Below are 57671 nucleotides of genomic sequence, written 5' to 3' on the forward strand. Positions count from 1 at the left end.
AGCGCGATCAGGTTGGGATGGCCGAAATTGCGGTTGCGCGACAGCCGCATCACCTGCCAGCCCTCGCCATTGATCGGCATTCGCTCGGCGCCGGCGATGCAGCCGCGATTGTAGGTTCCAATCACCTTGGTCGGTTGCGCCGACGGCAGGATCCTGCGAGCGAACAGCTCCTTGGCCGGCGTATTCGGATCGTCCGGATGCGCCAATGGCGGCAGGGCCTTTGGCTCGACGCTGCCCTTGTCCTGGGCATGGGCCGGGGTCGCCGCGGCAATGACGGCCGAACTGATGATGGCGACCAGAATCAGGCGGACATGCATGAAGCCAGTGTAGCGTTTGCCGACCGGCCGAGTTGCCCAATTCTACGTCAACAGCAGGTCATTCAAGCTATTTTAACCTGGCTCTAACCCTGCTGCCGGATTGGCGGAACTGGCTGAACTCGGTTCAATTGCGTGAGTTCGTTCGGTAAATGAACAATAAGCGCAAGGCCACTGCACGGTATGCGGGTCTTTTCTGGCCGGTGGCAACCGACGTCACATATCGCTGGTTGTACCGCAGCCCTTGGTTGATCCTCGGCGCAAGGCTCAACTCTCCAAATACGCGAGTGCATCTCCCTATTCCCGTAACCAATGGCTGTCGTGTTCTGCATCAAGATACCATTTTTTCAGAAACGTGGCTGAAAACTGCCTTTTGAGAAGGAGAGTGAGGCACGCGATGCGGCCCGTTCGGCCACCCACGGCAAAAAAGCGCAATCGCGTGCCAAGCGCCCGCGATGCAGTTCACCCGGTCAAGCCAAGCCCGAAATTGCGGCGGCACAACCTGCGCAAGCTTGGCCCTGGCGATGGGAGCAAGTGCGCCGAAATGGCGATGGCGGAGGCGAAGAAGGCGCATGATCGGCTGATCGAAGCGATCGACCTTCTTCCCGAGGGGATCGTGTTCCTCGACGCCGACGGCCGTTACATCCTCTGGAACAAGAAATACGCCGAAATCTACAACCGCAGCTCGGACCTGTTCGAATCCGGCGCCCGGCTGCAGGACACGATCCGGATCGGCGTTGCCCGCGGCGACTATCCGGAAGCCGCCGGCCGCGAGGAGGAGTGGATCGCCGAACGGCTCGAAAAGCTGTTTCATCCGAGCGGCCGCCACGAGCAGAAGCTGTCGGACGGCCGCACCATCCTGATCGAGGAGCGTCTGACCGGCGATGGCGGCATCGTTGGCCTCCGCGTCGACATTACCGAATTGAAGCAGCGCGAGGAGTCGTTCCGCCTGCTGTTCGACGGCAATCCGGTGCCGATGATCGTCTGCGCGACGGATGATGGGCGCGTGCTCGGCGTCAACGAAGCGGCGGCCCAGCATTACGGCTATAGCCGGGACGCCTTCGAGCGGCTCAGCATCCGCAGCCTGCAGGCCTATGACAGCGAGCCGCCCTGGGCAGGCGAGCAGTCCAGCGAGGAGCAGGCGGCGCGCACCTGGAAGCATGTCCGCGCCGATGGCGCCCTGATCGATCTCGCGATCTATTCGCGCCATCTTGTCCACAACGCCCAGCCCGCGGTGCTGCTGGCGCTGATGGACATCACCGAGCGCAAGCGCGCCGAGGCGCGGCTCGCCTTCCTCGCCCAGCACGACGCACTGACCGGCCTGCCGAGCCGCAACCTGCTGCGCCAGAAGATCGATGACAAGCTTTCCCAGATGCGGCGCGGCTCCGAGAAGATCGCTGTGCTGGTGCTTGGCCTCGATAATTTTAAGTCGATCAACGATACCCTCGGCCACGCGGTCGGCGACCGGCTGTTGCGCGGGGTCGGCAAGCGGCTGCGCTCGGTCCTGCGTCAGGAGGACATCGTCGCGCGACTGAACTCCGACGAGTTCGCGGTGGTGCAGGGAGGGCAGGCGCGGCCGGAGGATGCGGCCCAGCTCTGCCGCCGGCTGCTGGAGGCGATCGCCGATCCCTATCTCATCGACGGCAGCTCGGTGACGATCGGTGCCACGATCGGCATCGCCATGGCGCCGAACGACGGCGACGACGCCGAGAAGCTGCTCAAGAATGCCGACATGGCGCTGTCGCGCGCCAAGAACGAGACGCGCGGCACCTTCAGCTATTTCGAGTCCGGCATGGATGCGCGGGCGCAGAGCCGGCGCAAGATCGAATCCGAGCTGCGCGAGGCCATCCAGCGCGACGTGCTACAGCCGCATTATCAGCCGCTGATCGACCTCTCGACCGGACGCATCACCGGCTTCGAGGCGCTGGCGCGCTGGCCGCATCCCGAGCGCGGCATGATCCCGCCGTCGGAGTTCATCCCGGTCGCCGAGGAGACCGGCCTGATCTCGGCGCTTGGCCGCGCGATGTTGCGCCAGGCCTGCAACGACGCGGCGAAATGGCCGGACGACGTCCGTGTCGCCGTGAACATGTCGCCGCTGCAGTTCCGCGTCGGCAATGTGCTGTCGCTGGTGATGGACGTGCTCAAGCAGTCGGGCCTGCCGGCGAGCCGGCTCGAGCTCGAGATCACCGAGACGCTGGTGCTGGAGAAGAGCGGCCAGGTGCTGGCCACCCTGCATGCGTTGCGCGCGCTGGGCGTCCGCATTTCGATGGACGATTTCGGCACCGGCTATTCCAGCCTGAGCTATCTGCGCAGCTTTCCGTTCGACAAGATCAAGGTCGATCAGTCCTTCATCCGCGGTCTCGCCGCCAATCGCGAGGCGCAGGCGATCGTCCGCTCGATCGTCAGCCTCGGCAAGGGGCTCGGCGTGACGATCACGGCCGAGGGTGTCGAGACGGAGGCGGAGCTCCGCTGTCTGCGCGCCGAGGGCTGCCATGAAGGGCAGGGCTATCTGTTCAGCCGGCCCCGGCCCAATGTCGACATCGTCCGGCTGTTGCAGGCGCAGCGGGACGCCATGGACGGCGCCTCACCCGGCAACGCGCTGGTGGCTTGAGCGAGCGACGCTGGCCGCTGTTGGACGCGCCTCGAAGCGCCGCCGATAAGCCGCGGGTGATGTTCCGACGATGCGCCGGAAAGCGACGCGAAAGGTTTCGAGCGACCGGTAGCCGCACTGCGCCGCGACGTCCGCCAGGGAAAGCGTCGCGTTCTCCAGCAGCTCCCGCGCCCGCGCCATGCGCTCCTGCTGCAGCCAGGCCGCGGGGCCGGCGCCCGTGCTGTCCTTGAAAGATCGTAGCAAGGATCGCTCGCTCATCCCGGCGCGCTTGGCCATCGCACTGATCGCGATCGGCTGCGCCAGTCGCGCGCGTGCCCAATCCATGACGTCGCCGATCGTCCGTCCCGGGCGGATCTGGACCGGTGCGACGACGTACTGCGCCTGCCCGCCGTCCCGGTGCGGCGGCATCACCAGCCGCCGGGCAACGCTGTTCGCAACCTTGCTGCCGAAGTCGCGCCGGACCAGATGCAGGCAGGCGTCGATGCCCGCCGCACTGCCGGCCGAGGTGACGACATTGCCCTCGTCGACGTAGAGCGTGTCCTCCTCGATGCGAATATTCGGATAGAGTCGCTTCAGGTCGGGGATGTGCCGCCAATGCGTGGTGGCGCGCCTGCCGTCGAGCAGCCCTGCCGCCGCCAGAACGAACACGCCCGAGCAGATCGACAGGCACCGCGCCCCCCGCGCCGCCGCCTGCGCGATGGCGCGCAGCAGGCGCTCCGGCGGCCGCTCATTGCGATCGCGCCACCCCGGCACGATGATCGTGCTGGCATCCTTCAGCCGCGCAAGCGGCGCGCCGGCCTCCACCACGATGCCGCCGATGGCGCGTGACCTTCGTCCCTCGGCCGAAACCACCTTGAACCGGTACCACGGGAAATCGAACTCTGGCCGTGGCAGCCCGAAGACTTCGACCGCGATGCCGAACTCGAACGTGCACAGCCCGTCATAGGCGATGACCGCGACGAGGCCGGGATCGTGCGGAGGGCTGCTGGCTGCGGCTGACGGCATTGGCGGAAACCTACCGGACTTTGTCCGATCCGTCACTTGGGTCGCCCGGCGTAGCGCGCGAGATTGGAGCTCACGCAACGTCGCAGGAGAGAGACGATGACGACCCATGTCACCGAGGTGCCCGCAGCCCCGTCAGCCCAGGCGCTCGCCCATTTCGAGGCGATGCTCTCCTTCGAGACCGATTGCTGGGACGTGCACGAAAGTCTCCATGCCGCGGCTCCGGACTTCATCCTGGTGGATGTCAGGGGTCCGGCCTCGTTTGCCAGGGGGCATATCGCCGGCGCCATCAACATCCCGCACCGGACCATGACCGCGGAGCGGATGGCCGAGTACGCGAACCACAGGCTGTTCGTGGTCTACTGCGCCGGCCCGCACTGCAACGGCGCCAACCGCGCCGCGATCCGGCTTGCGCGGCTCGGGCTTCCCGTCAAGATGATGATCGGCGGCATCACCGGCTGGCTCGACGAGGGCTTTGCGCTCACGACCGGCGATTGAACTTGAGCACCCGGTTCTTACGCCATCCTCAGTGTCGTCCCGGCGAACGCCGGGATCCATACCGCGGAAGCTATCGAGGGACGGGGCTGGCAGTTGTCTGCCTCACGCCAGCCGGTGGCTATGGGTCCGGCTCAAGGCCGGGACGACACCGGCTTTCGGGGGCGCAGCGTCGGCAACTATCACTACGCCGCCTTGCGCAGGCCGGCGAGGAAGGTGTCGACGCTCTTGAACAGGTCGTTCGCATGCTTGCCGAGGTCGCGCGTGGCGACCATGACGTGATCGGCGAGCTGGCGCGACTGCTCGGCCGCGTCGCTGGCGCCGACGACGTTCTGCGACACCTCGTTGGTGCCGGACGCCGCCTGCTGGACGCTGCGCGCGATCTCGCGCGTCGCCGAGCCCTGCTGCTCGACGGCGGCGGCGATGGTCGCGGCAATGCCGCTGATCTCCTGGATCGTGCCGCTGATGCCGCCGATGGCGCTGACGCAGTCGGACGTCGCGGCCTGGATCGAGCTGACCTGGCCGGCGATCTCTTCCGTCGCCTTGGCGGTCTGACCCGCCAGCTCCTTGACCTCGGCGGCGACGACCGCAAAGCCGCGGCCCGCCTCGCCGGCGCGCGCCGCCTCGATGGTGGCGTTGAGCGCGAGCAGGTTGGTCTGGCTCGCGATCGCGTCGATCAGGCGCAGCACGTCGCCGATCCGCTCGGCGGCGACCGCGAGGCTCTCGACCATCTCGGTGGTCTGCCGCGCCTTGATCACGGCGCCGTCGGCGACCTTGCTGGAATGCGCGACCTGGCGGCCGATCTCGGTCACCGAGGAGGCGAGCTCCTCCGAGGCCGCGGCGACGGTCGATACGCCGCTGGAAGCTTCCTCGGACGCCGCCGCCGCGGCCGCCGTGCGCTGCGAGGTGCCGTTGACGCTGACCGTGATCTCGTGGACGACGCGCTCCATGTCCGCCGTCGCCTTGGCGACCGAGGACACGACGCCCTTGACGTCGGCCTCGAACCGGTCGGCCATCTGTCGCTGTAGCGCCTGCTTCTCCTGCTCGGCGCGGTGTTGCGTCGCCTCCTGCGACTCGCGCAGGCTGGCCGTCTCGATCATGTTGCGGCGGAACACGTCGACCGCCTGCGCCATCGTGCCGAGCTCATCCTTGCGCTGGCCGCCGGGGATTGCGACCTCGGTGTCGCCGCTCGAGAGCCGGTGCATGACGGCAGTGATCGCGACCAGCGGACGCGAGATGCCGCGGGCGACGAACAGCGCGACGATGACGGCGAGCAGCAGGATCACGACCGTGCCGATGATCAGCTGCTGCTGCGCGCTGGCGGCGGCGGCCTCGTAAGCCGTGGTGTCCTTGATCAGCTCGAGCACGGCGATCGGGTCGCCGGCGTAGTTCCTGATCTGGCCGGCATAGACCGCGGCGGGCTTGCCGGCCAGGGTGGCATCGCGCAGCAGTGCCGTGCCCTTGAACACTGCGAGCACCTCGTCCGGGGTGGCGACGGTCTCGTCGCCGAACGTCGAGGACAGCCGCTTCGGCTGGCCGTCGTTGATCCAGTAGACGGCGAGATCGATGCCGAAGCGCTGCTTGGCGCGCTCGACGAATTCCTTGCCGAAGGCGGCGCCGACGTCGACGGTCGCGATCACCTTGCCGTCGCGCACGATCGGGGTCATGCCGAAGATGCCGAGCGACAGCCGGCTCTGCTCGACGCCGGCGATCAGGCGGCCGGTCTGGTTGGCCTGCACCACCGTGATGCGGCGCTTCGAGGTGTCGTCGCCGAACACCTTCGGCTCATGCACGCGATAGAAATTGGTGGCCGGCGGCGCCCATACGTTCACCAGCGGAATGCCTTGCGCCTTCAGCGACGTCATGGCGCCGCCGAGCAGGGCGCCGAGCGCGTCGCGGTCACCCTTGAGATAGGCATCGGCGATCGGCGGCAGCGCCGCCAGGGTGGAGCTCACCGCCAGCGCGGCGCGGCCTTCATAGTCGATGCCGGCCGACACGCTGTCGAACTGCAGCTTCAACTGCTGCTCCAGCGCCAGTCGGGTCAGGGCGCGCTGCTGGATGACGGAGAAGGTGCCGAGCACGGCACAGGCGATGGCGACGGTGAGTGAGAGCGCGATGATCAGGCGGGCGGAGATCGATCGGAGGCGGGACATTGGGGCATTCCTTGCTTTGCAGCAAGGGTCCCAGAATACCATTAAGGAACAGATACCGTAGTTGTACGGGAGCACCGATTCAGCCGAGGGCGTCCCACGTTCCGCTTCCCCGTCCATCGCATTGGACGATCGGGGTGTCGTGCTCTTCCGTCACGACGTCGTCATGGCCGGGCTTGTCCCGGCCATCCCCGTCGTTCGGCACGCTGAGAACCACGTGGATGCCCAGGGCAAGCCCGGCCATGACGGAGTAACTAATTGGCAGGATGGCTCGTCGCGACTGCCCAGCCGTTCTATGGGCGATAGCCCTGCGGTCGATCGAGCGGGCGGCGATCCGCCCTCAGCTGTCGACCTTGAGCGCGGCGATGAAGGCTTCCTGCGGGATGTCGACCTTGCCGAACTGCCGCATCTTCTTCTTGCCTTCCTTCTGCTTCTCCAGAAGCTTCCTTTTGCGCGTGATGTCGCCGCCGTAGCACTTGGCGGTGACGTCCTTGCGCAGCGCGCGCACGGTCTCGCGCGCGATCACCTTGCCGCCGATCGCCGCCTGGATCGGGATCTGGAACATGTGCGGCGGGATCAGGTCCTTCATCTTCTCGACCATGGCGCGGCCGCGCCCTTCGGCGCGGGTCCTGTGCACCAGCATCGACAGCGCATCGACCGGCTCGTTGTTGACGAGGATCTGCATCTTGACGAGGTCGGCCGGCTTGTAGTCGGTCAAATGATAGTCGAACGAGGCGTAGCCCTTGGAGACCGATTTCAGCCGGTCGTAGAAATCGAACACGACCTCGTTCAGCGGCAGGTCGTATTTGACCATCGCACGGGCGCCCACGTAGGTGAGCTCCTTCTGATTGCCGCGGCGGTCCTGGCACAGCTTCAGCACGCTGCCGAGATATTCGTCCGGTGTCAGGATCGTGGCCTCGATCCAGGGCTCCTGGATCTCGGCGATCTTGACCACGTCGGGCATGTCCACGGGGTTGTGGATCTCGATCTCCTCGCCGTCCGTCAGCTTCATCTTGTAGATGACGCTCGGCGCCGTGGCGATCAGGTTGAGATCGAACTCGCGCGACAGCCGCTCCTGGATGATCTCGAGGTGCAACAGGCCAAGGAAGCCGCAGCGGAAGCCGAAGCCGAGCGCGGCGGATGTCTCCATCTCGAACGAGAAGCTGGCGTCGTTGAGTCGGAGCTTGCCCATCGCTGCGCGAAGCGTCTCGAAATCGTCGGCGTCGACCGGGAACAGGCCGCAGAATACGACCGGGATGGCCGGCTTGAAGCCCGGCAGCATCTCCGAGACCGGCTTGCGGTCGTCGGTGATGGTGTCGCCGACACGGGTGTCGGCCACCTCCTTGATCGCGGCGGTGATGAAGCCAATCTCGCCGGGCCCAAGCTCATCGACCTGCTGCATCTTTGGCGTGAAGAAGCCGACGCGCTCGACGTCATAGGCGGCCCCGGTGCCCATCATCCGGACGCGCTGGCCCTTCTTCATGACGCCGTCGACGATGCGCACGAGAACGACGACGCCGAGATAGACGTCGTACCAGCTGTCGACCAAGAGCGCCTTCAGGGTCGCATCGCGGTCGCCCTTCGGCGGCGGCAGCCGGGTGACGATCGCCTCCAGCACGTCGGGAATCCCGAGGCCGGTCTTGGCCGAGATCATCACCGCGTCGGAGGCGTCGATGCCGATGACGTCCTCGATCTGCTGCTTGATCTTCTCGGGCTCGGCGGCCGGCAGGTCGATCTTGTTGAGGACCGGAACGATCTCGTGGTTGTTGTCGAGCGCCTGGTAGACATTGGCGAGCGTCTGCGCCTCGACGCCCTGGCTGGCGTCGACCACCAGCAGCGAGCCCTCGCACGCCGCCAGCGACCGCGAGACCTCGTAGGCGAAGTCGACGTGGCCGGGCGTGTCCATCAGGTTGAAGATGTAGTCCTTGCCGTCCTTGGCGCGGTACTGCAGGCGCACGGTCTGCGCCTTGATGGTGATGCCGCGCTCGCGCTCGATATCCATCGAATCGAGCACCTGTTCCTTGCCCGCCATCTCGCGGTCCGACAGGCCGCCCGTCATCTGGATCAGGCGGTCGGCGAGCGTGGACTTTCCATGGTCGATATGAGCGACGATGGAGAAGTTGCGGATGTTGGGAATGGGGACGGTCGTCATGGGTCGCGCAGATAGCATCCCGAGCCCCCAACCAGCAACCATATTGCTGAATTTCCAGGGCCTTTCTTCACGCCAAGCTGATTCCCCGTGGCCCGAAAACAGGCTACCGAGGGCGGATGTCGAGTACCTCTCTTCCGCCTCTCGCGGCGCGCATGCGCGGCCGTCTCGGACCGCGGCGAATCTCCGCCTGGCTGGTGGCGCGCGCCACGGCGCCTGCAACGTCGGCCTGGGTGGTCATCGCCTTCGTGGTCGTCCATGCCGTGCTGTGGACCGCGATCCTGACCAATCTGAAGGCGGCGCAGGACGTCCACATGGACGTTGCCGAGGCCTATGCCTGGGGCAGCCGCTTCCTGTTCGGTTACGGCAAGCATCCGCCACTGTCGGGCTGGATCGCCGGGCTGTGGTTCTCGGTGTTTCCGGTCAAGGACTGGGCGACCTATGCGCTGGCGATGGCCGTGAACGGCAGCGGCCTCGTCATCGTCTGGCTCGCCAGCCTCAAGGTGGTCGACCGCCGCCGCGCCTTCTTCGTCATGGTGATGGTCGCGCTGTACCCGATCTTCAATTTCAAGGGCTTCAAGTACAACGCCGACCTGGTGCAGCTGCTGAGCCTGCCGCTGCTGGTGCTGGCCTATCTCAACGCGTTCGAAAAGCGCAGCGCCGCCTCCGGCCTGTGGCTCGGCCTCGCCGGCGCGGCCGCGCTGATGACCAAATATTGGGTGCTGACCATGATCGGCGCCATCGGCCTTGCCGCGCTGCTGCACCCGGAACGGCTGCGCTTCCTGGCGTCGCCCGCGCCGTGGGTCGCGATCGTCGCCATGCTGGTGGCAATGATCCCGCATCTGGTGTGGCTGTGGCGGGTCGATTTCGTCGCCATCACCTATGCCGGGGATGTCTATACGCTGTCGGACCGCGGCCGGGCCGCCGAGCTCGTGCTCGGCTATGTCGGCCACAATCTGGCGCTGCTGGCTTTGCCGTTGGCGCTGGCGGCGCTGGTGATGGCCTGGCCGCCGCGCTTCGCCTTCCGCAACTGGCGCGGCGGTCCCAATCCCGGCGTGAATGTGAGCCAGGCGATCAATGTCTGGCTGGTGCAGGCGATCGTTGCCGTCGGGCCGCCGCTCGGCGGCCTCGCCTTCACGATCTACATGAAGACCGATTGGGGCATCTCGCTGTTCTTCCTGGTGCCGCTGGCGCTGGTCGCGATCCCTGCGCTGCGGCTGCGGTCGGTCATGCTGCCGCGGCTGGCCGCCGTCTGGCTCGTCCTGTCGCTGCTCACGCTGATCGCCTCGCCCTGGATTGCCCGGCGCGAGATGGCCGCCAATCCGAACGGCGCCACCGGCTACGGCGCCCGTTCGGAGCTGGCGCGGGAACTGACCAAAGCCTGGCACGCCCGATTCGGCTCGCCGTGGCCGCTGGTGGCCGGCTTTTCCGAGATGAACACGCCGATGACCTTCTACAGCCCGGACCACCCGCGGCCGTTCACCGTGCCCTACACGGCAGAGGAAACCTGGAGTTCCGGCCTGAGCACGCTGGAAGACCTCGAGCGCGAGGGGTTCATCGGCATCTGCGACACCACCGACAACCGGATCGCGGCCTGCGAGGCCTGGATGGCCAAGGAGGCCCCGAAGGCCGAGCCGCTGGTGATGACCACCCAGCGCTTCTTCCACGGCCAGGCGGGCCCTGCAATCGTTTGGAAGGTGTATATTCAGGGACCGGGCAGGTAACCCAGAGCACGTCATTCCGGGTTCGTGCTTCGCGCGCCCCGGAATGACGATCCTAGGTGGTCACACGCCTTCTTCGTGGAACTTGTCGTTCACCAGGTCGGTGATCGCCTGCAGCGCGGCGTCGGCCTCGGGGCCGGTGGCGGAGACCAGGATCTTGGTTCCCGGCGCCGCCGCCAGCATCATCAGGCCCATGATCGAGCGCCCGCCGACGGTCTCGCCGCCGCGCGTCACCCAGACCTCGGCCTGGAACTTCTCGACCATCTGCACGAATTTCGCCGAGGCCCGCGCATGCAGGCCGCGCTTGTTGGTGATCAGCAGCTCTCGCGAGAGGGCTCCGGCAGGGACGGCCGGGCCGGCGACGTTGTCCTGCGGAGCATCCTCGTCGCTCATTTGCCGGCGAGCACGCGGCTGGCGATGGTGACGTATTTGCGGCCCGCCTCCTGCGCCATGGCGATGGCGTCGGGCAGCGAGCGTTCCTCGCGCACCTTGGCGAGCTTCACCAGCATGGGCAGGTTGATGCCGGCGAGCACCTCGACCTTGGGCCGGCTCATGCAGGAGATGGCGAGGTTCGACGGCGTGCCGCCGAACATGTCGGTGAGAATGGCGACACCGTCGCCGGTGTCGACGCGGTTCACGGCTTCGATGATGTCGCTGCGACAGAGATCGGAATCATCGTCGGCGCCAATCGTGACCGCTTCGATTTGTTTTTGAGGACCCATGACGTGTTCCAGCGCCGCCCTGAACTCGTCGGCGAGGCGCCCATGGGTCACCAGTACCAGGCCAATCATCGGATACTCCTCGCGGGCGCCTTGGGTGCACCGCACGAACGCGCCACTTTGACCATCCGGAGCCCTCGCGCAAGGGGGCATATTCGCGAGTCTCCCGGATTCTGGCATACAGAATGGGAGCTGGCGGCGGTCTAATCGGTCGCGATAGTGGGGCTGATATGGTTACCAATTTGCTCCACACAATCGGCCGAAAGATTACCGGAACATGAAAGTCTGGGTGGTAATAAGTGCCGCCACAACCATCGGGAAGGGTGAAAAACCCGGCCCCACGGGTATCCGTGGCAATTCGATACCGTTGAGGTGAATCCGAAGCGATTCGGCGTTCGGCAGGCGGGCAGCGTCCTCGGCCATCAGGTCAACCACAAGCCCAAGTTTCGCCTCCGACACATGGTCGCAGGCGCGGATTCCAAGGCCGCGGATCTCGATCAGCCCGGCCAGGGCGGGCGCGGGGCTCACCCACATTTCCCCGCTGCGTGTGGCGAGATGAACACGGTCGTCGCCCACCAGAACCGTTGGCGGCAGCTGCCCCGCGCGTCCGGCGAGGATCAGATCGAAGGCGAGTCGGGATTTGCCGGAACCGGAGGGACCCCGGATCAGGACGGCCTGCTCCCCCACCTGGACGGCAGATGCATGGATGCTCGCCGTTTCGTTCGTCACGACGCCGGCAGCCGGACGATGAAGCGAGCCCCGGCCGAGGTCGGATGTCCGTCGGCGTCGACAGGGCCGGGCCGGTTCTCGGCCCAGATCCGCCCGCCATGAGCGTCGATGATCTGCTTGGAGATCGACAGGCCCAGGCCGGAATTCTGGCCGAAGCCCTGGTGCGGCCGGTCCGTATAGAACCGCTCGAAGATGCGCTGCAGGGCGTCCTCGCGAATGCCGGGACCGTCATCATCGACGGTGATCTCGATCTCCGAGCGCACGCGCCGGCAGGTGATGCGCACCTTGCCGCCGGCGGCGGAGAACGATTGCGCATTCGACAGAAGGTTGGAGATCACCTGGCCGAGCCGCGAATCATGACCGGGCACCGAGAAGGTGTCGTTGGCGCCGCGGCCCTCGAAGCGGACCTCGACGGTGACGTCGGTGCCGAGCTTGGTCTCGTTGGCGACCGAGGTCAGCGTGTTCAGCAGGCGGCGCAGATCGACCAGGGTCATGTCCTGGCGCTGCAGCTCGGCATCGAGCCGGCTGGCGTCGGAAATGTCGGAGATCAGCCGGTCGAGCCGCTTCACGTCGTGCTCGATCACGGCCAGCAGGCGGGCGCGGCTGTTGTCGTTGCGCGCCAGCGGCAGGGTCTCGACCGCCGAGCGCAGCGAGGTCAGCGGGTTCTTGAGCTCGTGGGCGACGTCGGCGGCGAACATCTCGATCGCCTCGATGCGGTTGTAGAGCGCGTCCGTCATGTCGCGCAGCGCGCCGGAGAGATGGCCGATCTCGTCGCGGCGGCGGGTGAAGTCGGGGATCTCGACGCGGGTCTTGATGCGGCGGCGGACCCGCTCGGCGCTGTCGGCGAGCCGGCGCACCGGACCTGCGATGGTGCTGGCGAGCAAGAGCGACAGCACGATCATCACCGCGGAGGCAACGCCGCCGACCTTCAGAATGGCAAGCCGCTCGGCGGTGACCATCTGGTCGATGTCGTCGCCCTGCGTCGACAGCATCAGGGCGCCGTGGATGGTGCGCGAGCGCTGCACCGACACCGCGACCGAGACGATCACTTCGCCGCGCGAGTTGACCCTGACCATGCTGCGCTTCTGGCCCTTCAGCGCGTCGGCGACTTCCTCGTAGCCGTTGCCGTTCTCGGGGCCGTATTCGCGGTACAGCGGCAGGTCGCCGCGGTTGAGCCAGGTGCGCACCGAGATCAGCGCGCGCTCGACGAAGCCGGGCTTCTCGCTCGACGGCGGCGGCAGGTCGAACCGCAGCACGTTCTCCAGATTGCGGCTGTCGAGCAGCAGCCCGCCATTCGGATCGTAGATGCGCGCGCGCGTCTTGGTCGGCGAGATCAGCGTGCGCAGCACCGGCGCGACCCGTTCCGGATTGATCGGGAAATCGAGCGGTGAATATTCGTCCGGCGCGCCGTAGCTCTCGCCCGGCTTGAGATCGAGCAGGCGCTCGGGGTCGATGGTGATGGTGTTGGTCTGCACGGTTGCCGAGGCGGCGATGGCGCCGGCGATGATCTCGGCCTGCACCAGCAGACTCTGCGCGCGCGCGTCGATCAGGCCGGCGCGGAACTGCGACAGATACAGAATGCTTGCAACCAGTGCGAGCAAGCCGGCGATGTTCAGCGAGACGATGCGGCGGGTGAGGCTCGAGAACGACAGCGCGAACAGGAACTGTCCGGCGCGGCGCAGCCAGCTCAGCGGACGCTGCCAGCCGGAGACCCTCGGGGTCTCCTCCGCCGCGTCGGACGCGATCGTCGCCGCGGCGTCGTGGCCATTCACTGCTGGGTCAAGCTGCGTGCGATCGAGCAATGTGAGTGCTCCGATTCCGAATTTCGTAGGGGTTGTGCGGCGAATTCCCGTGAGAACTCGACTTGCCGCACCCGAATTCGCCGCAACAATGGCCCCGTTCCGGCATCTGCGCCCGGATAAACGCGCAGGAGGCGTAGCCTATCCAATCGAGACCGCGACGTCAGCGCGCAATTTCGCATGACGTCGCGCAAGGCAATGCTTCAGGTCCCTGCTTCAGGCCTTGGCTTCAGGTTTCCTTGAAGCGATAGCCGACGCCGTAGAGGGTCTCGATCATCTCGAACTCCTCGTCGACCATCTTGAACTTCTTGCGCAGCCGCTTGATGTGGCTGTCGATGGTGCGGTCGTCGACATAGACCTGGTCGTCATAGGCCGCGTCCATCAGCGCATTGCGGCTCTTGACCACGCCCGGACGCTGCGCCAGCGCCTGCAGGATCAGGAACTCGGTGACGGTCAGCGTGACCGGCTCGTTCTTCCAGGTGCAGGTGTGACGCTCCGGGTCCATGCGCAGCAGGCCGCGATCGAGCGCCTTGGCGTCGTTCTCCTTCGGCAGCGCCGTCGGATCCTTCGGCTGCGAGCGGCGCAGCACGGCCTTGACGCGCTCCACCAGCAGGCGCTGCGAGAACGGTTTGCGGATGAAGTCGTCCGCGCCCATCTTCAGGCCGAACAGCTCGTCGATCTCCTCGTCCTTGGAGGTGAGGAAGATCACCGGCAGGTCGGACTTCTGGCGCAGCCGCCGCAGGGTCTCCATGCCGTCCATGCGCGGCATCTTGATGTCGAGGATGGCGAGATCAGGCTGGCTGGTCCGAAAACCGTCGAGCGCCGACGCACCATCGGTATAGGTCATGATCCGATAACCCTCGGCCTCGAGCGCGATGGAGACGGATGTCAGAATGTTGCGGTCGTCATCGACCAAGGCGATTGTGGGCATGAGCCTGCTTTCAGAGTCTGGTTACGCCGAGACTTCGAGAATCAAGATAAGGGCCGCGTATTTGGGCTTCGAACATGGTCAACGAGCAATGCAAGCTGGGCTGAAGTGTGACCGAGTTCCACAAATACCATGGCAAAGTCTTGTGCCGTGCCCAGGTTTGTGGCCCGTTTAGCCGAAAAAAGGCCTTCATTGCAACTGGATGGACGAGGGAAAGACGATGTCTGCGAGCTTTAACCCTAACCGCGTCACGCATTCCCTGCTGCGCCGAAGCCGGCAGGGCGCCCTTGCGACCTTGATGGTTGGTTCTGGCGATCCCTACTGCTCCCTCGTCAACGTCGCCACCGCGTCCGATGGTGCTCCGATCATCCTGATTTCGCGATTAGCTGTGCACACCAGAAATCTACTTGCCGATTCGCGCGTGTCGCTGATGCTCGATGAACGCGCGCCGGGCGATCCGCTCGAGGGATCTCGCATCATGCTGTCGGGCAAGGCCGAGCAGGCCGCCGACGACAATCGCGAGGTGCTGCGCCGTCGGTATCTCAATGCGCATCCGTCCGCTGCGGACTATGCTGAATTCGCCGACTTCTCGTTCTTCGTGATCCGTCCGTCAGGCGCGCATCTCGTCGCCGGATTCGGCCGCATCGTCGATCTCAAGCCGGAGCAGTTTCTCACGGATATATCCGTTGCTGACGAACTGATTCTGGCAGAGCAGGGCGCCGTCGATCACATGAACGAAGATCACCGCGAGGCGCTCGCCCTCTACGCGACGAAGCTGCTCGGCGCCGAAGCAGCGGAGTGGCGGTGTAGCGGCTGTGACCCGGAGGGATTGGATCTGATGGCCGACGGCAGGACGCTGCGGCTCGAGTTTCCCGAGCGCGTGACCACGCCCGGGGCGTTGCGCAAGATGCTGGTGCGGCTTGCTGACGAGGCCCGCGCGAAGTGAGGTGTAGTTCGAGCCCACTTTGATGACTGTGCTCATCTCCCGTGACGGAAGACGGCGAAGTTCACGCATGAAGGCAGCTTGTGGTGAATCTCGATGTGCGCGCTCCATGTCCTGCAGAGGGTGAGCGTCGCGCAAACTTCGTGGCGTGGGCGCGAGTGAGCTCGTTGACGTCGCGGCCGGGAGAATCGGACGATGTGATCCCGCAGGCGCGAGGCCATCGTGAAGGGAAGCTGGCTGATCGGGTGTGGCGACGACACGGCGATCACCGGCACATTCCGTCGGCTCGGGCGGCCTCCCTTGATCGGTTTCCGCGAGGCGCTGCGACAGCCGCTGCCGGATGCTCGGTCGTCGCTTGGTCTTCGTTTGCCTGCGCGAATCCGTCGATTCGAGCGTCGTTCGTCGTTCCTCGTGAAACCCAACCGCGCTAATATATCTGTTGCGTTGCAGCATCTGAGCGCGGCGCAGGTGGCTGCTGCTGGAATGTGCATGGCGCGGCAAAAGATGAGCTACGTGCATCACGAATTGCCAATAACCAATTGGGCCGGATCGTCTTGGCAAGACCAGCGTTGATCAGTATTAGGTCGGCGACCGCGCTTCGATAAGGCGATGTAACGGCAACGGTCACCGCGCAACGCGCGCGACTGCGCGCAACAGACGCGGGCTCTCAGGAGGGATCTTCGTGCAAGAGACGGGTATTCGCAACGGCGCCTTCGGTGCCGACAAGTTCGGCTTAAAGAACCTCAAGCAGGTGCACTGGAATCTCGGCGCTCCCCAGCTCTATCAGTATTCGCTGGCGGCGGGCGAGGCGGTGCTGTCGGCCGACGGGGCGCTTTGCGCGGATACTGGCGAGTTCACCGGTCGCAGCCCGAAGGACAAGTTCACGGTGCGAGACGCCTCCACCGAAAAAATGTGGTGGGCGGGCAACCAGGCGATCACGCCCGAGCAGTTCGAGGCGCTGCATCAGGATTTCATCAAGCACGCCGAAGGCAAGACCCTGTTCGCGCAGGATCTCTATGGCGGCGCCGACCCCACCTTCCGCATCAAGACGCGCGTTTTCACCGAGCTCGCCTGGCACTCGCTTTTCATCCGCACGCTTCTGATCCGCCCCGAAAAGATCGAGCTCGACACCTTCGTGCCGGAGCTCACGATCATCGACATGCCGAGCTTCCGCGCCGACCCGAAACGTCACGGCGTGCGCTCGCAGAACGTCGTCGCGATCGATTTCGCCCGCAAGATCGTCCTGATCGGCGGGTCTTATTATGCCGGCGAGATGAAGAAGAGCGTGTTCACGACGCTCAACTACTATCTGCCCGCGCGCGGCGTGATGCCGATGCACTGCTCGGCCAATGTCGGGCCGAAGGGCGACACCGCGATCTTCTTCGGCCTGTCCGGCACCGGCAAGACCACGCTGTCGGCCGATCCGAACCGCACCCTGATCGGCGACGACGAGCACGGCTGGGGCCCGTCCGGCGTGTTCAACTTCGAGGGCGGCTGCTACGCCAAGTGCATCAAGCTGTCGAAGGAAGCCGAGCCGCAGATCTTCGCGGCGTCGACCCGTTTCGGCGCCGTGCTCGAGAACGTGGTGCTCGACGAGGACAACCGCGTCCCCGATTTCGACGACGGCTCCAAGACCGAGAACACCCGCTCCGCCTATCCGCTCGACTTCATTCCGAACGCTTCGCGCACGGGCCGTGCGCCGCATCCGAAGAACGTCGTGATGCTCGCCGCCGACGCCTTCGGCGTGCTGCCGCCGATCGCAAAGCTGTCGCCGGCGCAGGCGATGTACCACTTCCTGTCCGGCTACACCGCCAAGGTCGCCGGCACCGAGCGCGGCCTCGGCAACGAGCCGCAGCCGGAGTTCTCGACCTGCTTCGGCTCGCCGTTCCTGCCGCTCGATCCGTCGGTCTACGGCAACATGCTGCGGCAGCTGATCGCCGAGCACAATGTCGACTGCTGGCTGGTCAACACCGGCTGGACCGGCGGCAAGTACGGCACGGGCTCGCGCATGCCCATCAAGGTGACGCGTGCGCTGCTGACGGCGGCACTCGACGGCTCCTTGCGCAACGTCGAGTTCCGCACCGACAAATATTTCGGCTTCGCGGTGCCGACCGCGCTGCCGGGCGTGCCGAGCGAGATTCTCGACCCGGTCAACACCTGGAAGGACAAGGCCGAGTTCGACAAGACCGCGCGCGCGCTGGTCGGCATGTTCCAGAAGAATTTTGCCAAGTTCGAAGCCCAGGTTGACGCCGACGTCCGCGCTGCGGCGCCGGATCTGAAGCTGGCTGCGGAGTAGGGCTGCAAACGCAAATGGGCCAGCCGCATTGCGGCTGGCTCTTACTATTTTCCCGCTCCCTCTGCTGATGCACGAGAGGGGCGAACTCAAGCCCCATCCACCGCTGTCGTCCCGGCGAACGCCGGGACCCATAACCACAGGGCGGTGTGATGCGGCATGCTGGCCGCTCCAGCCTTCGCCAAATTGCCGACGGTGGTTATGGGTCCCGGCTCAAGGCCGGGACGACACCGTTCATTTTGCCGGCGTCCAGGCTCACGCCTTGAAATACGCGATCTGCGTCGTCGTCGCGAGCAGCCGGCCGGACGGCGACCACAGCTCGCCATGCTGGTCCTGGTAGCTGCGGTTGAACACCTTGGCGTCTGCGGTCGCGAGCACATGCGTGATGTCCTCGGCGGCCAGTTCCTCGCGGCTGACGTGGAAGTAGGTGGTCAGCGACACCGTGCCGAACGGAATCAACTCGCCACGGACATGGAACGCGCGGCCGAAGAAGGCGTCCGACATCGACAGCAGCGACAGGCAATCCAGCTTGCGCGGCTTGCGGTCGGAGATCCACAGCCGCGAATAGGCGCTGCGCGGTTCGTCTGAACGGTTGCCGAACTCCGGCCGTCCCTCCACGAAGCGGAAGTCGTACTGCTTGGTCCAGGACATTCCCGCATCAGGATAGCGCCTGACCTGATCGAACGGCGGCGCGTCGGGCTTGACGGCCGGCTGGTGCGACCACGATGGCCGGCGCTCGGCGAAGACAGCGGTCGCCAGCGTGGCCGCGTCGGCATCGCCCTGGCTCAGCTCGACGCACCAATGCTGCGAGGAGCGGTTGGCCTTCACCAGCCGGACGTCGAGATCGAACGGCCCTTCCGCGATCGGCGCGCAGTAGTTGACCGTCAGCGCCAGCGGATCGCCGGCGATTTGCGGATGCTGGATCAAGGCGCGCAGCACGGTCGCCGCCGTGACGCCGCCAAACGGGCCGACGAAAGCCCAGTAATCCGGGCTGGTCCTTCCCTGCCAGCGGCTGTCGCCGGCGGTGACGCGGGTGGCCTCGTCGAACAGGTGAACTGGCGGTTCGGTCATGCATTTCTCCCGACGGTCATCGTATGATGGCCGTCAGGTGAAACGCAATGGAACGCCTCTGCAATGACGTCATGGGTCATTGCTGAAGGCGAGGGGAAGGGCCCGTCACGCCCGCTGCGCGTGCACCGGTGCCATCACCGGGCCGACCGGCACGTTCCAGATGTCGTCGGCATATTCGCGAATGGTGCGGTCGGAGGAGAACCACGCCATGCGCGCGACGTTGAGGATCGAGGCGCGGGTCCAGGCCGGCACGGTCTGCCAGCGTGCATCGATGCCGCGCTGGGCCTCGTAGTAGGAATCGAAATCGGCCGAGACCATGTAGTGGTCGAGATGGCGCAGCGCATGTGCGATGGGCTCGAACCGGCCGGGCTCGTCCGGCGAGAACGCGCCGGTCGCGATCGCATCGATCGCGCGCGCCAGCCGCGGTGACCGGTGGATCACGTCGGTCGCGTCCAGCCCCTGCTTGCGGCGGAGCATGACCTCGTCGGCCTCCATGCCGAAGATCGCGATGTTGTCGGCGCCGACATTGTCACGGATCTCGATATTGGCGCCGTCCAGCGTGCCGATGGTAAGCGCGCCGTTCAGCGCCAGCTTCATGTTGCCGGTGCCGGAGGCCTCCATGCCGGCGGTCGAGATCTGCTCGGAGAGATCCGCCGCGGGAATGATCGCTTCGGCCAGGCTGACATTGTAGTCCGCCATGAACACGACCTTCAGCTTGCCGCCGATCGCGGGATCGTTGTTGACGACCTCGGCGACGTCGTTGATCAGCTTGATGATCAGCTTGGCGTAGCGGTAGCTCGCCGCGGCCTTGCCGGCGAAGATCTTCACCCGCGGAACCCAGTCGCGCTGCGGATCATCTTTCATGTCCTGGTACAGGGCGACCGCTTCCAGGATGTTCAGGAGCTGGCGCTTGTATTCGTGAATGCGCTTGATCTGCACGTCGAACAGCGCGCCCGGATCGAGGCGCACGTTCATGCGCTCGCCGATCAGGCGCGCCAGCAGCACCTTGTTGTGGTGCTTCACGCTGCGGAACTTCTGGTGGAAGCCGGCGTCGGCGACGTAGCTCTCGAGGCTCGAGAGCAAGGTCGGATCGTCGACGACGGCGTCGCCGCAGGCCTCGCACAACAGGTTCGTCAGCTTGGGATTGGCCAGGGTCAGCCAGCGGCGGAAGGTGATGCCGTTGGTCTTGTTGGTGATGCGGCCGGGATAGAGATGATTGAGATCGTGGAACACGGTCTCCTTCATCAGGTCGGAATGCATCGCCGAGACGCCGTTGATGCGGTGCGAGCCGACGAAGGCGAGCTGGCCCATGCGCACGCGGCGGCCGCTCTTCTCGTCGATCAGGGACACCGAGGCGCGGTAGTCGATGTCACCCGGTGCGCGCTGCTCGGCGAGCGCGAGATGCTGCGCATTGATGCGGTAGATGATCTCGAGATGCCGCGGCAAGAGGCGCTCGAACAGCTCGACCGGCCAGGTCTCGAGCGCCTCCGGCAGCAGCGTGTGGTTGGTGTAGGACAAGGTCGCGATGGTGATCTTCCACGCCTCGTCCCAGCGGAAATTGTGCAGGTCGACCAGGATCCGCATCAGCTCGGCGACCGCGAGCGAAGGATGCGTGTCGTTGAGCTGCACCGCGGCCTTCTGCGCCAGGCTGCGCAGCTGGCCGTCGGAGCCGAGATGGCGCTTGACGAGGTCCTGCAGCGAGGCCGAGACGAAAAAGTATTCCTGGCGCAGCCGCAGCTCGCGGCCCGCCGGGCTCTCGTCGTTCGGATACAGGAACTTGCAGATCGCCTCGGCGCGCGCCTCTTCGGCGGAGGCGCCGAGATAGTCGCCGGAGTTGAACACGTCGAGCTTCAGCGGGTCGGGCGAGCGCGCCGACCACAGCCTGAGCGCATTCACATGCTGGCCGCGCCAGCCGACGATCGGCGTGTCATAGGCGACCGCCTGCACGGTTTCGCCGGGATGCCAGATCGCGCGGTCGCGGCCCTTGTCGTCGACATGCTCGACGCCGCCGCCGAAATGGACGTGATAGACCACCTCGGGGCGCTGGAACTCCCAGGGATTGCCGAACGACAGCCAGACGTCGGGATATTCGTGCTGCCAGCCGTCGACGATGACCTGGCGGAACAGGCCGAAATCATAGCGGATGCCGTAGCCGATCGCCGGGATCTGCAACGTCGACATGCTCTCCATGAAGCAGGCCGCCAGTCGTCCCAGGCCGCCATTGCCGAGCGCGGCATCCGGCTCGCATTTGCGCAGATCCATCAGGCCGACGCCGAGATCGCCGAGCGCGGTCTCGAACACCTTCATCAGGCCCATGTTGTTGAGCGCGTCGGTGAACAGACGGCCGATCAGGAATTCGAGGCTGAGATAATAGACCCGCTTGCGCCCGGCATCGTAGCTCTCCTTGTCCGCGGTCAGCCAGCGATGCACGATGCGGTCGCGCAAGGTCAGCGCCGCGGCGTGATACCAGTCCTGTTGCGTCGCCTGGCTCGCCTCCTTGCCGATGGCGAGGCGAAGCTTGGCCAGGATGTCGCTCTTGATCTCAGCGACCGCCAATTCGTCGACGGGCTGGCCGGTGCTTACGAAGCTGCGCTGGGACGGCTGATCTGTCACCTTGGAAACCTGTGATGCTACGAGGAACCGGTAAAAGCATACGATGGTTGCGCGCGGTCCGAAACCCGGGGAAAGGCTGGTCCGCACAGCAAGGTGATGGAAAATGATGCAAAGTTCAGGCCGGGTTCCGACATCGGAACGCGGATGTTGCCTGCTGCACCTGCGCAGCCGCGGTCCAGAATGTTTGTCCGGGCGCCTCGCACTCGCCGGTTGATGGACTGCAACAGCCCGGGCGTCCGTCGAAGGGGATGGACAAACAGGGCAGAACAAATTAAGAACAATTTAGCAAGCGATCGTTATCCCTACAGCGATTCGATCCGCCATCCCCCGGCATCAGTGCATCCCGCGAGGACACCCATGTCCAATATCGCCTTCGATCCTCTGGCCCTGACCCGCATTGCCGACTTCGCGCGCAGTCTGACGCGGCTGCACAAGACCGCGCGGCGGCGGGCCGTCGACGACGACCAGATCGACCGCGCGTTCAATGCTGTGTGCATGTCGGTCTGGGGCTACACCACCGACGACATTTCCGACGACCTGTTCTCGGCCACCGACCACACCTTCCTCGATGGCCTGGACGAGGCGCGGGCGCGCATCTTTGCCGCCGAGCAAGGCTACGACCTGGTCGACGACGAAGGCATGCTGTCGGACTGGTGGGGCTTCTGCTGGATGATCCTCGCGGAGAAGCGCGGCCTGCTGACGCCGGACAACCGCGCCGCCGCGCGGGCGGCGATCGAGGAAAAGTACCTGGAAGCGCCGAACGTCATCGGCGTGATCGTGGGACGCTAGGTCAGCGTTCCGTCATTGCGAGCGCAGCGACGTGTCCGCCGAAGCCCGCAGGGCGAAGGCGGAAGCATCCAGGGTGGAGTGCGAGACTCTGGATTGCTGCGCTGCGCTCGCAATGACGAGGACTAAAATTCAATCCACGTCCGCGCGTTTGGCGCGGCCCGTGGCCGGCTTCGGCGCGATCGCCATCGGCGGCGCGACGCTGACATTGCCGGCATTGGCCTCGGGCGGCGGCATGGCGGCGAGCGCATCGGCCGCCAGCATCTCGGCGCGCACCGGCGCCACCTTCATCTCGCTCAGCTTGGCCCGCGTGTCCGAGGTCAGCCCGGGATAGGAGGCGACCGGCTTGAAGTCGGCCGGCTGGCCGCCGCTGCCGCGCGTGCCCGAATAGGCGACGAGGCCGTCGCTGGTGGCGACCACGTCGCCGGGACGCAGCGAGGTGTCGAGCGACAGGTCGACCGGCGCCAGCCCGGCCGGATCGCGGCCGTTGCAGGTGCAGTCGGCGCGCAGCGCCTGCCGATAGGCGAACGCGGTCTCGCTGTCGGCATAGCGCTCGCCATTGCTTGCGGTCGCGTAGTCGATGTTGGAGCCGTAATAGATCCTGGTCGGGCTCGCCGGGCAGAACGCCTGGCACATCTGCGCCGGCGAGGCGAGGCCGCGCGTCAGCGGAAAATAGCGGCCGTCGCAGGTGCGCACGCAGAACGCCGCGCCTGATCCAGACGCCACGCGCGGCTGTGGGGCGGCCTGCGGGTTGGTGCCGAACGGATCGAAGGAGCTGCCCTGCGCTGGCCGCTGCGATTGCGGCTTGTTGAAGCCGCCGAACAGGAAGTCGAACAGGCCCTGGGCCGACGCCATCCGCGGCGCCAGCGCGCCGGCGGCGACGAGGCCGACCGTCGCCGCGACAGCGACGTGGCGGGACCTCCGCCGAAACGACAACACGCTACGCAACGCCCGCTCCATCGCCAGGATCTTCACCGCAAAGCCACGCCGTGACGCGGCAACCCACGTCGCCCGATCATGTGCGATCGAACGCGCCATGCCCAAGGCACGGCGTCATCAGCTTTGCGGTAACCTTAACGGGCGTTGGTAAATGAGCGGTATGCGCGGACGGCGAATTGCGCCGCGCGCCAGGCGCCTCAGAGGAATTCGCGCGCCTTGTAGAGCGCCTGGAACGGCAGGCCGGCCTGGGCGAAGGTCTCGGCGGCGCCTTCCTCGCGATCGACCATGGTGAACACCAGCGCCACCTCGGCGCCGGCCTCGCGCAGGGTTTCCACCGCCTTCATCGCCGAGCCGCCGGTGGTGGTGACGTCCTCGACCACGACGATGCGTTTGCCCGCCAGGGTCTCGTCGCGGGCCAGGCCCTCGATCGCCAGCCTGGCGCCGTGCTCCTTCGGCTTCTTGCGCACGAAGAAGGCCGCGATCGGATGGCCCTTGATCCAGGAGATCTGGGCGATGGCGCCGGCCAGCGGCACCGCGCCCATCTCCAGGCCGCCGATATAATCGAAGCCTTCGTCCTTCAGCGCCTCATAGGTGAGCTCGGCGAGCAACGTGGCGCCCTCCGGGTCCATCATGGTCGGCTTCAGGTTGAAATAGAAGTCGCTCTTGCGGCCGGAGGCCAGCGTGATCTCGCCACGGCCGAACGAGCGCCTGCGGATGATCTCGAGGAGGCGGGCGCGGGAGGCGGATTTGGACACGGCGTTTCCCCTGAGGGTGGATTCTTGGGTGGCGCAATCTATCGGGGGCGGGCGGCGGAGACCAGCCGCCACGATGTCCCATCAACAACGCTACGTTTGAAGCCGGATGCAGTTTCGAGCTAATGGGAGCCCGCGACCAAGCAAGGACGATTGGGAAGGATGCCCGTATGACGATCGAGCTGTACACCTGGAACACCCCGAACGGGCGCAAAATCTCGGTCGCGCTGGAGGAGATGGCGCTGCCCTACCGCGTCATTCCGGTCGACATCACCAAGGGCGCCCAGATGGCGCCGGAGTTCCTGGCGATCAGCCCCAACAACAAGATCCCGGCGATCGTCGATCCCGACGGCCCGGATGGCAAGCCGGTCAGCGTGTTCGAGTCCGGCGCCATCCTGCTCTATCTGGCCGAGAAGACCGGCCAGTTCCTGCCGAGATCCGTCGCCGAGCGGATCCCGGTCTATGAATGGCTGATGTGGCAGATGGGCGGTTTCGGCCCGATGCCCGGCCAGGTGCACCATTTCATCGCGCTGACCGACGAACAGGACCGCGCCTACGGCCTCAAGCGCTACATGGCCGAGACGGTCCGGCTCTATGGCGTGCTCGACCGCCGGCTGGCGCAGCACGAGTTCGTCGCAGGCGCGCTCTCGATCGCCGACTTCGCCATTCTCGGCTGGGCCTGGCGCCACCCGCGCCACAAGGTCGATCTGGCCGACTTCCCCCACGTCAAGCGCTGGTACGATACCCTGATGGCCCGCCCCGCCGTGAAGCGCGGCATGGAGGCGAAGCTGGATTGATGGCCGCTGCTCTGTCGCTGGGGGGCGATGCTGTCTTCCGCGCCGGCGGTGCGCTCCCTCTCCCGCTTGCGGGGGAGGGCCGGGGAGGGGGAGCCACACGGGCGGTATCGCTCTAGCGCGAACATGCCCGCCCCGTCGCATGCCGGCGCGTGAGCCGGCCTCCTCCACATCCCCCGTCGCTAAAGGGAGCTTCGGCGGACAGGACGGAGGAGCCGATGGAAATCACCCGCGCCGCGCCTCCAGCGCCATCCGCACCGCAAGTCCCGCGAGCACCGTGCCCATCAGATAGCGCTGTACCAGCGCCCAGCTCGGCCGTGTCGCCAGGAACAGCGCGATCGATCCCGCCGCCACGGCGATCATGGCGTTGACGCTGACGCTGATCACGATCTGGATCGCGCCCAGCACCACCGACTGCGTCAGCACGCTGCCGACAGCGGGATCGATGAACTGCGGCAGCAGCGCCAGATACAGCATCGCTATCTTCGGGTTCAGCAGGTTGGTGGCGAGCCCCATCAGGAACAGCCGACGCGGGCTGTCGATGGCGAGCTTCCTCACCTCGAATGGCGAGCGTCCGCCCGGCTTCACCGCCTGCCAGGCCAGATAAAGCAGGTAGGCCGCGCCGGCGAGGCGCAGCGCGTCATAGGCGAACGGCACGGCAAACAGCAGCGCCGTAATGCCGAACGCCGCGGCCAGCATGTAGGCCAGAAAGCCTGTGGCGACGCCGCCGAGCGAGATCAGGCCGGCGGCGTGGCCCTGCGTGATCGAGCGCGAGATCAGATAGATCATGTTCGGCCCGGGCGTCAGCACCATGCCGAGCGAGACGAGCGCGAAGGCGAGCAGGGACGATGTGTGCGGCATGACTGGCTCGATGATCGGGATCTCTGCCGCCTGCTTTAGCGCGGACGATCACGCATCGTCATCCGATCGATTGCACCGAGAGCAATCAGCCCGCCGGCGGCGGCGCGGCGTTCAGCGCCGGCAGCCGTCTGCCGGAGCGGTCGAACACACCGGCGATGCTCAATGCCAGCAGCACCAGCAGAATGGCCGCCGCGAGCGGCACGGAGTGCCCGATCATGGCGAGCAGGCAGGCCCCCAGCGCGATCACCACGCCGATCTCCAGCGGCGCGATCGGCTCTCCGGCGTCGCTCCGCGCCTTCCAGTGGATCGCGATCCCCGCCGCCACCATCGGCATGTCATAGATCATCGCATAGGGCGTGGCGATGATGCTGCCGACCGCGACCAGCGCGATCGCCTGCTGCGTTGAGCCGCGTCGCCACGCATCCCAGACCATCACGACGATGGAGCAGGACAACAGCAGCTGAACCAGGTAGCCGATCGGCGGCGGCGCGCCGAGCGTGTGCAGGCCCGCGATGACCGTCGGCATCATGTGATCGAGGCTGGGCTGGTTGGCCTGCAATTGCGCCTGATAGCTCGGAAACTTCACGATCCATTCGAGCCAGATCCACGGATCGAGCGCAGCGCTGGTAACGACCGCGACGATCACGGTCGTGGCGATGGCCGACAGGATGGCGCGCCAGTTGCGCGACGCCAGCAGCACGACCGGCATCAACAGCACGAATTGCGGCTTGTAGGCGAGCAGGCCGAGCAGGACGCCGGCAATGACGGGATGGCGCGCGAGCAGGCGCAGTCCGCCGATCAGCAAGGCCGCCGAGAGAAAACCGTTCTGGCCGGTGATCGCGTTGATCAGCGTCGTCGGCGCGGCGAGCAGCGCAAGGCCCGACAGCGAGCGCCAGTCGCGGCCGAGCGTCGCCAGGCCATGCAGCGCGAACGTCACCGAGATCCACGAGACATAGGCGACAGGCAGCGCCAGCATCCCCAGTGGGATCAACGCCAGCAGGAAGGTCGGCGGGTAAGGATAGGGAAATCCGCCGCCGAGGGCGGGATCCAGCGTCTGCTGGTAGCGCGCGAGCGCGACAGGATCGTAGATGCCGGCGCCAGACAGCGCGGCATACTTGCCGAACGACCATAGGCCGAAGAAGTCACCGAACGCCGGCTGCGGCGAGGACAGCGCCCAGCTGACGAGATAGGCGCCGTTGTAGAGCACGAGCGCGGCCAGCACGATCAGCAGCGCGCGCCGGTCGCGCATCTCGGGGTGGGCTGCGGATGAGATCGCGGTCATGGGAGCCTGTCGAGGCCAGGGTGTTCGGCGCCATCGGCGCAGTCGTGGCGTAGGGTTGGTCGATGCCGTCACGCGATCACGCGCACGCGGTGCCCCTCCAACTCTGCCAGGACACGCTGCACGCCGTGTTACCGGTCGTCCGGATGACCAGGCGCGATCTCATCGTGCCTAACGACAGGTAAAATCGCCGCGGGGGCCGAGTGACCTCGGTTGGGGGCCGGCGTCGCCGCCGCATCAAGCAACGTTCTCGCCCCAAAACTTTCTTGTTGCTATTTTTCCGAAATCATGGTTTGATCCGTGCATCCCGTCCTCATGCAGAGGGGCGTACGCGTCGTCACGATACGTAGAGGCGGGGAGCGGTGGCCGCGGGCCTGTCAGGTGCTGATGCGCTGGACGATTGGCAGCTCGCGGACGTTCAAGCCGTGTGGTCCTGGCGCCCCGAAGCTGGCGCCAAGCCTGCGTGACATCACGTGTCGCGCTGGTGACGGGGGCAAACAAGCCGGTCCCCGGGGAGAGCGCGGAGCAGACGTTCAACCCATCGCGCAGGGAGGGCCGGGTCTGTCCGGCTGAACCTGTGGTACCTGCCGCCTGCATTTTTTTCGCAGGCGGGCCACGGGCCTCAGTCGGGGCCCGGCCTTCCCTGCGCCCTTTGCGCCGTTGCAAAAGGGCCGACTGATCGCAAGCCTCGGGCACGATGTGCCGCGAGAATGCAAAGCCTTGTCCTTATTCTGTCGTCAGTTGTTTGAAACGTGAATGCGTCTTCTCGCCCCGCTGTCGTCCCGGACAAGCCGTGACGCGCGCCAGCGCGGCACGGCGCCGATCCGGGACCCATACGCCGCGGCGGTCGTGTCGGGCAAAGGGCCAATGACCAGTGCGCCTCAAACCATTCCCTGGGGGTATGGATCCCGGCTCAAGGCCGGGACGACAGAAGGGGCGGCGATACAGCGAGGCCTCCACCAACCGTCGATGATGCAGGAGGGCGCCGTGTTATCAGCTCAATGCGCCTCGTCCCAATTATCAGCCGCGCGTGCGTCGACGTGCAGCGGCACCGACAGCAGCACGGCCGGGAACGGCGCGTCCTGCATGACGTGCTGCACGACCGGCAGAGTTGCCGCGACCTCGTCGTCCGGGACCTCGAAGATCAATTCGTCATGCACCTGCAGCAGCATCTGAGCCGACAGCTTCTTTTGCGCCAGCGCCTCTTCCACCCGCGTCATGGCGCGGCGGATGATGTCCGCAGCCGTGCCCTGCAGCCGCGCGTTGATCGCGGCGCGCTCGTTGAAGGCGCGGACCGAGGCGTTCGACGCCTTGATCTCCGGGTAATGGCACTTGCGGCCGAACAGCGTGACCACATAGCCGTTCTTGCGGCAGAACTCGCGGGTCTCGTCCATATAGTCGCGGATGCCGGGGAAGCGCTCGAAATAGCGCTTGATGTAGGCCGAAGCCTCCTCGCGGGCGATGCCGAGCTGGTTGGCGAGGCCGAAGGCGGAGATGCCGTAGATGATGCCGAAATTGATCGCCTTGGCCCGGCGGCGGACTTCGCTCGGCATGTCCTTGATCGGCACGCCGAACATTTCCGAGGCCGTCATCGCGTGGATGTCGAGCCCGTCCTTGAACGCCTGCTTCAGCACGGGAATGTCGGCGATCTCCGCCAGCAGCCGCAGCTCGATCTGCGAGTAGTCGGCCGACACCAGCTTGTGGCCGGGTGCGGCGATGAAGGCGCGGCGGATCTTGCGACCGTCCTCGGTCCGGACCGGGATGTTCTGCAGGTTCGGCTCGTTCGACGACAGCCGTCCCGTCGTGGTCGCCGCCAGGGCATAGGTGGTGTGCACGCGATGCGTCTGCGGATTGACATAGGTCGGCAGCGCATCGGTGTAGGTCGATTTCAGCTTCGAGACCTGGCGCCATTCCAGGATCTTGCGCGCGAAATCGTTGCCTTGCTCGGCGAGGTCATCGAGGATCGATGCGGATGTCGACCAGGCGCCGGTCTTGGTCTTGGTGCCGCCCGAAAGCCCCATCTTGCCGAACAGGATGTCGCCGATCTGCTTGGGGCTGCCGACATTGATCGGCTCGCCGGCCAGCTCCTGCAGCTCGGCCTCGACGCGCGCCGCCGTCTGGGCAAAGTCGCCGGAGAGGCGCGACAGCACCTGCCGGTCGATCGAGATGCCGCGCCGCTCCATGCGTGCGAGCACGGAGACCAGCGGCCGCTCCAAGGTCTCGTAGACGGCGGTCATGCGCTCGGCCGTGAGGCGCGGCTTCAGCACGCGCCAGACCCGATGGATGACATCGACGGCTTCCGCGGAATGCGCGGTGGCGCGATCGATTGCGACCTGCTCGAAGGTCAGCTTGTTCCGGCCGCTGCCGATCAGCTCGCTCTCGCTGAGCAGCGCGTGGGCGAGCACATGCTCGGCCAGCGAGTCGAGCTTGTGCGAGCCGCGTCCGGCGTCGAGCGCGTAGCTCATCAGCAGGATGTCGTCGACATTCTGCAGCGTGACACCATGCTGCGCCAGCAGTACGGCGGTGAACTTGATGTTGTAGCCGATCTTCAAGAGCCCCGCGGATTCCAGCACCGGCTTCAGCGCGGCCAGTGCGTCGCTCTCCTTGATCTGGTCCGGCGCCAGCCCGGCGTCGAACAGGCCGCCGCCGTCGCCGGACTGGCGATGCGCCAGCGGGATGTAGCAGGCCTCGCCCGGCGCCAGCGCCAGCGACAGGCCACGCAGGTTCGCCTGCATGGGATCGATCGAGCTCGCTTTGACCTCGATGGTGATCCGGCCGAAATCATGCGCGCGTGCCAACCAGGCATTCAGCTCGGGCAGCGTCCGCAGCGTCTGATACTTGTCCCGATCGATCCGCGCGCTCTTCGCCGCCTCGGCCCTTGTCTCGGCGAGCCCCGCCGGCGTGCCCTTGCTCATCGCGGACTTGTCCGTCCGCGGATCACCACTCTTGGGGCTCCCTCCCCCCTTGTGGGGGAGGGGTGGGGAGGGGGGTGCTCCGGAGGGACCGCCCGTGGGGGACCCCCCTCCCTGACCCTCCCCCACAAGGGGGGAGGGAACGGAGAGAGCAGTGCCCGCCTTACTCTTGAAATTCTCATCCGCCGTCACATCCGCCGGATCGATCTGCGAATACTCCGCGACGCGACGCGTCAGCGTCGAAAACTCCATCGCCTTGAGGAAGGCGATCAGCTTGCGCGGATCGGGCTCGTGGACGGCCAGATCGTCCAGCGGCACCTCGAGCGCGACCTTGTCGTCGAGCAGCACGAGCTGGCGCGAGATCCGCGCCTTCTCGGCGTTCTCGATCAAAGCCTCGCGTCGCTTCGGCTGCTTGATCTCGACCGCGCGCGTCAGCAGGCCTTCGAGGTCGCCATAGTCGGTGATCAACTGCGCCGCGGTCTTGATGCCGATGCCGGGCACGCCCGGCACGTTGTCGGTGGAATCGCCGGCCAGCGCCTGCACCTCGACCACCTTCTCCGGCGGCACGCCGAACTTCTCGATCACCTCGGCGACGCCGATGCGTCGGTCCTTCATCGTGTCGTACATCGTGACGCAGTCGTTGACGAGCTGCATCAGGTCCTTGTCGGAGGACACGATGGTGGTGGTGGCGCCGCGCTCGCAGGCGAGCCGCGCATAGGTCGCGATCAGGTCGTCGGCCTCGAAGCCCGACTGCTCCAGGCACGGCAGGTCGAAGGCGCGGACCGCCTCGCGGATCAGCGCGAATTGCGGGATCAGGTCGTCGGGCGCCGGCGGCCGGTGCGCCTTGTAGTCGGCATAGATCTTGTTGCGGAACGTGACCTCGGACTTGTCGAACACGATCGCCAGATGAGTCGGCCGGTCGGTCTCGGGCATGTCGCGCAGCAGCTTCCACAGCATGTTGCAGAAGCCGAGCACGGCATTGAGATTCAGACCGTCGGACTTGCGGTTGAGCGGCGGCAGCGCGTGATAGGCGCGGAAGATGTAGGACGAGCCGTCGACCAGGAACACATGATCGCCTTTGGCCGCGCCCTTCGCCAAATTCTTGGCGGCGGCAGGCACAGGGGCGGCGGGCGTGGCGGCGGCTTTCTGGGGAGCTTTGGGCATGGCCGCAATGTAGGGAATTTGGCCGGGATTGACACCCTCGGAACGGCAGAATCCGGCGCGTTCCCCACGCAAATCGGCGCCGGCTGCGAGCCGTGCTCGCGCCAAAAACTCCGCTGTCGTCCCAGGCAAGCCCCGACGGCGCGAAGCGCTGGCGGGGCGCCGACCCGGGACCTACACTCCCAGGCGGTGATGAGGCGGCATGCTGGAGCCACAGCGAGCCTCACATGGAGGACGGCGGTTATGGGTCCCGGGTCTTCGCCCGGGACGACACCATGGATGTGGCTACTCCGCCGGCTGCAACACAGCCTTCGGCTTTGGCGGCGCGATCCAGAACGCGATCGGGCGTTCGAACAGGAAGCGGGCGCCGGTACGCAGCGCGAGGCGCCAGATCGCGAGCGCGCCGAGCACGCCGGCGATGGTGACGAGCAGCGAGATCGTTCCGATGTCCGTGATGATCCCGGTCTTCAGCAGCACCGTACGCGTCGCCGCCATCGGCAGGAAGAAGGCGAGATAGATCACGATCGAATGCTCGCCGCAGAACCGCAATGCGTTGAGGAGCTGCGCGCGCGCCAGCAGCGTGCCGGCGATGATGATGGCGACGGCGCCGGCATAGCCGAGCATGAGGGAGACAGCCGGCCACTCGCTGACGCCGAGGTTCACCAGCGACTGGTTGATGACAGCCCAGGCGAGCAGGCCGATGATCGCGAGCATGGGCTGCGCGCGGGCCCGGTCCGACACTGCGAAGATGTAGGTCGCGAACAGATAGCCCGAATAGATGTAGACGAAGCGGGCGCAGAATTCGTCGATCACGGTCCAGCCGGTAACGATGTGCGCCATTTCGAGGCCGGCCGCGATGCCCCAGATCACCGGCGCCGGCAGCCTCCGTGTCAGTTTGATGACGACGAAGAAGATCGGCAGCAGATAGATGAACCACAGCGTGCCGAACGGCTCGATGAAGGATTCCAGATACATATAGCCGGCGTGCGGCCAGCCGGACGCGGCGGCGAAGCCGGGCGCCTTGAAGCCGAACTGGATGGTCACCCACAGCACGTAGAAATAGGCGAAATGCACGACCTTGCGGTCGAGATAGGTGCGCCAGTCGCGGTTGATGACCAGTGGCAGAAACAGGCCGGAAATCAGGAAGAAGTCGGGCATCCGGAACGGCTTGGCGAAGGCGACGAAGGCGTGCATGAAGCCGGTCTCGCCGGCGGCGAGCTCGACGCCCAGCACCGAATGCATCATCACCACCATGATGATGCAGATACCCTTGGCGTAGTCCACCCAGTCGATGCGCGTCTCGGTTCCGGCCGTTTTCGGCGTACCATTCGCGGTCATGCTGTCCCTCTTTGGCGCGGAGCTGCCGCATTGTCGGGCAGAGCCGTTAATACTCCTCTCTGTCATCCAAACGTCATGCCGTTTTCTAAATTCCCCTTGAACCGCAAATGGTTTAAGACGCGAAAGTATTAACCTTGAAGGATGGGTTTCGATGCGAATTGCGATGATCGGCACGGGCTATGTGGGTCTGGTGTCCGGTGCCTGCTTCGCCGATTTCGGTCACCAGGTGACCTGCGTGGACAAGGACGAGAGCAAGATCGCCGCGCTGCATCGCGGAGAAATCCCGATCTTCGAGCCCGGGCTGGATGCGCTGGTCGCGGCCAACGTGAAGGCCAAGCGGCTCGATTTCACCACCGATCTCAAGCAGCCGGTCGCGGAAGCCGACGCCGTGTTCATCGCGGTCGGTACGCCGTCGCGGCGCGGCGACGGTCACGCCGACCTCACCTACGTCTATGCCGCAGCGCGCGAGATCGCCGCGTCGCTCACTGGCTTCACGGTCGTCGTGACCAAATCGACCGTGCCGGTCGGCACCGGCGACGAGGTCGAGCGCATCATCCGCGAGACCAACCCATCGGCCGATGTCGTCGTCGCTTCCAATCCGGAATTCCTGCGCGAAGGTGCCGCGATCCGCGATTTCAAATGGCCGGATCGCATCGTCGTCGGCACCGCTGACGAGCGCGGCCGCAAGGTGCTCGGCGACATCTATCGCCCGCTGTCGCTGAACCAGGCGCCGATGATGTACACCGAGCGCCGCACCGCCGAGCTGATCAAATACGCCGCCAACGCGTTCCTCGCCACCAAGATCACCTTCATCAACGAGGTCGCCGATCTCGCCGAGAAGGTCGGCGCCGATGTGCAGGAGGTGGCGCGCGGCATCGGCCTCGACAATCGCATCGGCTCCAAGTTCCTGCATGCCGGTCCGGGCTTCGGCGGCTCGTGCTTCCCGAAGGATACACGTGCGCTGATCAAGATCGCGCAGGACTACGACACGCAGCTGCGCATCGTCGAATCGGTGCTGGCGGTGAACGACAACCGCAAGCGTGCGATGGCGCGCAAGGTGGCGCATGCCGTCGGCGGCAATCTGCGCGGCAAGACAGTCGCTGTGCTCGGCCTCACCTTCAAGCCGGAGACCGACGACATGCGCGAGGCGCCGTCGATCCCGCTGGTGACGGGACTGCTCGACATGGGCGCCAAGGTGCGCGCGCATGATCCCGTCGGCATCGAGCAGGCCAAGAAGGAGCTGCCGGAGATCGCCTATTACGACGATCCCTATGCGTGCGCGACGGGCGCCGATGCGATCGTGCTGGTGACCGAATGGGTGCAGTACCGCGCCATGGACCTCGATCGCCTCAAGGAGGTGATGGCCAGTCCTGTCGTCGTCGACCTGCGCAACGTCTACCGCCCGGACGAGATGGCGGCGCACGGCTTCGTCTACGAGAGCGTGGGCCGGCCGTCGGTGAAGGGCGCGTGATGCGGCGTGCGTGACATGGCGTTGTCATCCCCCGCGAGGGCGGGGTATCCAGTACGCCCGATCTTCGTCGTCCGCGAGATCTGCGTTTACTGGATGGCCCGCCTTCGCGGGCAATGACGGGTTCGACGATTGCCGCTTCGCTTCGATACACCGCTGCCCATCGATGCCGTGCTGGACGAACTGTCCGGCACGCTCGCACGCAGCAGCACCGCCGTGCTGGTGGCGCCGCCTGGTGCCGGCAAGACGACCCGGGTGCCGCTGGCGCTGCGCGATGCGCCGTGGGTCGGGACCAACAAGATCATCGTGCTGGAGCCGCGCCGGATCGCCGCCCGCGCCAGCGCCGAGCGGATGGCGAAGTCGCTCGGCGAGCGTGCCGGCGAGACCGTCGGCTATCGCGTACGATTCGGCTCGAAGGTCTCGCGCGCGACCCGCATCGAGGTCGTCACCGAAGGCATCTTCACCCGGCAGATCCTCGACGATCCCGAGCTCACCGGCGTCGCCGCCGTGCTGTTCGACGAATTCCACGAGCGCTCGCTCGATGCCGATCTCGGCCTCGCTTTGGCACGCGATGCGCAGCAGGGGCTGCGCGAGGATCTCCGTATCCTCGTGATGTCGGCGACGCTCGACGGCGCCCGCGTCGCCAGCCTGCTCGGCAATGCGCCGGTGGTCGAGAGCGAAGGCCGCGCCTATCCGGTCGAGACGCGCTATGTCGGCCGCAAGCCGGATGCGCCGGTCGAACGCCAGATGGCTGAGACCATCGCGGCCGCGCTGCGCGCCGACGCGGGCTCGGTGCTGGCGTTCCTGCCGGGGGCCGCCGAAATCCGGCGCACCCAGACCATGCTGGCCGAGCGCGTCCACGATGCCAGCGTCGAGATCGTGCCGCTGTTCGGCGCGCTCGATTCCGCCGTGCAGGACCGCGCCATCTCGCCCGCCCCGAAGGGGCAGCGCAAGGTGGTGCTGGCGACCTCGATTGCCGAGACCTCGCTGACCATCGAGGGCGTGCGCATCGTGGTCGATTCCGGCCTCGCCCGGGTGCCGCGCTACGAGCCGGACATCGGCCTGACCAGGCTGGAGACGGTGCGGGCTTCGCGCGCCGCCGTGGATCAGCGCCGCGGCCGCGCCGGCCGCACCGAGCCTGGCGTCTGCTACCGGTTATGGGACGAGCCGCAGACGGCCTCGCTGGCGGCCTATACGCAGCCGGAAATTCTCAGCGCCGACCTGTCCTCGCTGGTCCTCGATCTGGCGCAATGGGGTGTCAGTGACCCCTCCACGCTGAGCTTCCTCGATCCGCCGCCGCAACCGGCTTGGAAGGAGGCGAGGGACCTGCTGCGCGAGCTCGATGCGCTCGATGCCGATGGCAGGCTGACCGACGAGGGCCGGCGGCTGCGGGCGCTGGCGCTGCCGCCGCGGCTGGCGCGGATGATCGTCGATGCCGCCGACCACGGCGCGGCGGCGCAGGCCGCCGACATCGCCGCCATCCTGACCGAGCGCGGGCTGGGCGGCGACAGCGTTGATCTCGAGGTGCGGCTCGATCAGTTCCGCCGCGACCGCTCGCCGCGCGCGCAAAGTGCCCGCGACCTGGCGCGGCGGTGGGCGCAGCAGGTGTCGTCCGCGTCCGCCCTCGCCGGAGAAGCGGATATCTCCACCGGCCTGATGCTCGCCTTCGCCTTTCCCGACCGGGTGGCGCGCAATCGCGGCAATGGCAGCTTCGTGCTCGCCAATGGCCGCGGCGCTGCCGTCGACCCAACCTCGTCGCTGGCGCGCGTGCCCTATATCGCGGTCGGTGAGCTGACGGGAACGGCGGCCAGCGGCCGTATCCTGCTGGCGGCCCCGCTGGCGATCGAGGACATCGAGCGCCACTTCGCTGCGCATATCGAAGCCAAGGACGAGGTCAGCTTCGATCATGGCGCGATGGCATTGCGGGCGCGCCGCAAGCGCAAGCTGCACGCGATCACCATGGCCGATGCGCCGGTCGCGCTGACGCCGTCGGAGGAGACCGCGCGCATCTTCGCGGAAGGAATCTGCGCGGCCGGGCTCGACCGGCTGCCCTGGTCGAAGGCCGCCAGGCAATGGCGCGATCGCGTCACCTTCCTGCGCAAGGCGGAGGGCGACAGCTGGCCGGACCTGTCGGACGCGGGCCTCGCCGAGCGGCGGGAGGACTGGCTGGTGCCGCTGCTGGCCGACAAGACCTCGCTCAAGGACATATCGCCCGGCGACGTCTCCGATGCCGTGATGGCGCTGCTGCCGTGGGATCTGCGCGCCCGGCTCGACCGGGAGGCGCCGACCCATTTCGAGGCGCCGACCGGCACCATGCTGGCAATCGACTACGAGGCCGAGCAGGGGCCCACCATCGCGGTGCGGCTGCAGGAGCTGTTCGGCCTGAACGTCCATCCCTCGATCGCGCGGGGCGCGGTGCCGCTGGTGCTGGAGCTGCTGTCGCCGGCGCAGCGGCCGGTGCAGGTGACGCGCGATCTGCCCGGCTTCTGGCGCGGCTCCTATGCCGCGGTCCGCACCGACCTGCGCGGCCGCTATCCGCGCCATCCCTGGCCCGACGATCCCGCCCATGCCGAGCCGACCCGGCGGGCCAAGCCGCGGGGGACATAGCTCATGCAAATTGTACCGCCGCCGTCGTTGTCGTTAACGCTTCACTCATCGTTTTCGCCAAAATGGCGGCGGCGGCCGGTCGCTCGCAGTCGCCCGTCAGCGGCTTTGATGGTCAAATCGGTTGCGGGGTAAAGTCGGGCGTTTGCGTCATGCGTAACATAATGATCTTCGCGGCCGTTCTCGTCGGTCTCGGCACCTTCATGGCGCAACTGGCCGATCGCCTGACCCCCGCGTCGGCATCCGCGACACCGTCCGCGCGGGTTGCCACGGTGGAATCCTCTGCCGCGGGCCAGCGCAGCCTCAGCATTCCGACCGACCGTCGCGGTCACTTCCGCGCCGACGGCCGCATCGACGGCCAGCGCATCAGCTTCATGGTGGATACCGGCGCCTCGATGGTCGCGCTGAACGAGAGCTCCGCGGCCCGCTTCGGCCTCCGCCCTGCGCGCGGCGACTACACCGCCACCGTGACCACGGCCAACGGCACCGTGAAGGCGGCCCGCGCCAGGCTCGCGATGGTCGAGCTCGGCGAGCTCACCGTGCGCGACGTCGATGCCCTGGTGCTGCCCGATACCGCGCTGTCGGAGAACCTGCTTGGCCTGTCCTTCCTGTCCAAGCTGAAGCGCTTCGCCTACGCCAACGGCCAGATGGTGCTGGAGCAGTAGGCTGCGCCTTCACCGCATCTTGGTGCATGCAGTGACGGCCCCCATATACCGGCAGGCGGATTGGTTCAGCGGACGGGGCGGTCCCGCCTGATTGTTGCCTGCATTCATCTGCCTTCTGCCATTGTCGTCCGACGTCGTATCAGGCACGACTGCATTCTTCCGTTGATGTGATTTCCCGAGGCCGTCTCCTGATGTTTCCGAAACCCAAGCCCGTCCTGGTTCCCAATACCTACGCCTTCGAGTCCGAGCCGATGGTGAAGCCGACGGGCTTCCGCGAATATGACGCGCGCTGGCTCTTCAACAAGGAAATCAACTTGATGGGGGTGCAGGCGCTCGGCATGGGGCTGGGCGCGCTGATCGCCGAACGCGGCGTCAAGCAGGAGATCGTGACCGGGCACGATTTCCGCGGCTACTCCGCCTCGATCAAATACGCCCTGATCTCGGGCCTGATGGCCGCCGGCTGCAAGGTGCACGACATCGGCCTTGCGGTGACGCCGATGGCCTATTTCGCCCAGTTCGATCTCGACGTGCCCTGCGTCGCCATGGTGACCGCCTCGCACAACGACAATGGCTGGACCGGCGTGAAGATGGGCGCCAACCGCCCGCTGACCTTCGGCCCCGAAGAGATGACCCGGCTGAAGGAAATCGTGCTCAACGCCGAGTTCAAGAACGCCGGCGGCGGATCCTATCAGTTCCACGAGAATTTCCCGGCGCGCTACATCGCCGATCTCACCAGCAGGCCGAAGCTGAAGCGCAGGCTCAAGGTCGTTGCGGCCTGCGGCAACGGCACCGCCGGCGCGTTCGCGCCTGACGTGCTCGAGGCGATCGGCTGCGAGGTCATTCCGCTCGACACCGAGCTCGATCACACCTTCCCGAAATACAATCCCAATCCCGAAGACATGGAGATGCTGCATGCCATCCGCGATGCCGTGCTCGCGCATAAGGCCGATGTCGGCCTCGGCTTCGATGGCGACGGCGATCGCTGCGGCGTAGTCGACAACACCGGCGAGGAGATCTTCGCGGACAAGGTCGGCGTGATGCTGGCGCGCGACATGTCGGCGATCCACAAGGACGCGCAGTTCGTCGTCGACGTGAAGTCAACCGGCCTGTTCATGACCGATCCCGTGCTGCAGGCGCAGGGCGCGAAGACCGCGTATTGGAAGACAGGCCATTCCTACATGAAGCGCCGCACCAACGAGCTCGGTGCGCTTGCCGGCTTCGAGAAGTCGGGCCACTTCTTCTTCAACCGCCCGTTCGGGCGGGGCTATGACGACGGTCTGGTCTCGGCGATCGCGATCTGCGAGATGCTCGATCGGGCGCCGGGCAAGTCGATGGCCGACCTGAAGGACGCGCTGCCAAAGACCTGGTCGTCGCCGACCATGTCGCCGCATTGCGGCGACGAGGTCAAATACGGCGTCGCCGACGCCGTCGTGAAGCACTTCCAGGCGCTGCAGCAGCAGGGCGGCAAGGTGGCGGGGCAGCAGATCCGCGATCTCGTCACCGTCAACGGCGTCCGCGTCACGGTCGAAGACGGCAGCTGGGGTCTGGTGCGGGCCTCATCGAACAAGCCCGAACTCGTGGTGGTGGTCGAAAGCCCGGTGTCCGAGCGGCGCATGCACGACATGTTCGAGGCGGTCAACGAGGTGCTGCGGACGCATCCCGAAGTCGGCGCCTACAACCAGACGATCTGAGGCCGCGTTGATGATATCCCGCTAGGGTCGATGCTCGCGCCGATCCCATCCCATTCGATGGGATCAAGCGGCCCTCAGGGAGCTCAGGAACTGATCGACCTCGGATTTGAGCCGGCTCGATTGCGAGGTGAGTCCGTTCGCGGATTCCAGCAGCCGCGAGGCGGCGCTGCCGGTCTCGTCGGAAGCGCGGGTCACGCTGCCCATGCTTTGGCTGACCAGCCGCGTGCCTTCGGCCGCCTGCTGTACGTTGCCGGAAATTTCCCCGGTGGCGAGGCCCTGCTGCTCGACCGCGGTGGCGATCTCCTTGGAGATGTCGTCGATCTCGGCAATCGTTCCCCCGATCGCCTGGATGGCGGAGACGGCGTCACCCGTTGCGCTCTGAATGCTCTGCACCTGGCTGGAAATTTCCTCGGTGGCCTTCGCGGTCTGGTTGGCGAGCGCCTTGACCTCGCTTGCCACGACGGCAAAACCCTTGCCGTGCTCGCCGGCGCGCGCCGCCTCGATGGTGGCGTTCAGCGCCAGCAGGTTGGTCTGGCTGGCGATCGTCTGGATCAGCGTCACCACCTCGCCGATCTTCTGGGTGCCGGCAGCCAGGCTCTCGACCACCGTGTTGGTGCGGCGAGCTTCGTCCGCCGCTTTCGCGGCGATCTCCGCTGAGCGCGTCACCTGCTGTGAGATATTGTTGATCGACGCGGTCAGCTCTTCCGTTGCGGCAGCGACCGTCTCGACATTGGTCGACGCCTGTTGCGAGGCGCCGGCCGCGGCCGACGTCTGGCGCGAGGACTCCGCGCTGCTCCGGCTCATCGACGAGGACAGGCTCTGCATCTCGTTGGCGGCGACGGCCACCGCCTCGACGATGCCGCCGATCTTGCGCTCGAAGCCTTCGGCGAGCTCGCGACGGGCAAGATCGGCCTGCTGCTTGACGCGTTGCTCGGCCTCGAACCGCTCGGCGTTGGCGCGCGCCTCGGCAGCGATCGCCGATTCGGCTTCCGCGGTCTTGCGCGCGCTGGTTTCGAACAGCTGCGTCAGCTTGAGCGCAAGGGCGATGAGAACACCGGCCTCGATCAGCAGGATGACCGCATGCAGCACAACGCGGCCGAAATCAGCGCCGCCCGGGTAGATCGCTGCAGGAAAGACGAAGTTCAGGACCAGATGATGCAGCGCGACGGCGACCGTGCCGGCCAGGATCGGCCGGTAGTCGCAATATGCGACCAGACAGGCGAGCGCGGCGAAAAAATACATGTGCAGGTCGATCTGCCAGGCATGTCCGGACATCTGGTAGACGAGCACGGATACGCCGCCCATGACGGCGACTGCGACGGTGAGCTGGGTGGACAAGGCGTCGCCGGCGCTGCGCCAGGAAAGGGTTGCCACCACTGCCATGACGACCATGAGCATGGTCGGCATCAGCCAGTCGCCGCGCGACAGCCCGATGATGAGGGAGAGCGGAACGTGAACCCAGAGCATCGCCAGCAGAAGCTTGCTGGTCGTGTGCCGGAGGGTTGCCAGATCGCTGGTCTCGACGTTCATTTCCGATTCCCCCAAAGAGATCATTTTGATCATTTTGCAAAGCAGGCAGAGACCGCCTGCGGATCGATGATGAGCCAGGCTCCGGCCTCGCGCAGCCGCGCCGAGCCGTCGTGTTCGCCGGGACGAACGACCAGCAGCGATGAAATGGCCGTTGTGCGCACGAGCGCGGCGTCAGCCGAGGCCGCGGCGAGCATCGCGTGTTGCGCGCTCCACCAGGGTGGGAAAGCGACGGCCACGATTTCGCTCCCCGCGCGCACTTGGAGTGACAGCGCGGCGACCGCGACAAAGCTCGCGATCAGAAGCGCCGTGGCATTGAGCCACGGGCGCGAAGACTGAGGTATGGTTGCACCGGACGTCATCGCATCCAAGAATAGAGGGATGGGAATAACTTCCGGTAAACGTTCGTTAGGGATGACGACTGAGGACGGGAACGCCAGCGCTGCAACGCCCAGGCGCCCCGGAATGCTCGGCTCAGACCGGTGGCACCGGCAGCGCCGTGACCGACTTGATCTTCTCCATGGCGAAGCGCGAGGTGACGTTCTTGAGGGGCACCGCGCTGATCAGCTTCTTGTAGAAGACGTCGTAGCTCTGCATGTCCGCAACGACGACGCGCAGCATGTAGTCGACGTCGCCGGCCATCCGGTAGAACTCCATCACCTCCGGCATCGAGCTGACCGCCTCGGCGAATTTGCGCAGCCAGGCCTCGGAATGGTCGGCGCTCTCCACCGACACGAACACGGAGATGCCGAGCCCGATCTTGTTCTGATCGACCAGGGCCACCCGGCGCAGGATCACGCCATCGGCCTCGAGCCGCTGGATGCGCTTCCAGCACGGTGTCGACGACAGTCCGACCCGATCCCCGATCTCGGCGACGGACAGCGACGCGTCCTCCTGCAGGACCATCAGAATCTTGCGGTCGATGGCATCGAGCCGGCGATTGGCCTCGGAGCCTTGGGCGGCGACATCGGTCATGGAGAAACTTGTTCCATAGGAAGGCTATAAAACCCTCATATAGAGAAAATCGTTCCAAGGCAAGGATCGGCCGTTCAGCCCTTTCCTGTCCGGGTCCGGCGGTTTCCGCGGAATGGCGGCGGGCTGGTTTCTTGCTACCGCTCGTCGTTCTCCTTGAGCCAGCGGCCGACCAGATGATGAGCAATGGCGAACGGATGCGGTCCCGCCAAGCCATCCGGATGCTGCCGCAGCAGCATCTGCCGGGCCTCGTCGCGGCTGAACCAGCGCACGTCCTCGAGCTCGGTGCGGTCGATGACGATGTCTTCGTTGAGCGCCCGGGCGCTACAGCCGATCATCAACGACGACGGGTAGGGCCAAGGCTGGGTCATGTAATAGGTCACGTCGGTGCAGCGAATGCCGGATTCTTCGAACACCTCGCGCCGGACGGCGTCCTCGATCGTCTCGGCCGCCTCGACGAAGCCGGCGAGGCAGGAATACATGCCGGTCGGAAACTGCTTCTGCCGCCCGAGCAGGCACTTGTCGCCGGAGGCGACCAGTGAGATCACGACCGGATCGGTGCGCGGGAAATGCTCCGTCTTGCAGCTCGGGCATTCGCGCTTCCAGCCGCCCTCGCGCATCGCGGTCTTGGCGCCGCAATTGGCGCAGAATCCGTGGCGCTGATGCCAGGACACCAGGGACTTGGCCATCGCGATGGTGGCGAGCTGGTCGACCGGGATCGCACCCTGCATCGCCATGCCGCGCAGCTCGGTCACGGACACGTCCTCGCGCCCGGCGAGCTTCTCGACCGCGGCCGGCGCGATGCCCATGCCGAACACGGCCGCGCCGTCCTGCAGGCCGAGGAAGATCGTTCCCGGATTGGCACCGAACTTCAGCGCCTCGTCGATCGACAGCAGCGCGCGCAGCTGGTCGCCGTCGCGCTTCAGCACCAGCGAATCGCGATGCACGACATAGGCCCGCGTCGACGGCTGGCTCTCGAAGGCAATCAGCTTGTCATCATGGAAGCGCAGATGGGCGGCGCGATCGATCGGATGGCCGACGAAGGCCGGCTTGCCCAGCGGAAACAAGTCGAATGGCGACATCTCTCACCCTAGCCAGATCTTGCGCCTGATAGCGCTGATGAACTGCTGCACCTCCTGCGCATCGTGGGGCACAGGCGGCGCGGCGCCCCACACCGGTCGCGGCCAGGCCACGTCACTTGTGCGTCGCGCGATGATGTGGACGTGCAACTGCGGCACCATGTTGCCGAGCGCGGCGACGTTGAGTTTGTCGCATTTGGTGATCTCTTTGAGCGCGCGTGACGCCCGCGTGATCTCGGTCATCAGCTGCGCCTGCGCGACCTCGTCGAGATCGATGATCTCGACCGCGCCCTCGCGCCGTGGCACCAGCAGCAGCCAGGGATAGTTCGCGTCCTTGATCACCAGCACGCGGGACAGCGGCAGGTCGCCAATGTCGATCGTATCCTTCGCAAGTTGCGGATGCAGCGACCAGGCTGATTCGGGCATGCGGCGGTTCCTGGCGGATGGTCAGGCGGGAGCTCGACGGCACCTAAAGCCTTTCCGAGCTGCGGCACAAGCCCGCGGGGCGGTAGAGCGGGCCGGCGAAGCTCGCGCTTGCTTTCCGGACCATTTGGCCCCAAATAGGCAGCGGGAGATTGGCGGTGGACGAGCCACTCGCCAACCGGGTCAGGTCCGGAAGGAAGCAGCCCTAACGAGGTCCGGATCGGGTCGCTCGTCAGTCTCCTACCTGTTTTTTCGAGCGAATCGCGCAAAGATGGCGGGGACCCCGCGCAGGGCGGGCGCTCGACCGCGCTCCGGTTGATTGCGTCGAGGCTGATGGCGTCGACGATCGCGATCGATGCCGGACTGGAATGCTCACTTGCGGATCGCTCGATGACTGACGCTGGCGCCCCACCTGTTCCGCCTGACAGCGCCGACGCTCCCGCCAAGCCCTACCGGGTGCTGGCGCGCAAATACCGCCCCTCCAGCTTCGCGGATCTGATCGGCCAGGAGGCCGTGGTGCGCACGGTCTCGAACGCGTTCGAGACCGGCCGGATTCCGCAGGCCTGGATCCTGACCGGCGTCCGCGGCGTCGGCAAGACCACCACCGCCCGCATCCTCGCCCGCGCCCTGAATTACGAGCTGCCCGACGGTTCGGTGAAGGGCCCGACGATCCACATGCCGGTGCTCGGCACCCATTGCCAGGCGATCATGGAAAGCCGGCACATGGACATCCTGGAGATGGACGCGGCGTCCCATACCGGCGTCGACGACGTCCGCCAGATCAACGACAGCGTCCGCTATGCGCCGGCCAGCGCGCGCTACAAGGTCTACATCATCGACGAAGTCCACATGCTGTCGACGGCGGCGTTCAACGCCTTCCTGAAGACCTTGGAGGAGCCGCCGGAGCACGCCAAATTCGTGTTCGCCACCACCGAGATCCGCAAAGTGCCGGTCACGGTGCTGTCGCGCTGCCAGCGCTTCGATCTGCGCCGGGTCGAGGCCGACGTGCTGATGAAGCATCTTGCTGGCATCGCGACCAAGGAAGGCGTCACGATCGAGCCCGAGGCGCTCGGCATCATCGCGCGCGCCGCAGAAGGCTCGGTGCGCGATTCGCTGTCGCTGCTCGATCAGGCGATCGCGCACAGCGCCGGCGAGGTCCGCGCCGACGATGTCCGGCAGATGCTCGGCCTCGCCGACCGCACCCGCGTCATCGATCTGTTCCACCATCTCGCCAGCGGCGACATCGCCGCCGCCTTCAAGGAATTCCGCGAGCAGTACGACGTCGGCGCCGACCCCGTGGTCGTGCTGTCCGACCTCGCCGAGTTCGTCAACTTCGTGACCCGGGTGAAGGTCGTGCCGGCGACCGCTGACAATGTCGCCTTCAGCGAGACCGAGCGGCTGCGCGCACGCGACTTCGCCACCAAGCTGTCGATGCGCGTGCTGTCGCGGATGTGGCAGATGCTGCTCAAGGGCATCGCCGAGACTCAAGGCGCGACGCGGCCTGCGGCTGCGGCGGAAATGGTTCTGGTGCGCATCGCCTATGCCGCCGATCTGCCGACGCCTGACGAAGCCATTCGGATGATCGACCAGAACGGTGGTGGCTCGCCAATCGTCACGAACGGCGGCGGGGCGCGCCCTGCGCCGGCATCCACCATGAGCGCGGGAACGCCGCCCGTGATGGCGCCGGCGCCGATGCAGGCGCCGCGCGCGCAAGGCCCGACGCTCGCCGCGGTCGGCGGTTCGATGCGACCGCAGGCGATGGCATCGCAGCCGTCACCGGCATCGCAGGACCAGCCCGCGCTGCGCCTAGCGAGCTTCCAGGAACTCGTCGCGCTGGCCGGCAAGAATCGTGACCTGATCACCAAGAGCGCGCTTGAGATGGACGTGCGGCTGGTCCGCTTCGAGGAGGGAAGGCTGGAGATCGCGCTGGAACGGACGGCGCAGCGCTCGCTTGTCTCGGACCTCGGCCGCAAGCTGGAAGACTGGACCGGCCGGCGCTGGACGGTGATCGTTTCCAACGAGCCGGGCCAGGCGACCTTGCGCGAGCAGAATCTGCGCGCCAAGAGCGAGCGCGAGGCGGCGGCCGAGGCCGATCCGCGCGTTCAGGAGATCCTGGCGCGGTTCCCGGGCACCAAGGTGATCGAAGTGCGCCGGCTCGCCCCCGAGCCGCCCGAATCGGACGCCAGTGCTGTCGAGCCGCCCGACGAGTCCGACGATGACGATTTCTAGAGCATGATCCGGAAACGTGGAAACCGGTCTTCCGAAAGATCATGCTCAACAAGAAGGCTGATGATGAGGTGCTCCGATGGCTGACTTTCTCGGCATGATGAAACAGGCGGCGCAGCTGCAGACGAAGATGCAGGAAATGCAGGAGGAGCTCGGCAACGTCGAGGTCGAGGGCATCTCGGGCGGCGGTCTGGTCGCCGTGCGCATGACCGCCAAGATGGACGTGAAGAGCATCAAGATCGATCCGTCGCTGCTCAAGCCGGAGGAGGCCGAGATCCTGGAAGACCTGCTGGTCACCGCGCACGGCGACGCGCGGCGCAAGGCGGAAGCCGCGATGCAGGAGAAGATGCAGGCCATCACCGGCAAGCTCGGCCTGCCGCCAGGCTTCGGTTTTGGTTAGTTGACCCGATGACATTCGTGAACTGATGGCCGTCGCCGGTCCTGAGATCGAACGCCTGATCCAGCTGCTTGCGCGCCTGCCCGGCCTCGGGCCGCGCTCGGCGCGGCGTGCCGCGCTCCATCTGATCAAGAAGCGCGAGGCGCTGATGGTGCCGCTCGCCTCGGCGCTGCAGGTCGCGATCGACCGCATCCAGGTCTGCAAGACCTGCGGCAACATCGATACCCAGAATCCCTGTACGGTGTGCACCGATCCGCGGCGCGATCCCGCGATGATCGTCGTCGTCGCCGATGTCGCCGATCTCTGGGCGCTGGAGCGCGCCAAGGCCTCGAACGGCCGCTATCACGTGCTCGGCGGCACCTTGTCGCCGCTCGACGGAGTCGGTCCGCAGGACCTCACCATCGACGCGCTGGTGCAGCGCGCGCATGCGCCGGAGGTGCAGGAGATCATCCTCGCATTGAACGCGACGGTCGATGGCCAGACCACCGCCCACTACATCACCGACCTCCTGCAGGAGGCGAACGTCAAGGTCACGCGGCTGGCGCATGGCGTGCCGGTCGGCGGCGAGCTCGACTATCTCGACGAAGGCACGCTCTCGGCCGCGATGCGGCAGCGGACCTTGTTCTAGGCACAGACGAAAGTGGAATGATGACGAAACGCGGATTCGGCAAACGGCTGGCTTTGGGCGCGATTTGGGTGGCGCTCTCGGCTCCGTCCGTCCTGGCGCAGCAGAGCGAGACACCGCAGAAGGTCGGCAAGCCGCTCAATGCTGGTGACGTGCTGTCCGGCGAGCTGAACGCGCTGAAGCTGAAAGGCGCCAAGCCGGGCCAGCCCTCCGCCGCCTATCAGATCACCAGCGAGCCGCGCCGCCTGCCGCCGCCGAGCGGGCTGTGCAATCTCGAGACCGGCCCGGAGACGTTCCAGCTCGTCACCGCGAACACGGCGCAGGCGTCGCAGCTCAAGGGGCTGCTCGGCAAGCAGATCGCGGTCAAGGTCGACGAGATCGCCTGCGCGCAGGATGCGGGACAGATGAGCGAGGCGGTCGTGACCAAGTGGAGCTTGGTGAAGCGTTGAGGCCGCTGGGAGCATTCACGCGAATGCAGCGCCACGATTTCCGCTGTCATCGCCCCGCTTGACCGGGCGATCCAGTACGCCGCGGTCTCGCGGTCGATCGCCGACGTCTCCGCAATGCCGGATCACCCGCCTTCGCGGAGGATGACAGTCTAACTCCAGGCGGCAGCTAGACCTTCACTGGCCCCAATTCATCGAAATGCCCGCGCCGCTGCAGCCAAGCAAGCAGCACGAGGCTCGGGATCGCGACGAGCGCGCAGATGACGAAGAATGTGGGCCAGCCGGTCGCCTTCGCCACATAGCCCGCGCCCGATGACAGATAGGTTCGTCCAACCGCGGCGAGTGCGGTGAGCAGCGCATATTGGGTCGCGGTGTGCAGCGGATTCTGGCACAGCGCAGAGAGATAGGCGACGAAGATCACGGTGCCGATCGCGCTGGTGAAGTTCTCCGCAGAGATCGCCAGCGCCAGCGCCCATTGATTGATGCCGACGATGGCGAGCCATGAGAACGACAGGTTGGCCAGCGCCTGCACGATGCCGCCGATCCACAGGCTGGTGGCGAGCGAATAGCGCCGCGCGACGAAGCCGCCGGCAAAGCCGCCGGCGAGCGTGGCGGCGAGGCCGACGCCTTTCACGATCGCTGCGTAGTCGACCTTGCTGAAGCCGAGATCGATCACGAACGGCGCGGTCATCGTGCCGGAGAAGGCGTCGGTGAACTTGAACAGCACGACGAAGGCGAGCGCCGTGAGCGCATCACGTCGGCTGAGGAACTCGACGAAGGCTCCGGCGGCCGCATGCATCACGCGGGTGAGCGCGGTGTCCGCGCCCATCGCGGCCTCCGCCTGCTGCGACTGTGCCGGCTCGGTCGCCGCGAGGGCCGTGATCGTGCCAATCAGCACCATTCCGGCCATCGCGACATAGCCCCACATCCAGGACGACGGACGCGTCAACCCCGAGTTCTCGAATGCACTGACCACCACCAGCGCGCCGGCGGTCGAGACCAGCATGCCGATGCGGTAGGCGGCGACATACGCCGCCATGCCCGCGGCTTGCTCGCTCTCCGGAAGGCTCTCGACGCGGAAGGCATCGACCACGATGTCCTGGGTCGCCGACATCGCGGCGACCAGCAGCGCGGCCAGCGCGACCATGAACGGCGCATGCGCCGGGTCAGTCACGGCCAGCAGCAGGATGGCCGCGATCAGCAGCAATTGCGCGAACACCAGCCAGCCGCGCCGCCGCCCGAAGGCGCGCGTCAGCAGCGGCACGTGCAGCGCGTCGACCAGCGGCGCCCAAAGGAATTTCAGCGTGTAGGGCGTGCCGACCAGCGCGAACAGCCCGATGGTCCCGAGATCGACGCCGAGCTCGCGCATCCAGATCTGAAGCGTCGAGCCGGACAGCGCCAGCGGCAGACCTGAGGAGAAGCCGAGGAACAGCACCACGAGCACGCGCGGCTGCAGGTAGACGGCCATGCTCTCGCGCCAGGTGGGGGCGGGCTTGGCCTCAGGCTTTGCAGCGGTTGCTCTGATGTCGGAGGCGGCGTCAGGTGCGGTCATCGGTGGGTGGTAGCAGATCTGGACAGCTTTCGCGACGCTGCGGTCATTCCCCCGCCTGCATCCGCCCCGCCAGCGGAAACAGGTCCGGCGTCGCGCCCGCGCCCGGCGCAATGCGCGGAGAGTCCGCCGGCGCATCCGGCTTGCTGAAATCGAGCTCCTCGATCCGCGCGGCGCGCTTCTCGATCTTGTCGGCGGAGATGAGGATCTGGCGGATGTCCTCGCCGACATCGCCAAAATGCTTCTGCAGCTTGAGCACGCGCTCGCGCAGGCGGCCGAGGTCGTCGCCCAAATGGATCACCTCGTTGCGGATCTGGTCGGCGGCGTCGCGGATGCGCGCATCCTTCATGATCTGCTGCATGACCTGGATCGCGAGCATCAGCAGCGACGGCGACACCAGCACGACACGGGCGCGATAGGCTCTCTGGATGACGTCGTCGAAGCCGTCATGGATCTCGGCGTAGACCGATTCCGACGGCACGAACATCAGCGCCGTGTCCTGCGTCTCGCCGACCACGAGGTACTTCTCGGCGATGTCGTTGACGTGGCGCAGCACGTCGGTGCGCAGCCGCTGCGCGGCGGCGCGCTTCTCCTCTTCGGTTTCGGCATCATGCAACGCGGTCACGGCTTCCAGCGGAAACTTCGCGTCGATGCACAGCGGCCTGGTGTCGGGCAGGAACACGACGCAGTCCGGCCGCTTGCCGCTGACGAGCGTGTACTGGAAGGCGTAGCTGCCCTTCGGCAGCCCGTCCTGGACGATCGCCTCCATGCGCGCCTGTCCGAATGCGCCACGCGACTGCTTGTTGGCGAGCACGTCGCGCAAGGTCGTGACCTGTGTCGTGAGCTCGCTGAGATCGCGATGCGCGTTGTCGATGATGCCGAGCCGCTCGTGCAGCACGCGCAAGGAATCCATGGTGTGGCGCGTGGTCTGCTCCATCGATTGGCCGACGCGATGGGTGACGGCGTCGAGCCGCTCGTTGACGCTGCGCGCCAGGTCCACCTGCCGCCCGGCAAGCAGCTGCGCCATCGCGTCGACCCGGCCGGAGGCCTCGCTCTGCACCCGGATCATCTCGCCGAACCGCTGTTCGATCTCATCGGCGCGTATCGCCTGCTGGGCCGCGAGCTCGGCGCCGCGCCGGCCGGAGCGCACCACGGCCGCGACGATCATCAGCAGCAGGAGCAGAACCAGCACGCCAAACCCGATCAGCGCGTCGCTGGCGCGCACCGGCAGATCGCCGATCATGACGACGACAGGATTGAGGGACTGGCTGGCGGTCATCACCCCCGTCTATCCGATTCGCAAGACATCGCGAACGAAGAGAGAACATTTATGGTTAAGGCCGGGTAAAGATTCATGGTTAACGAGGCGTTGAAATTCATGGTTAGCGAAGTCTTAACTGCGAGCCATCACATTGACCGCGCCTGTTCCGGGGCTTAAATCGCGCGCCATGTCCCTTAGAGAAATCATCATCCTGCCGGACCGGCAGTTGCGGCTGGTGTCCAAGCCGGTCGAGAAGGTCACGCCGGAGATCCGGCAGCTGGTCGACGACATGTTTCAGACCATGTACGACGCGCCGGGGATCGGGCTCGCTGCGATTCAGGTCGCGCAGCCGCTGCGCGTCATCACCATGGATCTGGCAAAGCCCGACGCGAATGGGGAAGGCAAGCGCGAGCCGCGCGTCTTCATCAATCCGGAGATCGTTGCCAAGTCGGACGAGCTGTCGGTCTACGAGGAAGGCTGCCTGTCGATCCCCGAATATTACGAGGAGGTCGAGCGGCCGGCGCGCGTGCGCGTGCGCTTCACCGATCTCGACGGGCTGGTCCGCGAGGAGGATGCCGAGGGGCTCTACGCCACCTGCATCCAGCACGAGATCGACCATCTCAACGGCGTGCTGTTCATCGACTATCTGTCGAAGCTCAAGCGCGACCGCGTCATCAAGAAATTCGCCAAGGCCGCCAAGCGCGCCGGCGAGTAACGATCAACTCTCTCCTCCGTCATGCCTGGGCTTGATCCGGGCATCCACGTCTTGCCTCTCGCGTTGGCATTGCGACCTGGATGGCCGGGACGAGCCCGGCCAATGACGGCAGGACGAAGCCTCGGGGGCGCACCAGATGCCGCTTCGCCTGATCTTCATGGGCACGCCGGATTTCGCCGTGCCGACCCTGCTCGAGCTCGCCGGCCACGGCCACGAGATCGTGGCCGTCTACACGCGCGCGCCGAAGCCCGGTGGCCGCCGTGGCTTGGCCTTGGTCCCGACTCCGATCGAGACCGAGGCGCGGCGGCTCGGCATTCCCGTGCTCACGCCGAAGACGCTGAAGACCGAGGACGCGCTGGCTGCGTTCCGCGCCCACCAGGCCGACGCCGCCGTCGTCGTCGCCTATGGCATGATCCTGCCGCAGGCGATTCTCGATGCACCGAAACTCGGCTGCTACAACCTCCACGCCTCGCTGCTGCCGCGCTGGCGCGGCGCCGCGCCGATCAACCGTGCCATCATGGCAGGGGACGCCGAAAGCGGCGTGATGGTCATGAAGATGGATGTCGGTCTCGACACCGGCGACGTCGCGATGGCCGAGCGTCTGCCCATCACTGACGCGATGACGGCGTCCGACCTGCACGATCGCCTGTCGCGCATCGGCGCCGACCTGATGGTGCGGGCGATGGCCGCGCTGGAGCGCGGCGGGCTGACGTTGACGAAGCAGGCCGAGGACGGCGTGACCTATGCGGCCAAGATCGAGAAGGCCGAGGCGCGGATCGACTGGACGAAGCCGGCGCATACGGTGCTGCGTCACATCCACGGCCTGTCGCCGTTCCCCGGCGCCTGGAGCGAGGTCATGCTCGATGGCGAGGCGGCGCGTTTGAAGATCCTGCGCTGCGCGCTCGCCGACGGCCGGGGCGAGCCGGGCGCCGTGCTCGACGAGCAGCTCACCATCGCCTGCGCCGACGGCGCCATCCGCGTGACCGAGCTGCAGCGCGCCGGCAAGGGCCCGATGAAAGCCGCGGATTTCCTGCGCGGCACGCCCGTCGCGCCGGGCCGGCGCTTCGGCTGACCAATTCAGCTCGTCATGCGCGGGCTTGACCCGCGCATCCATCTCGCGAACAAGCTTCGTCCATGGATGGATTGCCGGGTCAAGCCCGGCAATGACGGCCAAACGCGATCGAGGCGATGCCCCGCTACAAGCTCACCATCGAATATGACGGCGCGCCGTTCTGCGGCTGGCAGCTGCAGGCGACCTTGCCGTCGGTGCAGGGCGCGCTGGAAGCGGCGGTGCAGGCGACCTGCGGCGTGCCGACGCGCGTGCACGGTTCTGGCCGTACCGACGCCGGCGTCCACGCCATGGGGCAGGTCGCGCATTGCGACATCGCCAAGGAGTTCCGCCCCGACAAGCTGCGCGACGCACTCAACGCGCATCTGCGGCCGAACCCGGTTGCGGTGCTCCATGCCGAGATCGTGCCCGACAGCTTCGAAGCGCGGTTCTCCGCGCGGAAGCGGCACTACCGCTATCGCATCGTCAATCGCCGCTCCAATCTTGCGCTCGAGGTCGGCCGCGTCTGGCGCGTGCCGCAGCGGCTGGATTCGGAGGCGATGCATGCGGCGGCGCAGCGGCTGCTCGGCAAGCATGATTTCACGACCTTCCGCGATACGGAATGTCAGGCGAAATCGCCGGAGAAGACGCTCGATCAACTCGATGTCGTGAGGGACGGCGATGCGATCACCATCCTCACCTCCGCGCGCTCCTATCTGCATAGCCAGGTGCGCTCGATGGTCGGCTCGCTGGTGTGGGTCGGGCAGGGCCGCTGGACCGCAGATGATCTCGCCGCCGCGCTCGCCGCGCGCAATCGCGCCGCCTGTGGCGTCGTCGCGCCACCGGAAGGGCTCTATCTCGTGAAGGTCGACTATTGAGGTCGTTCCCGCGTGGAACCCGGCCCGTCGCGTACCGCGACGAGAGGCTGTCCTAATTAGTTGCTGCTTCGAGTTGCGCGATAGGCCTCATTAACTTCAAATTGAATCCCTCCCTGCTATCCGGACCTCAGGCTGCTCTCCAGCGAGGTCGATCGTGCGCATTCGTCAAGTCTTCCTGCTCTCTCTGCTGCTCGGGGCCGTCATCGGCCTGCTCGCCACCGTGCTGTTCGCCTGGCAGCAGCTGACCTCGCTGCAAGCGGCCCGGACCGCGGGCGCCGATGCGCAACTGCTGGCCGCCATGCTGCGGCTCCCGGAAAAGCTCAATGTGGAGCGCGCCTGGATCAATCCGCGACTGGCATCGGCCAACCCGGCGACGGCGGAGGAGCTCGCGGGGCTCAAGAAGATCACCGGCGGCTCCGATGAGGCGCTCGCCAAGGCGCGCAGCCTGGCGCAGCTTCGCGAGGACGTCGCAGCGCTCGATTCGATCGAGCAGAAGCTGCGCACGCTGCGCGGCGCGGCGCTCGATGCCGTGGCCGAGCCCAAGGCGTCCCGGTCGGAGGCCGTCGTCCGCGACTACGTGCCGCAGATGTTCACGGTCCAGGAAGCCACCGGCAGCCATGTCGAGGTGATCGTGCGCCGGATCAATGCGGCCAACCCCGCCGTCGGCCAAGCCGCACGGCTCGCCGTGATCGGATGGGATCTGCGCGATTGGGCCGGCCGCGCCACCACGACGCTCATTCGCATGATCGCCACCAAGCAGCCGATGGCCGGCGAGCCGGCCGAGGCGCTCGCCGCGTTCAAGGGACGCATTGAGCGGATCTGGGCGACGGCTAAGCTTGCCGCTGCCGAGATCGATCAGAAGCCGATCTTCGCAGCGATGACCGGGGTGGAAAACGGCTATTGGGCGCGCGGCGGCGAGCTGTATACGTCGCAGGTGGCGCCGAATCGCGGCAAGGTGCTCGAGCTCGACCCCGATCAATTCCTGCGGTCGCTGTTTCCGATCCTCGACACCATCCTGCCGCTGCGTGATGCCGCGCTGACCGAGGCGCTGCGCCAGAGCGAGGCCGCGATCGGCGACGCCCAGCTCCGCTTCGTGCTGGCGCTCATTCTGCTCGTCGTCAACATTGCCGCCGCTGCGCTCGGAACACTCTGGTTCAACGCTCGGGTCATCAAGCCTCTGTCCAACCTGACCGAGCTGATCGGGCGCATCGCCAGCGGCGCGCGCGACGTGGAAATCGCCTACCGCGACCGCACCGACGAGGTCGGTACGCTCGCCCACGCCATCGGCGTTCTGCAGGAGAAGTCGGCCGAGGCCGATCGGCTGGCGTTGCAGGGTGCTGATGCCGAGGCGCGGCGCGATGCGCGGCGGCAAAAGATCGAGGCGCTCACCCGCCGCTTCGGCGACGTCATCGACACGCTCTGCGGCCGGTTGAGCGACGCCGCCAGTGGCCTGAAACTCTCGGCCGAGACCCTCGACGGCTCCGCCAGCACCACGGCATCACGTGCCACCGCCGTGGCCGATGCGGCGGCGCAGGCAACCTCCGGCGTCAACACAGTCGCGGCGGCCTCCGAGGAGCTCGACGCCTCGATGAAGGAGATCACCCGGCAGATCGCGGAAGCCGCGTCGGAATCCTCCAACGCGACCAGCCAGGCGCTCGACACCACCGACAAGGTCCGCACGCTGGCCGGCAGCGCGACACGCATCGGCGACGTCGTCCAGCTCATCCGCGCCATCGCCTCGCAGACCAATCTGCTGGCGCTCAATGCCACGATCGAGTCGGCGCGCGCAGGCGAGGCCGGCAAGGGTTTTGCCGTCGTCGCATCCGAGGTGAAGAGCCTGGCGTCGCAGACCAGCAAGGCTACCGAAGAGATCGAGAGCCAGATCGCCGCGATTCAGGACGAGACCGGCAGCACGGTCGCCGCAATCGAGAAGATCGCAGCCGTGGTGAATACGATCAGCGGCGTCACGGGAGCTGTCGCGACGGCCGTGGCCGAGCAGAGCGCTACGACACGCGAGATCGCCCGCAGCGTGCAGCAGACGGCGAGCGGTACCAACGACGTCTCGTCGTCGATTGCGCTGGTCAGCGCGGCCGCAGCCGAAACCCGCGGCTCGGCGCGCTCACTGCTCGATTCTGCTGCCAGCCTAGCCGGCCAGGCGACGGATTTGCGCCGCGAGGTCGATCAGTTCCTGGCGGAGGTGAAGGCCGCCTGATCGGAGCGGCACGCCGCTCACGCGAAGTAGCGATCGAGAATGCCGCGATAGATCTTCGTCAGGGTGGCGATGTCGGCGACCGAGGCGCGCTCGTCGATCTGGTGCATGGTCTGGCCGACCAGGCCGAACTCGATCACCGGGCAGTAGCTCGAGATGAAGCGCGCGTCCGAGGTGCCGCCGGTGGTCGATAGCTCGGGCTTGCGGCCCGTCACGCTCTCGATCGCGGCAACCGCGAGGTCGGTGAACGGTCCGGGCTTGGTCAGGAACACGTTGGAGTTCGACGGCATCCAGTCGATGCGGGCGCGGATGCGGTTGCCGCAAGCCTTGGCCAGCCGCTGCTCGATCAGCGCGCGCAGCGACTCCTGCGTATGGCAGTCGTTGTAGCGGATGTTGAACTTCGCCCGCGCCAGTCCCGCGATGACATTGGTCGCGGTGTTGCCGACGTCGACCGTGGTGAATTCGAGGTTCGACGGCTGGAATTGCGCGCTGCCATGGTCGAGCGGCTCGTCCGAAAGCGCGACGATCAGGCGCGAGATATCCGGGACCGGGTTGGAGGCGCGGTGCGGGTAGGCGACGTGGCCCTGCTTGCCCTCGACGATCAGGGTGCCGGACTGCGAGCCGCGGCGGCCGATCTTGATGCAGTCGCCCATGACTTCTTGATTCGACGGCTCGCCGAGCACGCAATGGTCGAAGCGCTCGCCGCGCTCGGCCGCCCATTTCAACAGCTTGATGGTGCCGTTGATCGAGACGTCCTCCTCGTCGCCGGTGATCAGGAACGAGATCGAGCCCTTCGGCCGTCCACCATTGTCGTGCAGATAGTCGAGTGCAGCCGCCACGCTGCAGGCGATGCCGCCTTTCATGTCGACGGCGCCACGGCCATAGATGTAGCCGTCCTTGACCTCGCCGGAGAATGCGCCAAGGCTCCACGCAGCCTCGTCGCCGGGCGGCACCACGTCGGTGTGGCCGGCGAACGTGATGTGCGGCCCCTCGGTGCCGATCCGGGCGTAGAGATTGTCGACGTCGGCGGTGCCCGCTTCCGAGAAGGTCACGCGATGGGTCTGGAAGCCGGCTTGCTTCAGCAGGTCCTCGAGCACGCCGAGCGCCCCGGCATCGGCGGGGGTCACGGAGGGACAGCGGATCAGGTCGCGGGTGATGGTGAGGGCATCGGTCATGCCCTCGCTTAACATGGGCGTTCGGGCGGCGGCTAGTGCGGCCGCCCGGACGTGGACGATCAGTCGCGCAACAGCTCGTTGATCGAGGTCTTGGAGCGGGTGCGCTCGTCGACGCGTTTGACGATGACGGCGCAGGCGGTGGACGGGCCGATCTGGCCGTTCTTCATCGGCTTGCCCGGCAGCGCGCCCGGCACCACGACGGCATATTCCGGCACCTCGCCGACGAAAACCTCGCCGGTCTCGCGGTCGACGATCTTGGTCGAGGCGCCCAGGAACACGCCCATCGACAGCACCGCGCCCTTGCGCACGACCACGCCCTCGGCAACCTCGGAGCGCGCGCCGATGAAGCAGTCATCCTCGATGATCACGGGACCGGCCTGCAGCGGCTCCAGCACGCCGCCGATGCCGACGCCGCCGGAAATGTGCACGCGCTTGCCGATCTGGGCGCAGGAGCCAACCGTCGACCAGGTGTCGACCATGGTCGCCTCGTCGACATAGGCGCCGAGATTGACGAAGGACGGCATCAGCACGACGTTCTTGGCGATGAAGGCCGAGCGGCGCACGATCGCGCCGGGCACGGCGCGGAAGCCGGCGTCACGGAAACGGTTCTCGCCCCAGCCCTCGAACTTCGACGGCACCTTGTCCCACCACGACGCCTGGCCGGGGCCGCCGGGGACCACGCTCATGTCGTTGAGGCGGAACGACAGCAGCACCGCCTTCTTGAGCCACTGGTTGACGCTCCACTTGCCGTCCGTGCCCCGCTCGGCGACCCGGGCCTCGCCCTTGTCGAGCAGCTCCAGCGCGCTCTCCACGGCGTCGCGGACCTCGCCCTTGGTCGTGGTCGAGACGCCATCACGGGCATCGAAGGCGCTGTTGATGGTGGATTCCAGGGCGGACAGTGACATCGGTCGATCCTCGCTTGGTCCCGGGCCGACCGGGATAGACTTGTAGAAGCTGGGGGCAGGGCGGCTTTTTCCGGGTTTGGGGTAAGGGAGTCAAGGCACCCACCGGCGTCGTCCCGGACAAGCGGAGCGCCCGGCTGTCGCTATTGAGACGACTTTATATCGCGAGCGCCGATCCGGGACCCATAACCACAGGGAGACGTGTTGGGCACATCCTTAGCCACTTGCGTGCCCACACATCCGCCGGTGGTTATGGGTCCCGGGTCAAGCCCGGGACGACACTGAGTTTGTCGGACGCCCATCGCACCTCAGGACCGCCGGCGGCTTCGCTTGTCCGGACGACAGCGAGGGTTAGGCCTTCACCAGCCGCTGCAAGAACCCGGTCAGATCGTCCGTCACATGATCCACATGCGGATCATCGCGGCCCGACAGCTCCCAATCCTCGCGCACCACCTCCTTGGTGCCGTCCGGTACGACGAGCACCGTGGTCATGCCGAGGTCGTGCGGGACGACGAGGTTGCGGGAGAGGTCCTCGAACATTGCGGAGCGCGTCGGATCGACATCGTGCAGCCGGACGAATTTGTCATAGGTCTCGCGCGCGGGCTTCGGTGTCAATTCGGCGGCGATGATGTCGAACACGCCATGGAAATGGTCTGCGATGCCGAGCCGGCTCAGCACCGCGCCGACATGGTCCACCGAGCCGTTGGTCAGGATCAGCTTGCGTCCGGGCAGTCGCTCGATCGCCGCGCCCATCGCCGAGTTCGGCTCCAGCGGCGAATGGTCGATCTTGTGCACGTAGGCCAGGAAGTCGTCGGCATGCACGCCGTGCTCGGTCATCATGCCGCGCATCGTGGTGCCGTAGCGGCGGTAGTAGTCCTTCTGGATGCGGCGCGCTTCGTCCGCATCGACCTTGAGCCAGTTGGACACGAATTCGCCGATCCTGGCATCGACCTGCTGCCACAGATTGACGTGATGCGGATACAGCGTGTTGTCGAGATCGAACACCCAGGTGTCGACGTGATCGAAGGCGCGGGGGGACTTTGTCATGTGTGCCTCGGTCCATCATGCGTGGGTTCATTCGGCCACAGTGGCGCGGCATATTCCGCTGTCGTCCCGGCGAACGCCGGGACCCATACCGCGTGATCTGTCTTGAGGCAGGATGGCTGACGCTGGCGGCCCAAACCACGGCCGGTGGCTATGGATCCCGGCGTTCGCCGGGATGACGGCGGAATTTGTTGCGGTATCCCGGGACTCATCGATGCGTCCATCACGGCAACGCAAACCGCAGCGTCTTGCCGCCGCGGGTGATGTCGACCGAAGTGAAGCCGGTGGCCGCGAAGCCGCGGCTCGGGCAGTCGCCCTGCTCGGAGGTCTCGAACTTGTTCTCGCGGGTGCAGAGCTGCACCAGGCCGCCCCAGTTCAGCGGCTTGTTCTTCAGCTTGATGGTGCGGT

Annotated in this window: 49 protein-coding genes and 1 other RNA gene (2 of these 50 cut by a window edge); 21 read left to right on the top strand and 29 right to left on the bottom strand. The window is 66.3% G+C overall.

Annotated elements, in window-relative coordinates; genetic code table 11:
- On the bottom strand, positions 1 to 317 hold the beginning of the coding sequence (gene mepA / locus ACQR10_RS14980) for a penicillin-insensitive murein endopeptidase (RefSeq protein ID WP_316216777.1). 625 nt of this gene lie to the left of the window's left edge; 317 of the gene's 942 nt are visible here — the first part of the coding sequence; its start codon is at positions 315 to 317; its stop codon lies off the left edge, out of view.
- A gap of 394 nt (positions 318 to 711) precedes the next feature.
- Here mepA and ACQR10_RS14985 point away from each other — a divergent pair, with 394 nt between their 5' ends.
- Positions 712 to 2925, top strand: coding sequence for a putative bifunctional diguanylate cyclase/phosphodiesterase (locus ACQR10_RS14985; protein WP_316216776.1), 2214 nt, complete (start codon positions 712 to 714; stop codon positions 2923 to 2925).
- On the opposite strand, the gene ftrA is transcribed toward ACQR10_RS14985, so the two are convergent.
- A complete protein-coding gene (gene ftrA, locus ACQR10_RS14990; RefSeq protein WP_316216775.1) occupies positions 2899 to 3930 on the bottom strand; it encodes a transcriptional regulator FtrA in 1032 nt (343 codons plus the stop codon). The genes ACQR10_RS14985 and ftrA overlap by 27 nt on opposite strands.
- 96 nt (positions 3931 to 4026) lie before the next feature.
- Between ftrA and ACQR10_RS14995 the strand changes: the two genes are divergently transcribed.
- Positions 4027 to 4425, top strand: a complete 399-nt coding sequence (locus ACQR10_RS14995) for a rhodanese-like domain-containing protein (RefSeq protein WP_316216774.1) — start codon at positions 4027 to 4029, stop codon at positions 4423 to 4425.
- A gap of 182 nt (positions 4426 to 4607) precedes the next feature.
- Here the strand turns inward: ACQR10_RS14995 and ACQR10_RS15000 are convergent, their stop codons facing one another.
- The 3 genes from ACQR10_RS15000 to lepA all read right to left on the bottom strand — a co-directional run bounded on the left by ACQR10_RS15000 (position 4608) and on the right by lepA (position 8724).
- Positions 4608 to 6575 (bottom strand): methyl-accepting chemotaxis protein, encoded by a 1968-nt coding sequence (locus ACQR10_RS15000; protein WP_316216773.1) that lies wholly within the window; start codon positions 6573 to 6575, stop codon positions 4608 to 4610.
- Positions 6576 to 6654: 79 nt separating this feature from the next.
- A complete protein-coding gene (locus ACQR10_RS15005) occupies positions 6655 to 6816 on the bottom strand; it encodes a hypothetical protein (RefSeq protein ID WP_434846496.1) in 162 nt (53 codons plus the stop codon).
- 96 nt (positions 6817 to 6912) lie between these two features.
- A complete protein-coding gene (lepA, locus tag ACQR10_RS15010; protein WP_316183120.1) occupies positions 6913 to 8724 on the bottom strand; it encodes a translation elongation factor 4 in 1812 nt (603 codons plus the stop codon).
- Between the two features lie 116 nt (positions 8725 to 8840).
- On the opposite strand from lepA, the gene ACQR10_RS15015 reads away from it, so the two are divergent.
- Positions 8841 to 10445, top strand: a complete 1605-nt coding sequence (locus ACQR10_RS15015; protein ID WP_316216772.1) for a glycosyltransferase family 39 protein — start codon at positions 8841 to 8843, stop codon at positions 10443 to 10445.
- A 60-nt stretch (positions 10446 to 10505) separates the two neighbouring features.
- Here ACQR10_RS15015 and ACQR10_RS15020 read toward each other — a convergent pair whose 3' ends face one another.
- From ACQR10_RS15020 to ACQR10_RS15040, 5 genes are all read right to left on the bottom strand, one after another.
- Positions 10506 to 10835: an HPr family phosphocarrier protein gene (locus ACQR10_RS15020; protein WP_315800505.1), complete on the bottom strand. Its 330-nt coding sequence runs from the start codon at positions 10833 to 10835 to the stop codon at positions 10506 to 10508.
- Positions 10832 to 11233, bottom strand: coding sequence for a PTS sugar transporter subunit IIA (locus ACQR10_RS15025; RefSeq protein WP_006611446.1), 402 nt, complete (start codon positions 11231 to 11233; stop codon positions 10832 to 10834). Before ACQR10_RS15025 ends, ACQR10_RS15020 begins: the two co-directional genes overlap by 4 nt.
- A 195-nt stretch (positions 11234 to 11428) precedes the next feature.
- Positions 11429 to 11890 carry an HPr kinase/phosphorylase gene (locus ACQR10_RS15030; RefSeq protein ID WP_315800504.1) on the bottom strand — a complete coding sequence of 154 codons (462 nt, stop codon included), beginning with the start codon at positions 11888 to 11890 and terminating at the stop codon, positions 11429 to 11431.
- Positions 11887 to 13692: a sensor histidine kinase gene (locus tag ACQR10_RS15035; protein WP_315800503.1), complete on the bottom strand. Its 1806-nt coding sequence runs from the start codon at positions 13690 to 13692 to the stop codon at positions 11887 to 11889. Before ACQR10_RS15035 ends, ACQR10_RS15030 begins: the two co-directional genes overlap by 4 nt.
- A 226-nt stretch (positions 13693 to 13918) precedes the next feature.
- Entirely contained in the window at positions 13919 to 14620 is a 702-nt protein-coding gene (locus ACQR10_RS15040) for a response regulator transcription factor (protein WP_006611449.1), read from the bottom strand.
- A gap of 217 nt (positions 14621 to 14837) precedes the next feature.
- Here ACQR10_RS15040 and ACQR10_RS15045 point away from each other — a divergent pair, with 217 nt between their 5' ends.
- The 3 genes from ACQR10_RS15045 (at position 14838) to ACQR10_RS15055 (ending at position 17856) form a co-directional block, all read left to right on the top strand.
- Positions 14838 to 15563: a HugZ family protein gene (locus ACQR10_RS15045; RefSeq protein ID WP_316183117.1), complete on the top strand. Its 726-nt coding sequence runs from the start codon at positions 14838 to 14840 to the stop codon at positions 15561 to 15563.
- Between the two features lie 219 nt (positions 15564 to 15782).
- The gene (locus ACQR10_RS15050) at positions 15783 to 16133 is read left to right on the top strand and encodes a hypothetical protein (protein ID WP_316216771.1); all 351 of its coding nucleotides are present in this window, start codon (positions 15783 to 15785) and stop codon (positions 16131 to 16133) included.
- Positions 16134 to 16242: 109 nt separating this feature from the next.
- Positions 16243 to 17856, top strand: coding sequence for a phosphoenolpyruvate carboxykinase (locus ACQR10_RS15055; protein WP_315800501.1), 1614 nt, complete (start codon positions 16243 to 16245; stop codon positions 17854 to 17856).
- Positions 17857 to 18108: 252 nt separating this feature from the next.
- On the opposite strand, the gene ACQR10_RS15060 is transcribed toward ACQR10_RS15055, so the two are convergent.
- Both ACQR10_RS15060 and ACQR10_RS15065 read right to left on the bottom strand, forming a co-directional pair.
- Positions 18109 to 18924, bottom strand: a complete 816-nt coding sequence (locus ACQR10_RS15060; RefSeq protein ID WP_316216770.1) for an acyl-CoA thioesterase — start codon at positions 18922 to 18924, stop codon at positions 18109 to 18111.
- 105 nt (positions 18925 to 19029) lie between these two features.
- Entirely contained in the window at positions 19030 to 21537 is a 2508-nt protein-coding gene (locus tag ACQR10_RS15065; protein ID WP_315800499.1) for a glycogen/starch/alpha-glucan phosphorylase, read from the bottom strand.
- A gap of 357 nt (positions 21538 to 21894) precedes the next feature.
- Between ACQR10_RS15065 and ACQR10_RS15070 the strand changes: the two genes are divergently transcribed.
- Entirely contained in the window at positions 21895 to 22326 is a 432-nt protein-coding gene (locus ACQR10_RS15070; RefSeq protein WP_315800497.1) for a hypothetical protein, read from the top strand.
- Between the two features lie 129 nt (positions 22327 to 22455).
- Here the strand turns inward: ACQR10_RS15070 and ACQR10_RS15075 are convergent, their stop codons facing one another.
- Together ACQR10_RS15075 and pyrE are read right to left on the bottom strand one after the other, a co-directional pair.
- Entirely contained in the window at positions 22456 to 23271 is an 816-nt protein-coding gene (locus ACQR10_RS15075; protein ID WP_315800900.1) for a DUF2865 domain-containing protein, read from the bottom strand.
- 188 nt (positions 23272 to 23459) lie between these two features.
- Positions 23460 to 24017, bottom strand: a complete 558-nt coding sequence (pyrE, locus tag ACQR10_RS15080) for an orotate phosphoribosyltransferase (RefSeq protein WP_315800496.1) — start codon at positions 24015 to 24017, stop codon at positions 23460 to 23462.
- 167 nt (positions 24018 to 24184) lie between these two features.
- Between pyrE and ACQR10_RS15085 the strand changes: the two genes are divergently transcribed.
- Complete coding sequence (locus ACQR10_RS15085; RefSeq protein WP_316183114.1) at positions 24185 to 24811, top strand: glutathione S-transferase family protein; 627 nt, start codon at positions 24185 to 24187, stop codon at positions 24809 to 24811.
- 222 nt (positions 24812 to 25033) lie between these two features.
- Here ACQR10_RS15085 and ACQR10_RS15090 read toward each other — a convergent pair whose 3' ends face one another.
- The 4 genes from ACQR10_RS15090 to ACQR10_RS15105 all read right to left on the bottom strand — a co-directional run bounded on the left by ACQR10_RS15090 (position 25034) and on the right by ACQR10_RS15105 (position 32359).
- On the bottom strand, positions 25034 to 25669 hold the full coding sequence (locus ACQR10_RS15090; protein ID WP_316216769.1) for a LysE family translocator: 636 nt from the start codon (positions 25667 to 25669) through the stop codon (positions 25034 to 25036).
- Between the two features lie 85 nt (positions 25670 to 25754).
- Positions 25755 to 26951 carry a glycosyltransferase family 87 protein gene (locus tag ACQR10_RS15095; RefSeq protein ID WP_316216768.1) on the bottom strand — a complete coding sequence of 399 codons (1197 nt, stop codon included), beginning with the start codon at positions 26949 to 26951 and terminating at the stop codon, positions 25755 to 25757.
- Between the two features lie 995 nt (positions 26952 to 27946).
- The gene (gene polA, locus ACQR10_RS15100) at positions 27947 to 31024 is read right to left on the bottom strand and encodes a DNA polymerase I (protein WP_316216743.1); all 3078 of its coding nucleotides are present in this window, start codon (positions 31022 to 31024) and stop codon (positions 27947 to 27949) included.
- A gap of 282 nt (positions 31025 to 31306) precedes the next feature.
- Positions 31307 to 32359 carry an acyltransferase family protein gene (locus tag ACQR10_RS15105; RefSeq protein ID WP_316216742.1) on the bottom strand — a complete coding sequence of 351 codons (1053 nt, stop codon included), beginning with the start codon at positions 32357 to 32359 and terminating at the stop codon, positions 31307 to 31309.
- Between the two features lie 151 nt (positions 32360 to 32510).
- Between ACQR10_RS15105 and ACQR10_RS15110 the strand changes: the two genes are divergently transcribed.
- From ACQR10_RS15110 to ACQR10_RS15125, 4 genes are all read left to right on the top strand, one after another.
- Positions 32511 to 33830 carry a UDP-glucose dehydrogenase family protein gene (locus tag ACQR10_RS15110; protein ID WP_316216741.1) on the top strand — a complete coding sequence of 440 codons (1320 nt, stop codon included), beginning with the start codon at positions 32511 to 32513 and terminating at the stop codon, positions 33828 to 33830.
- Positions 33831 to 33959: 129 nt separating this feature from the next.
- Positions 33960 to 36434: an ATP-dependent helicase HrpB gene (gene hrpB, locus ACQR10_RS15115; RefSeq protein ID WP_316216740.1), complete on the top strand. Its 2475-nt coding sequence runs from the start codon at positions 33960 to 33962 to the stop codon at positions 36432 to 36434.
- A 161-nt stretch (positions 36435 to 36595) separates the two neighbouring features.
- Positions 36596 to 37096, top strand: coding sequence for a TIGR02281 family clan AA aspartic protease (locus tag ACQR10_RS15120; protein ID WP_316183297.1), 501 nt, complete (start codon positions 36596 to 36598; stop codon positions 37094 to 37096).
- A gap of 191 nt (positions 37097 to 37287) precedes the next feature.
- Positions 37288 to 38787, top strand: a complete 1500-nt coding sequence (locus tag ACQR10_RS15125; protein WP_316216739.1) for a phosphomannomutase/phosphoglucomutase — start codon at positions 37288 to 37290, stop codon at positions 38785 to 38787.
- A gap of 63 nt (positions 38788 to 38850) precedes the next feature.
- Here ACQR10_RS15125 and ACQR10_RS15130 read toward each other — a convergent pair whose 3' ends face one another.
- The 5 genes from ACQR10_RS15130 to ACQR10_RS15150 form a co-directional block, all read right to left on the bottom strand.
- Positions 38851 to 40317 carry a methyl-accepting chemotaxis protein gene (locus tag ACQR10_RS15130; protein WP_315800487.1) on the bottom strand — a complete coding sequence of 489 codons (1467 nt, stop codon included), beginning with the start codon at positions 40315 to 40317 and terminating at the stop codon, positions 38851 to 38853.
- 29 nt (positions 40318 to 40346) lie between these two features.
- Positions 40347 to 40676 carry a hypothetical protein gene (locus ACQR10_RS15135; protein ID WP_315800486.1) on the bottom strand — a complete coding sequence of 110 codons (330 nt, stop codon included), beginning with the start codon at positions 40674 to 40676 and terminating at the stop codon, positions 40347 to 40349.
- 112 nt (positions 40677 to 40788) lie between these two features.
- On the bottom strand, positions 40789 to 41289 hold the full coding sequence (locus ACQR10_RS15140; protein ID WP_315715344.1) for an Lrp/AsnC family transcriptional regulator: 501 nt from the start codon (positions 41287 to 41289) through the stop codon (positions 40789 to 40791).
- 134 nt (positions 41290 to 41423) lie between these two features.
- A complete protein-coding gene (gene nudC, locus ACQR10_RS15145) occupies positions 41424 to 42368 on the bottom strand; it encodes an NAD(+) diphosphatase (RefSeq protein WP_316216738.1) in 945 nt (314 codons plus the stop codon).
- A 3-nt stretch (positions 42369 to 42371) separates the two neighbouring features.
- Positions 42372 to 42791 (bottom strand): HIT family protein, encoded by a 420-nt coding sequence (locus ACQR10_RS15150; RefSeq protein ID WP_315715346.1) that lies wholly within the window; start codon positions 42789 to 42791, stop codon positions 42372 to 42374.
- A 144-nt stretch (positions 42792 to 42935) separates the two neighbouring features.
- On the opposite strand from ACQR10_RS15150, the gene ffs reads away from it, so the two are divergent.
- From ffs to ACQR10_RS15175, 5 genes are all read left to right on the top strand, one after another.
- An RNA gene (gene ffs / locus ACQR10_RS15155) (signal recognition particle sRNA small type) lies at positions 42936 to 43032 on the top strand.
- A gap of 146 nt (positions 43033 to 43178) precedes the next feature.
- Complete coding sequence (locus ACQR10_RS15160; RefSeq protein ID WP_316216737.1) at positions 43179 to 45017, top strand: DNA polymerase III subunit gamma/tau; 1839 nt, start codon at positions 43179 to 43181, stop codon at positions 45015 to 45017.
- A 76-nt stretch (positions 45018 to 45093) separates the two neighbouring features.
- Positions 45094 to 45414 carry a YbaB/EbfC family nucleoid-associated protein gene (locus tag ACQR10_RS15165; protein WP_315715348.1) on the top strand — a complete coding sequence of 107 codons (321 nt, stop codon included), beginning with the start codon at positions 45094 to 45096 and terminating at the stop codon, positions 45412 to 45414.
- Positions 45415 to 45439: 25 nt separating this feature from the next.
- Positions 45440 to 46039, top strand: coding sequence for a recombination mediator RecR (gene recR / locus ACQR10_RS15170; RefSeq protein WP_315715349.1), 600 nt, complete (start codon positions 45440 to 45442; stop codon positions 46037 to 46039).
- A gap of 20 nt (positions 46040 to 46059) precedes the next feature.
- The gene (locus ACQR10_RS15175; RefSeq protein ID WP_315800898.1) at positions 46060 to 46485 is read left to right on the top strand and encodes a hypothetical protein; all 426 of its coding nucleotides are present in this window, start codon (positions 46060 to 46062) and stop codon (positions 46483 to 46485) included.
- A gap of 166 nt (positions 46486 to 46651) precedes the next feature.
- On the opposite strand, the gene ACQR10_RS15180 is transcribed toward ACQR10_RS15175, so the two are convergent.
- Both ACQR10_RS15180 and ACQR10_RS15185 read right to left on the bottom strand, forming a co-directional pair.
- Complete coding sequence (locus ACQR10_RS15180; protein WP_316216736.1) at positions 46652 to 48034, bottom strand: AmpG family muropeptide MFS transporter; 1383 nt, start codon at positions 48032 to 48034, stop codon at positions 46652 to 46654.
- A 43-nt stretch (positions 48035 to 48077) separates the two neighbouring features.
- Positions 48078 to 49310 (bottom strand): DNA recombination protein RmuC, encoded by a 1233-nt coding sequence (locus ACQR10_RS15185; protein ID WP_315800897.1) that lies wholly within the window; start codon positions 49308 to 49310, stop codon positions 48078 to 48080.
- Between the two features lie 169 nt (positions 49311 to 49479).
- Between ACQR10_RS15185 and def the strand changes: the two genes are divergently transcribed.
- The 4 genes from def (at position 49480) to ACQR10_RS15205 (ending at position 54145) form a co-directional block, all read left to right on the top strand.
- On the top strand, positions 49480 to 50007 hold the full coding sequence (def, locus tag ACQR10_RS15190; protein ID WP_316216735.1) for a peptide deformylase: 528 nt from the start codon (positions 49480 to 49482) through the stop codon (positions 50005 to 50007).
- A gap of 136 nt (positions 50008 to 50143) precedes the next feature.
- Positions 50144 to 51079, top strand: coding sequence for a methionyl-tRNA formyltransferase (fmt, locus tag ACQR10_RS15195; protein WP_316216734.1), 936 nt, complete (start codon positions 50144 to 50146; stop codon positions 51077 to 51079).
- Positions 51080 to 51195: 116 nt separating this feature from the next.
- Positions 51196 to 51933, top strand: coding sequence for a tRNA pseudouridine(38-40) synthase TruA (gene truA, locus ACQR10_RS15200; RefSeq protein WP_316216733.1), 738 nt, complete (start codon positions 51196 to 51198; stop codon positions 51931 to 51933).
- Between the two features lie 154 nt (positions 51934 to 52087).
- The gene (locus ACQR10_RS15205) at positions 52088 to 54145 is read left to right on the top strand and encodes a methyl-accepting chemotaxis protein (RefSeq protein ID WP_316216732.1); all 2058 of its coding nucleotides are present in this window, start codon (positions 52088 to 52090) and stop codon (positions 54143 to 54145) included.
- Positions 54146 to 54162: 17 nt separating this feature from the next.
- On the opposite strand, the gene dapE is transcribed toward ACQR10_RS15205, so the two are convergent.
- The 4 genes from dapE to ACQR10_RS15225 all read right to left on the bottom strand — a co-directional run.
- Entirely contained in the window at positions 54163 to 55317 is a 1155-nt protein-coding gene (gene dapE / locus ACQR10_RS15210) for a succinyl-diaminopimelate desuccinylase (protein ID WP_316216731.1), read from the bottom strand.
- Positions 55318 to 55376: 59 nt separating this feature from the next.
- Positions 55377 to 56222, bottom strand: a complete 846-nt coding sequence (gene dapD / locus ACQR10_RS15215) for a 2,3,4,5-tetrahydropyridine-2,6-dicarboxylate N-succinyltransferase (protein WP_316216730.1) — start codon at positions 56220 to 56222, stop codon at positions 55377 to 55379.
- A gap of 348 nt (positions 56223 to 56570) precedes the next feature.
- Positions 56571 to 57266 carry a pyrimidine 5'-nucleotidase gene (locus ACQR10_RS15220; protein ID WP_315800475.1) on the bottom strand — a complete coding sequence of 232 codons (696 nt, stop codon included), beginning with the start codon at positions 57264 to 57266 and terminating at the stop codon, positions 56571 to 56573.
- 220 nt (positions 57267 to 57486) lie between these two features.
- Positions 57487 to 57671: the 3' end of a DUF1036 domain-containing protein gene (locus tag ACQR10_RS15225; RefSeq protein WP_316216729.1), read on the bottom strand. It continues 877 nt past the right edge of the window; 185 of the gene's 1062 nt are visible here — the last part of the coding sequence; its start codon lies beyond the right edge, outside the window; the stop codon is at positions 57487 to 57489.

This window comes from Bradyrhizobium sp. HKCCYLRH2060 (genome assembly GCF_051168135.1).
Taxonomy (GTDB): Bacteria; Pseudomonadota; Alphaproteobacteria; order Rhizobiales; family Xanthobacteraceae; genus Bradyrhizobium.

Coding starts and splice junctions, on each gene's coding strand:
- ACQR10_RS15165 (WP_315715348.1), top strand. CDS start 45,094: ATGGCTGACTTTCTCGGCATGATGAAACAGGCGGCGCAGCTGCAGACG.
- ACQR10_RS14995 (WP_316216774.1), top strand. CDS start 4,027: ATGACGACCCATGTCACCGAGGTGCCCGCAGCCCCGTCAGCCCAGGCG.
- lepA (WP_316183120.1), bottom strand. CDS start 8,724: ATGACGACCGTCCCCATTCCCAACATCCGCAACTTCTCCATCGTCGCT.
- ACQR10_RS15085 (WP_316183114.1), top strand. CDS start 24,185: ATGACGATCGAGCTGTACACCTGGAACACCCCGAACGGGCGCAAAATC.
- ACQR10_RS14985 (WP_316216776.1), top strand. CDS start 712: ATGCGGCCCGTTCGGCCACCCACGGCAAAAAAGCGCAATCGCGTGCCA.
- ACQR10_RS15160 (WP_316216737.1), top strand. CDS start 43,179: ATGACTGACGCTGGCGCCCCACCTGTTCCGCCTGACAGCGCCGACGCT.
- ACQR10_RS15150 (WP_315715346.1), bottom strand. CDS start 42,791: ATGCCCGAATCAGCCTGGTCGCTGCATCCGCAACTTGCGAAGGATACG.
- polA (WP_316216743.1), bottom strand. CDS start 31,024: ATGCCCAAAGCTCCCCAGAAAGCCGCCGCCACGCCCGCCGCCCCTGTG.
- nudC (WP_316216738.1), bottom strand. CDS start 42,368: ATGTCGCCATTCGACTTGTTTCCGCTGGGCAAGCCGGCCTTCGTCGGC.
- ACQR10_RS15135 (WP_315800486.1), bottom strand. CDS start 40,676: ATGACGTCCGGTGCAACCATACCTCAGTCTTCGCGCCCGTGGCTCAAT.
- ACQR10_RS15005 (WP_434846496.1), bottom strand. CDS start 6,816: ATGGCCGGGCTTGCCCTGGGCATCCACGTGGTTCTCAGCGTGCCGAAC.
- ACQR10_RS15015 (WP_316216772.1), top strand. CDS start 8,841: ATGTCGAGTACCTCTCTTCCGCCTCTCGCGGCGCGCATGCGCGGCCGT.
- def (WP_316216735.1), top strand. CDS start 49,480: ATGTCCCTTAGAGAAATCATCATCCTGCCGGACCGGCAGTTGCGGCTG.
- ACQR10_RS15130 (WP_315800487.1), bottom strand. CDS start 40,317: ATGAACGTCGAGACCAGCGATCTGGCAACCCTCCGGCACACGACCAGC.
- ftrA (WP_316216775.1), bottom strand. CDS start 3,930: ATGCCGTCAGCCGCAGCCAGCAGCCCTCCGCACGATCCCGGCCTCGTC.
- ACQR10_RS15140 (WP_315715344.1), bottom strand. CDS start 41,289: ATGACCGATGTCGCCGCCCAAGGCTCCGAGGCCAATCGCCGGCTCGAT.
- fmt (WP_316216734.1), top strand. CDS start 50,144: ATGCCGCTTCGCCTGATCTTCATGGGCACGCCGGATTTCGCCGTGCCG.
- ACQR10_RS15185 (WP_315800897.1), bottom strand. CDS start 49,310: ATGACCGCCAGCCAGTCCCTCAATCCTGTCGTCGTCATGATCGGCGAT.
- ACQR10_RS15180 (WP_316216736.1), bottom strand. CDS start 48,034: ATGACCGCACCTGACGCCGCCTCCGACATCAGAGCAACCGCTGCAAAG.
- recR (WP_315715349.1), top strand. CDS start 45,440: ATGGCCGTCGCCGGTCCTGAGATCGAACGCCTGATCCAGCTGCTTGCG.
- ACQR10_RS15025 (WP_006611446.1), bottom strand. CDS start 11,233: ATGATTGGCCTGGTACTGGTGACCCATGGGCGCCTCGCCGACGAGTTC.
- ACQR10_RS15095 (WP_316216768.1), bottom strand. CDS start 26,951: ATGACCGCGATCTCATCCGCAGCCCACCCCGAGATGCGCGACCGGCGC.
- ACQR10_RS15040 (WP_006611449.1), bottom strand. CDS start 14,620: ATGCCCACAATCGCCTTGGTCGATGACGACCGCAACATTCTGACATCC.
- ACQR10_RS15110 (WP_316216741.1), top strand. CDS start 32,511: ATGCGAATTGCGATGATCGGCACGGGCTATGTGGGTCTGGTGTCCGGT.
- ACQR10_RS15000 (WP_316216773.1), bottom strand. CDS start 6,575: ATGTCCCGCCTCCGATCGATCTCCGCCCGCCTGATCATCGCGCTCTCA.
- ACQR10_RS15125 (WP_316216739.1), top strand. CDS start 37,288: ATGTTTCCGAAACCCAAGCCCGTCCTGGTTCCCAATACCTACGCCTTC.
- ACQR10_RS15090 (WP_316216769.1), bottom strand. CDS start 25,669: ATGCCGCACACATCGTCCCTGCTCGCCTTCGCGCTCGTCTCGCTCGGC.
- ACQR10_RS15070 (WP_315800497.1), top strand. CDS start 21,895: ATGTCCAATATCGCCTTCGATCCTCTGGCCCTGACCCGCATTGCCGAC.
- truA (WP_316216733.1), top strand. CDS start 51,196: ATGCCCCGCTACAAGCTCACCATCGAATATGACGGCGCGCCGTTCTGC.
- dapE (WP_316216731.1), bottom strand. CDS start 55,317: ATGACCGATGCCCTCACCATCACCCGCGACCTGATCCGCTGTCCCTCC.
- ACQR10_RS15220 (WP_315800475.1), bottom strand. CDS start 57,266: ATGACAAAGTCCCCCCGCGCCTTCGATCACGTCGACACCTGGGTGTTC.
- ACQR10_RS15060 (WP_316216770.1), bottom strand. CDS start 18,924: ATGACCGAACCGCCAGTTCACCTGTTCGACGAGGCCACCCGCGTCACC.
- ACQR10_RS15045 (WP_316183117.1), top strand. CDS start 14,838: ATGTCTGCGAGCTTTAACCCTAACCGCGTCACGCATTCCCTGCTGCGC.
- ACQR10_RS15020 (WP_315800505.1), bottom strand. CDS start 10,835: ATGAGCGACGAGGATGCTCCGCAGGACAACGTCGCCGGCCCGGCCGTC.
- dapD (WP_316216730.1), bottom strand. CDS start 56,222: ATGTCACTGTCCGCCCTGGAATCCACCATCAACAGCGCCTTCGATGCC.
- ACQR10_RS15120 (WP_316183297.1), top strand. CDS start 36,596: ATGATCTTCGCGGCCGTTCTCGTCGGTCTCGGCACCTTCATGGCGCAA.
- ACQR10_RS15175 (WP_315800898.1), top strand. CDS start 46,060: ATGACGAAACGCGGATTCGGCAAACGGCTGGCTTTGGGCGCGATTTGG.
- ACQR10_RS15105 (WP_316216742.1), bottom strand. CDS start 32,359: ATGACCGCGAATGGTACGCCGAAAACGGCCGGAACCGAGACGCGCATC.